Genomic DNA, 49,355 nt, shown 5'->3' with positions numbered 1-49,355 from the left:
GGCGCTCCTGCGCGAGCTTGGCGCCGTCGTACCCTCTGCCTTGGCCGGCACGACGCGCGGGTGGATGGACCGCGGCGCGGCCGTCCTGCACGTGGTCGACGACGGCCGGGTGCTTGGGGCGGTCAGCCTCGAGGACGCGGTGCGGGCAGAGTCGCGCCAGGCCGTAGCTGCCCTGCAGAAGCGCGGCGTCAAGGTGGGCATGATCACCGGCGACGCCCGGCAGGTGGCCCAGGCTGTGGCTGCCGACCTGAACATCGACGAGGTGTTCGCCGAAGTCCTGCCTGCGGACAAGGACAAGAAGGTAGCCGAGCTGCAAGCCCGGGGGTTGAAGGTAGCCATGGTGGGCGACGGCGTCAACGACTCGCCGGCGCTGGCCCGTGCGGAGGTGGGCATCGCGATTGGTGCGGGTACGGACGTGGCCATGGAATCGGCAGGTGTGGTGCTGGCGGGAAACGACCCGCGCGCGGTGCTGTCGATGGTGGACCTGTCGCGGGCGAGCTACCGGAAGATGTGGCAGAACCTGGTGTGGGCCACCGGCTACAACATCCTGTCTGTGCCCTTGGCTGCCGGCGTCCTTGCTTTCGCCGGGGTGGTGCTCTCCCCGGCCGCCGGCGCCGTGCTGATGTCCGTGTCCACTATCGTGGTGGCTTTGAACGCCCAGCTGCTGCGGAGGGTGCGCCTCAACCCGTCCGAGCTACGTTGAAACCAACGCCCCATCACCTCCCGCAACCAAAACCCCAACGCGCCATCACCTACCGCAACCAAAACCCAACGCTTTTTCATATCCACCAGAAGGACCCATTGCCATGAAGATCAGCACGTTCGCCGTCGCCGCAGTCCTCGCCGCCTCGCTTGGCCTTGCTGGCTGCGCTGCCGGCACCGGGACCGCCGGCGGCAGCAGCACCCACGGCGCGGATCACGGCAGCCCGAGCGCGACGTCAAGCATGATGCCGGACGCCAACGCCGACCATAATCAAGCCGACATCACGTTCGCGCAGATGATGATTCCCCACCACGCGCAGGCGGTTGAGATGAGCGACATCGTTCTGGCGAAATCGGACCTGCCGGCGGAAGTTGCCGCGCTGGCCACCAGGATCAAGGATGCCCAGGCGCCCGAAATCGAGGCGATGACCGGATGGCTGAAGAGCTGGAATGCGCCCGTTGCGGCGCCGGACCACTCCGGGCACGGCATGGCCGGCATGGTGGACGCCGAAGGCCTCGACAAACTCAAGGCGGCTCAGGGCCCCGGGGCCGCGAAGCTCTTTATGGAACAGATGACCGGACACCACGAAGGCGCCGTGGAGATGGCCCAGCAGGAGATCGGCGCGGGCAAGCATCCGGAGGCAGTCCAGCTAGCACGCGACATTGTCACAGCCCAGGAAGCGGAAATCGCTGAGATGAAGCAGCTCCTGGCCGGGCTCTGAACTCCCCGCTCGACGCTCTCTCACCTATCGCACGACGGGTGGGAGAGCGTCTCAGGTTGGGGCACGCCCCCGCGGTAAAGCGCCGCCACTTTTCACGTGTTCGGGAAGGATTCCCACCCCGACCAAACGTGCCGTGAGGCGGCGCAGCAGGGGTGAAGCGGCCCGGAGCAGCAGGACGAGCCAACGTGGTGCAACGCGGCTTCCGGCGGTCGCCCTGAAAAGTACCCTGTGTCCGTTGCGCTGCAGCAGCTGCATGACCTTGACGGGCCGCTCCCGACGCCGCTGCACCGCCGCGAGTTTCCCGACCGGCGCCGTTCCCTGAACGAGGTCCTGGGCGATGGCGTTGGACAGTGCGACGGCGTCCTGGATGGCGAAGTTCACTCCGACGCCGAACATCGGGGACATCGCATGGGCAGCGTCACCAATCGCGATGAACCCGGGACGGTACCAGCGCCGCAGCCGGTTGATTTGGACGGAGAGGAGCTTGATCTGTTCCCAGTCCGTGAGCGTGGTGACGACGGGGCGCAGGACAGGTGCAGCGTCGCTGATCCGCTTTTGAAGGGCGTCGAGTCCTGCCCCTCGAAGCTCGTCGAAGCCGCCCTTTTGGATGACCATGCCGGACTGATACCTGTCGCCTCGGTCAATGGTAAGGACCATCCCTTGAGTAGATATGTACCCGAGGGTTGCGGGTGGAGGGTTTGGCGGCTTGGGCAGGTTGAACCACAGCACGTCGATGGGCACACCGAAATCATCGGGAGTCAGCCCGGCAGCGGTACGCAAGGCAGAACTGCGTCCGTCGGCAGCAACGGTGAGTGGCGCACGGATCTCCAGCCCGCCGTCGGACGTTACCGCCCGGACACCGCGCACCTGGTCCTGCTCGAGGATGAGTCCGCTCACCTCGGTGAGCATGCGCAGCTCGAAGTTGGGGAATGCCGCGGCCTCGCCGGCGAGGAAGTTCAGGAAGTCCCACTGCGGGGCGAAGACGAGGAAGTTGTCGGGACCCGGGAGGGTGCCGAAGTCGACCAGGGTGAAGCGCTGGCCGTCGAGAACGGCGTCCATGGTGGGCAACCGGGTGAGAGGCAGTTGCAGGAACTTATCGCGCAGCCCGAGTTCGCCGAGCAGGGTCACGGTGGACGGATGCACCGTGTCGCCGCGAAAGTCGCGCAAGAAGTCACCGTGTTTCTCGAGCACTGTGACGCGCAGGCCGCTGCGTGCGAGCAGATAGCCGAGCACCATTCCTGCCGGCCCGCCGCCTGCGATCACGCAGTCCCGTTCGATAACGCGTTCCACAGTCATATCATCGTGGCCCTTCGCGAAAGGTGATAGAGCGTCCGGGAAAAACCTGCAGAAGGTGATGGAGCGTCGGGGTGGGGAGGCCGCCGTCGGGCTGTTGCGTGTTAAGTTGAAAAGCACGGAGGCACCGGCTGGAAAGAGAAATCTCCCTTGGACTCACCCGCACCAGTAAGAATCCTGACCGTCTGCACGGGCAACATCTGCCGGTCCCCTGTGGCTGAACGGCTCCTGCAGGCGGGGCTCAACCAGGTGCTGCCGGGCGCTTTCGAGGTGGCCAGCGCAGGGACCCGTGCCATGGTGGGCGACCCCATGCAGCCGATCTCCGCAGACATTGTGCGCACGTTCGGCGGCAATTCCGAGAACTTCGCCGCCCGCCAGCTGACGCCGAAGATCCTGCGCGGTGTGGACCTGGTGCTCACCATGACCTCGGGACACCGCGGCGAAGTGCTGCAGCTTGACGCGTCGCTCCTCAAAAGGACCTTCACCATCCGCGAGTTTGCCCGGATGCTTGACGTCCTCGACCAGCGCGCTGCCGCTGCCGAGGGCAGGGAACCGGAGTTAGGAACGCCTGACGACGGCGACCCGCTGGCAGCCAACCACACTTTCTGGCGGGGCTTGCCGGCTTGGGCGGCCGCTGTGCGCCATCTGTCGCTGCCGGCGGACCCGGCCGAGAACGACATCATCGATCCCTACCGCCGGGCGCCGGAGGTGTACCGGCAGATGGAGGACGAACTCGCGCCTGCCATCGTGTCCATCCTGCGCCACGCACGCCTCAACGCTCCCGTTCGCGGGACGCGTGCGGGTTCGCTGTAGCGTTACGGCGAGCCGGGCACCTTTCCGGCGACTTCGACGACGGCGCCCCGCCTGACCTGCCAGCCCCGCCGCCGTCGTTCGGCCGCGCCCGCCTGACCCGCCTGTCAACGTCGTGATGCCGCGGTGGAAAATCCTGCGGGATTTCTGCGGATTCCCCTGATGTATCGCGGTTCCGCCGTTGCTAACTTCGGGGATGGGCAGCCACTTACGGCCAGCGCATGGTGCTGCCGGAACCCCGACTTAATCGAAAACATCCCGCAGATGACAGTTTGGACACGTATGTAGCCAGCGGGGGTCCGGCGGGCGGACACTGATCCCACCATCCCACAATGAGGTGAGGCACAATGAGCACGCCAGCCGGTTCTGAACCATCCGGTACCAACCCCTCCGACCCCCATCCGCATGGCCTGCTCGCGAACGGACGGCGGCGGTGGATCGCCGCACTGCTGGCACTCGTCCTTGTGGTGGTCGCCGCCGTCGCGGTCATCAGCCTCAACCGAGCCGGCGCGGAGGCGCAGCCCGCAGCGGTGCAGACCGAAATCCCGTCGCCCACGCCCTCCGAAACACCGTCAGAAACTACACCTCCTCCCCCGCCTCCTCCCCCGCCACCTCCTCCACCCATTCCGGAGCATCCGGCCGTACCCATGAACGTGTTGGTAATCGGCAGCGACATGCGGGGCGTCGCGAGGGATGCTGCAGCACATACGGCAGCGACCGGACAGCCCATGGACCATCGTTCAGACGCCCTCATGCTTGTCCACGTTCCTGCTGACCGCCGGACCTTGTACATCGTCTCCATCAACAGGGATATGTGGGTGGACATCCCAGGCTTCGGCGGGGGGAAGATCAACGCCGGCCTGCAGTACGGCGGCATCGACATGACCACGCAAACGGTGCAGCAGCTGTTCGGGATCACTATCCACCACACCCTGATGCTGGACTTCGGCGGCCTCAAGCTCATGGTGGACGGGCTGGGCGGCATCGACGTCAACGTGCCCGTCCCGTTCCAGTCGACGCACGATACAGGGCACGTGTTCGGTCCGGGCGTGAACCACCTGGACGGCCAGGCTGCGCTGGAATTCTCGCGGGAGCGGTACGCGTTCGTGGACGGCGACTTGCAGCGGGTGCGCAACCAGCAGATTCTGCTGCGCGCCGTCCTGGCCCGCCTCACCGCCGGCGGCATATTGAATGATGTGACAGCGGTAAGGAGTTTGGTGGACTTCGCGTCCTGCTGCCTCACTGTGAACAAGGGTTTTGACCCGGTGCAGGCGGCCATCCTCGCCTACAGCCTGCGCAACCTGGACGCGAATGCCATTGAAACCATGACCTTGCCGACCGCCGGCTCCGGGTTCATCGCGGGCCAGTCCGTATTGTTCCCTGATTACGGTGCCATCAACGCCGTAGGGGCCGCGCTGCGCGAGGGCCGGATCGGGGACTTCGCGGCCGTGCCGTAGGGCGGGCGGAACGCGAACGGCGGCGCCATGTTCACCTAGGTGCCGCCGCCGGAGCGGTAGCAGTGCCGGTGGCAGCCGCGCCTGCCCGCCCGGCGTCAGGATGTAGAACTTTCGTATCCCGCCGCCGTCCGCTTTTCTCCCCCTGCTTACTTTCGTTCGTTTACTTTCCCTGCTCCTTGGGTACGCCGCTGGTAATGTTCCTGCATTCGGCAAGGCACACGGACGGGGTGATTCTTGTGAAAGAGGATGGGCTGACTGAGGCTGTCCAGGAAGCCGGGGCGGTGGAGCTGATCCTGATCCGCCACGGTGAGAGCGAAGGCAACGTGGCCGCAACTGATGCGCGGCTGGCGGGGGCCGAGGTCATCGAGGTGCCCGCCCGGGATGCTGACGTGAACCTGTCCGGCACAGGGCAGGAACAGTCAAAGGCCCTGGGCGCGGCGCTGGCACGGATCGCGGAGGACCTCCGGCCTGATGCCGTGGTCTCCTCGCCCTACGCCCGCGCGCGCCAGACGGCCGAAATCGCCGTTGAGGCCGCGGGCTGGCCCCTGCAAGTGCGGACGGATGAACGGCTGCGGGACCGCGAACTTGGCATCCTGGACCGGCTGACCCGCCGGGGCGTCGAAAATCGCTTTCCGGAAGAGGCAGAGCGCCGCGAGTGGCTGGGCAAGATGTACTACCGGCCGCCAGGCGGCGAATCCTGGGCTGATGTGGCGCTGAGGCTGCGGTCTGTCCTGGATGAACTGAACAACCTCAGCACGGGGCACCGGGTGATGCTGGTCTGCCACGATGCCGTGATCCTGCTGTTCCGGTATGTGCTCGAAGGAATGACGGAGCGGGAAATCCTGGACCTCGCGGCAAGCACGTCGGTGCTTAATGCCTCCCTGACCCGGTACGTGCGACCGTCGGGCGAGGGGCCCTGGACTTTGGAGAGTTTCAACGTGGCAGACCACCTTACCGAGCAGGGCGTCGCCGTCACCGAACACGCAGGGGATGCCAGTGTCCACCCAAAGTGAGTCCGTTGCCGCCGCTTCACCTACCCTTGTGACGCCGTCGCTGCTGCGCGACTGGCCGCTGCCGGCGCCGGGCGAGGACAAGTACTCGCGCGGCTCGGTGCTGGTCATCGGCGGTGCACGGGCGACGCCCGGTGCGGCACTGCTGGCAGGTACTGCTTCGCTGCGGGCCGGCGCCGGAAAGCTCACCCTTGCCGTAGCGGAATCCGTCGCCATGCAGCTCGGTGTAGCACTGCCGGAATGCGGGGCCATGGGACTCCCGGAGACCGCAGAGGGGTCCGTGACCGGCGAAGGACTGGATCGGATTTCTTCCTACCTCGACCGTGCCGATGCCATCCTGGTGGGCCCCGGGCTGGACGACCCGGACCTTGCCGAGAATCTGCTGCGGGCACTGTTGGAGCGGGAAGGGGGCGGCTCCGGTAATTCAGGCTCCGGTGAGGGAAATGCGGGAGGTGGCCCCGCCGTCGTGCTTGATGCCTATGCCCTGGGCGGCCTGGTGAAGGTGGCGGACCGGCTGGACCCGTGGAAGGGACGGATGATCCTGACCCCGAACCCCAAGGAGGCGGCTATCCTGCTGGGCCGGGAGGTGGAGGACCTGACGGCGGATGTTGCTGAGATTGCCGATAAGTTCCAGGCCGTAGTGAGCTGCCAGGGCTTCATCGCCCGGCCCTCCGGCGGAGACGCTCCGGAGGAATCCGAGCTCTGGAAGATGACCACTGGCTACGGCGGGCTGGGGACGTCGGGCAGCGGGGACGTCCTGGCCGGGGCGATCGCGGGTCTGCGGGCGCGGGGAACCACCAGCGCGCAGGCGGCATGCTGGGGCACGCATCTTCATGCCGCAGCAGCCGACAGGCTTGCCAGCAGGCTGGGCCCCCTCGGTTTCCTCGCCCGCGAACTGGCCGACGAATTGCCCGCATTGATGCTGGAGCTGAACACTTAAACCCCACCCTGGATGGTCGCAGCCCCGGGCGCTGGACGCCCCGTGCGTGGATGCCTCTGGGCGTGGATGCCTCTGGGCGTGGGATGGCCCCCGGCCGAAGCCGGGGGCCACCGTATCGGGAAGTTCAGGCCTCACCTGCCGATGCGCGAAAGGCGCTGTGGCGTGCTCAGAATGGCTATCCGCCCCAAGAGGCAGTCAACAATCAATACCCGACGTCCCGATCCTTGTTGGCGACTAGGCGGAAATTTCCTGCTTTGCCCCCTTGGTCTCAATCTCGATTTTGCGCGGCTTAGCCTTTTCGGCGACAGGAATCCGCAGAGTCAGGACACCGGCGTCGTACGAAGCCTTCACGTTGTCAGTGTCCAGCGTGTCCCCGAGCATCAGCTGGCGGCTGAACACGCCGCGCGGCCGCTCGGAGGCGATCAACTCGGTGTCCTTGCCTGCAGGTTCGGGACGCTCCGCCCGCACCGTCAGGACATTCCGTTCCACATCCAGATCCACTGAATCCGGGGTGACGCCGGGCAGATCAAAGGCGACTACAAAGTCCTGGCCTTCACGCCATGCGTCCATCGGCATTGCTGCCGGACGCGCTGCCGTGCCGAGGACCTGCTGGGCCAGCCTGTCCAGCTCGCGGAACGGATCGGTTCGCATCAACATGGCTTCCCTCCTCGTAAGAGACGGTCCAACACCTGTTTTGGTACCAGCCGATCTGTATTGGCTGATATAGATTTTTTAGCACCAGCCCAACAGATTCGCAAGCGGTTTTTGCAAAGAATTTCTACTGCGTTCGGGCGGGTGCAGCAGGAACGGCGAAGGGGCCTTCGCGGCGTGCGAAGGCCCTTTCAGCGCTGTGTATTGGCTGTTCTAGCTGCGGGTGGGGTCTGGCCGGAGCGGCGCGGGACCCGGGTCCGGGACGGGCAGTGGACCGGGCGGCGCCGGCGTCGGGAATGGATTAGGTCCGGGATGGCCGGGCTGGGTGGGATCAGGCTGGTCCGGGCCCGGTTCCGGCGGGAACGGCTCGGGCTCGTGCACTGGCGGGATGGTCATAAACTTCCCCTCTCACGCTGGGCGGATGTGCCTTAGCGTGAACAGGATACGCCTGCCGCCAAAAGCCCACTAGGGCGCCACTTCACCTGGATCTCTGCGGGAGGTGATGGCGCGTCGGAGGTGGCGGCGGTGGGGGGTTATCGTCCGGTAGCGAACGGCCGCTTCATTGTCGGTCCGGGTCTATATATTGAACTCATGACCCAGACTCCGCTGCAGGATTCCGCCAGCACCGCCGCCACCACGCCGCCCACTCCCCCGGTGGCCAAGAAGATCCCCTCCGAGCGCATCCACCACGGAGATACCTTCGTAGACCACTACGAGTGGCTGCGGAACAAGGAATCCGACGAGGTTGTGGAGCACCTGAAGGCTGAGAATGCCTACCAGGAAGCGGTCACTGCGCATCAGGAGCCGCTGCGCGAGGCGATTTTCCAGGAGATCAAAGGCCGCACGCAGGAGACAGATCTGTCCGTCCCCCACCGCAAGGACGGCTGGTGGTACTTCAGCCGCTCCGTGGAAGGCAAGGAGTACGGCATCCAGTGCCGGGTGCGCGCCCAGAACACCGGAAACCCCGTTGCGGACTGGACTCCCCCTGCAGTGGAGCCCGGCGTCGAAATTCCGGGCGAGGAGGTCCTGCTCGACGGCAACATCGAAGCCGAGGGGAAGCCGTTTTTCTCGGTGGGCGGCACGGCCGTGACGGTGGACGGCAACCTCTATGCGTACGCCGTGGACAACGCAGGCGATGAACGCTTCACCCTGCGCATCAAGGACCTCCGGACCGGCGACCTGTTGCCGGACGTCATCGAGAACATCTTCTACGGCGTCGCCTTCTCCCCCGACGGCACCCGCATCTTCTACACAGTGGTGGACGACTCCTGGCGCCCCTACCAGGTCAAGGCCCACACCCTTGGAACACCCGTCACCGAGGACGTGGTGATCTACCAGGAAGACGACGTCGCCATGTGGCTGGGCTTCGAGCTTTCCGCCGACCGCCGCTACCTCGTGCTGGGCATCGGCTGCTCCGAGTACAGCGAGACGCGCCTGCTCCGGTTCGATGACCCGGCCCAGGAGCTCACCACCGTGATCTCACGGGATGAGCGCGTGCTCTACGAGGCCGAACCGGTCCTGCTGCCCGGCCCGGACGGCATGAAGACGGAACGCATCCTCCTCACGCACAACCGCGGCGCCATCAACTCCATGGTCTCGCTGGCGGACCCGGCCGAGCTTCGCAAGCCGCTCGCCGAGCAGCGCTGGGACACCGTCGTCGAACATTCCGACGACGTCCGCGTCAACGGTGCGGGCGTCACCTCCACACACCTCATCGTCTCCATCCGCAAGGACACCATCGAGCGGGTCCAGGTCATGGGGCTGGCAGGCCTGGGGACGGAGGCCCAGGAGGCGCCGGTGGAGCCCGCGTTCGACGAGGAGCTGTACACCGCGGGAGTTGGCGGTTCGGACTACGAGGCGCCGGTGATCCGGCTCGGCTACACGTCCTACTTCACGCCGTCGCGGGTTTACGACTTCGTCCTGCCCACCCCCGGGCAGCCCGCCGGCGAGCTGCTCCTTCGGAAGGAAAGCCCAGTCCTGGGCGGCTACGACGGCAACGACTACGTGGCCACGCGCGAATGGGCCGAGGCCAGGGACGGCACGCGGATCCCGCTTTCGGTGCTGCGCCACAAGGCCGTGAAGCAGGATTCGACGGCGGCCGGCCTGGTGTACGGTTACGGCTCCTACGAGCTGAGCATGGACCCGGGCTTCGGCATCGCGCGCCTGTCCCTGCTGGACCGTGGCGTGGTGTTCGTGATCGCACATATCCGTGGCGGCGGCGAGCTCGGCCGGCACTGGTATGAGAGCGGCAAGAAACTGGCGAAGAAGAACACCTTCACGGATTTCGTGGATGCCACGGACTGGCTGGCGCATTCCGGCTGGGTGGACCCGTCCCGGATCGCGGCCCTCGGTGGCTCGGCCGGCGGACTGTTGATGGGTGCCGTGGCCAACATGGCTCCTGAAAAGTACGCCGCGATCGTGGCTCAGGTGCCGTTCGTGGACGCCCTCACCACCATCCTGGACCCGGAACTGCCGCTGTCAGCCCTCGAGTGGGAGGAATGGGGCAACCCGATCACGGACCCCGAGGTCTATGCCTACATGAAGTCGTACTCCCCCTATGAGAACGTGAGCCCTGCCCGGTACCCGAAGATCGCCGCGGTGACGTCCTTTAACGACACCCGGGTGCTGTACGTGGAGCCGGCAAAGTGGGTGCAGCAGCTGCGGAACAGGACCACCGGGTCCGAGCCGGTGGTGATGAAGATCGAGATGGACGGCGGCCATGGCGGCGCGTCCGGCCGCTACGTCCAGTGGCGCGAACGGGCCTGGGACTACGCCTTCATCGCCGACTCCCTCGGCGCCACGGAACTGCTGCCGGGAGCCGGCCTGAAGTAGGACTCAAGGGTACGACGGCGGGCCCGTCCCGCCGTCGTTGTCCGCCGTTGCCCCGCCAAAGTGCCGGAACGTCAGGACTGCGGGTGTTCAGCCAGCCACTCTGCAAGGGTTTCGAGGTTGGCGCGGACGGTCCGCCCCTGGGCGCGTTCCACCAGGGAGTCGGCCAGTTTGCCAAAGACGCCGCCCAGGCCGGACCCGGCATCGATTCGCTGGGTCAGGCGGGTGCCGCCGTCGGACGGTTCCAGGGTGAGCGTTACGGTGAAGTCCAGCTTGCCTTCAACGGAGCGGGACACCATCCGCCGGGGCGGGTCGAATTCGATGATCTCGGTTGTCCAGTCGAACTGCTTTCCCATGATTTTGCTGGTTCCCCGCCCACGGGCGCCCACCCCGAGGGGGCCGCCGCCCATCTGCTCGGACGCGGTGACCGAGGAATCGTAGACGGCGATGTTTTCGAACTTGGAGAGGAAGTCAAAGACTTCCTGCGGCGGCCGGGCAATAACAACACTTTCTTCTACAACAGGCACTGAGTTCTCCTTTGAAGGGCACCTGGTGCCGGCACGGCTCTGCCGGCAGGAAGGCAGGCACAGCGACAGATTGGACCCTCCGCCAGCCGGAGTCAATGCCCTGCCACTAGGGCTGAACGGTGCGGGAAGGGAAGCGGCGCATGCCCCCTGGAACCGGCGTGACCAGCGATAACACGTCCCGCCGTGGGACCCGGCTGTACTAAAAAATGCTCATCATGCTTACTATTGTCTGGCGCTGGCTGCCCGCTGGGGGCAGGCCACCCCGGCGCCGAATCTGGAGGTTTGCGTGAGCATGGAACAGGAAATGCGTCCCCTGACCGACGATGAACTGATGTCAGAGCAAGCAACAGCCCTGCCGGACAAGGAAGTTGCCTCTGTCCTTGACCTGAACGCGGACCTGGACCTGGGCATCGATGCTGCAGCACCCATCGACCTTGCCGTGGCGGCCAACGCCAACGTGGCCGCACCGATCGACGCCGCAGCCTCCGCAAACATCCTCTCCTACGGTTCGGACGCGCAGGCACTGGCGGACCAGGGCGTCATGATCGAACAGGGCATCGTGGCCGACGCGAACGCCGAATCCACTCAAGACAGCACCATCAACCAAGGCAACGACACCATTGACGGCGGCGGCACCACGGCGGGCACCGGAACCACTGAACCGGGCACCGTTGCGGGAACGGCCGACGCCGGGAGCCTCCTCCCCGACGGAACGGCCACCGACGGCGTCGTACCCGAGGACGGCCTGGGCGGCACCCTGCCCGACGTCGGCGCACTGCCGGTGGATCCCGCCGCCGCACTGGACGGGGACCTGCTCAACGTCAACGTTGACCTCGCGGCCGACGCCGACATCGCCGCACCCATCAACGGCGCAGTGGCCGCGAACGCAAACGTCGCCGCCCCGATCGACGCCGCCGTCGCCGCGAACATCGGATCCATCGACAGCCAGGCCTACGCGGTGGCCGAGCAGGACGCCATCATCTCGCAGCACATCGAGGGCGAAGCCAACGCCTCCGCGGACCAGCAGTCCAACCTCGAGCAGTAAGCACAGATGACCCACGCCACCGGCGGGCCGCGCCCTGAGGCCGGCCCGCCGTCGTCCCCTGCCTCCCTTGCCGAGCACCCGCTGCAGGTTCCCTCCCGTGCTTTCGGCGTCCAGCTCTTGGGGCAGTCCGAGGGGTCGGGTTACCGGGAGCCGCCTTCCCTGGTCCGCCGCGCGGACGGCCAGACCCTGCAGCTGACCCGGCTGCTGTACCTGGTGCTGGAAGCTGCGGACGGAAACCGGAGCGTGGAGGAGATCGCGCAGCACGCCACGGCGGGTTCCGGACGGCTCATCAGCGCGGACAACGTGCGCACGCTGATGGACTCCCAGCTGCTGTCGATGGGACTGCTCCGCCTGGCCGATGGTTCCGAGCCGGAAGTCCGGAAGGCAGACCCGCTGCTGGGCATGCGCTTCCGCTACACAGTGACCGACACGGAACGCACGCGGAAAATCACGGCACCCTTCGCGGTGCTTTTCAGTCCGCTGATCGTCGTGGCCGTGACGGCCGCCTTCCTGGCTGCCTGTTGGTGGGTGCTGATGGTGAAGGGTCTCGGCTCGGCCACCCACGAGGCGTTCGCCAACCCGGCACTGCTGCTGCTGATTTTTGCCATCACCATCCTTTCAGCCGGTTTCCACGAGTTTGGACATGCCGCAGCCGCGCGCAAAGGCGGCGCAACACCCGGCGCCATGGGCATGGGTCTCTACCTCGTCTGGCCGGCGTTCTTCACCGACGTCACCGATTCGTACCGGCTGGGCCGCGGCGGCCGGCTGCGCACAGATCTTGGCGGCCTCTACTTCAACGCGATTGTTGCAGTGGCGATCATGGGGCTGTGGTGGGCCACCGGCTTTGATGCCCTGCTGCTGGTGGTGGTCACCCAGATCCTGCAGATGGTCCGGCAGTTGCTCCCCCTGGTGAGGTTCGACGGTTACCACATCCTGGCTGACGCCACCGGAGTACCCGACCTGTTCCAGCGCATTAAGCCCACCCTCCTGGGCCTGCTGCCCTGGCATTGGGGAAAACCGGAAAACAAGGTGCTCAAGCCCTGGGCCCGGGCCGTGGTGAGTGTGTGGGTGCTTGTGACCGTGCCGCTGCTGCTGTTCAGTTTGGCAATGATGGTGCTCGCCCTGCCGCGGCTGCTGGCCACCGCTTGGAGCAGTGCCGCGAGGCAGCAGGAACTGTTCGCCGAAAGCCTTTCCGCCGGTGATCCGGCGGGCGCCGCGGTCCGGGTCCTGGCCATCGCGGCCGTGGCCCTTCCCCTGCTGGGCATGCTTTACATCCTGCTGCGGCTGCTGAGGCAGCTGGTCAGCGGGCTCTGGCAGAAGAGCCGCGGAAACGCCCTGCAGCGCACGGCCGCCATGGGTGTTGTGGCGGCGCTGCTCGCCGGGCTCGGCTGGGCTTGGTGGCCCGACGGCGGGACGTACCGTCCGGTGCAGCCGTATGAACGCGGCACGCTGGCGGATGCAACAACGTCGATCTTCCCTGTTGCGGACACCGTTTTGCGGGAAGGCAGCAGCGGAAGGACCGTGGCGCTGTGGCCCGAAGGTGCCGCTATGCCTACCCGGGAGAACCCGCAATTGAGCATGGTGCTGGTGCCGGCGGAGGCTTCGCCCGGCTCCGGCCCGGCATCATCCCCATCCGCTTCTCCAGCTGCGGCTGCCCCGCCGTCGTGGGTCTTCCCGTTCGACCGGCCAGCGGCGCCTGCGCAGGACGGCAACCAGGCCCTGGCCGTGAACACCACCGACGGTTCCGTCACCTACAGTGTGGCCTTCGCGCTGGTGTGGGCCGAGGACGGGGATCCCGTTGACACCAGGAACGAGGCGTACGCCTTTGCCAACTGCACCGGCTGCGCAGCGGTGGCGGTGGGCTTCCAGGTGGTCCTCATCGTGGGCCAGGCGGACGTGATCGTCCCGGAGAACCTCTCGGCCGCAGCCAACTACAACTGCCTCGAGTGCCTCACCTTTGCGCTGGCCAGCCAACTGGTCCTCACCCTGGATGGTCCGCTTAGCGAATCCAGCATGGCGCAACTGACGGCCTTGTGGGCAGAAATTGCCGAGTACGGCCGGAACATCCAGAACGTGCCGCTCTCGGAAATCCAGGGCCGGCTCGCCGCGTTCAAAGACCAGATCACGGCCATCGTCCAGGCCAACCCACGTGCCACCCAGGGCTCCACGCAAGCCGTCACGCCTGGTCCAACCGACGGACCGGGCGCAACATCGGTCCCCACAACTCCAGCTGTGCCGGCTACACCCGCCCCAAGTTCACCCGGAACGGGGGCCCAGGCACCTGCTCCGGCAGGAACCTGGGCCGCAACCGCACCGGCGACGCAGCCCGTCCCCGGCTACGCACCGCCGTCGTACGCGCCCGTTGAGACGCCGGTCCCAACAGCGGATACTGGGGGCACGGCCCCCGTTGTGGAGCCCCTACCCACCGCAAATCCCAGCTAGGAGAGCAGATGTCGTTGAGCAAGGGAACGTCCGTGGAATGGAACACGCCGCAGGGCAAGACACACGGCAAAATTGTGGAAAAGAAAACCAGCGACTTCGAACTGGACGGCAACAAGCACCGTGCCAGCGAAGACGAGCCCCAGTACGTGGTGGAATCGGCGAAGACCGGCGCGCGGGCTGCCCACAAGGCCTCCGCCCTGACGGAAAAGAAGTAGCACGGTGCCCGCACAGCACGAGGTTGTGATCATTGGCGGCGGCAATGCCGGCATCTCCCTGGCTGCCCGGCTGGAGCGCTACGGCGTCAAGGATGTGGCCGTCATCGAGCCCCGCGAGCACCATTACTTCCAGCCGCTGTTCTCCCACATCGCCGGCGGCAGGGCAGCAGCCAAGGAAGCCGTCCGGCCGCAGGAGCCCCTGATCCCGAAGGGTGTCACCTGGATCCGCGATTCCGCCACGGGCGTGGACACGGACTCGAACACGGTCACCCTTGAGTCCGGAGCCACCGTGGCATACGGCCAGCTGGTGGTATGCCCGGGCCTGCAGTACGACTGGGACGCGGTGCCCGGCCTGGCCGAGGCTGTGCATTCCCCCAATGGGGCTTCCCACTACGAATTCGAGTTGGCGCCCAAAGCCTGGACGCTGCTCAGCGGCTTGAAATCCGGCACCGCCGTGTTCACCATGCCCGCCGGCCCCATCAAGTGCGGCGGCGCTGCGCAAAAGCCGATGTACCTTGCCTGCGACTACTGGCGGGAACAGGGCGTCCTGGACCAGATCCGGGTTGTGATGGTCCAGCCCTACCCCACTGTGTTCGGGGTGGCGGAGGTGGACCGGGAACTGGACCGCAAGATCGCCGAGTACGGCATCGAACTTCGGACCAACAGCGAACTGGTGTCCGTCGATGCTGCGGGCCAGAAGGCGACCGTGCGGAACATCGAGTCGGGCGTCGAGGAAAACCTGCACTACGACGTCCTCAACGCCGTCCCGCCCCAGTCGGCGCCGGACTGGCTCAAGGCAACGGACCTGCCCGCCCCGGCTGAGGCGGGCGGCTTTGTGGAGGTGGACCGGCAAACCCTCCGGCATATCCGGTTCCACAACGTATGGTCCCTCGGCGACGCGGCCGGGACCACCAACTCCAAGTCAGGCGGTGCCCTGCGCAAGCAGACCAAGGTGCTGGCCAAGAACCTGGTGGCTGCCCGGAAGGGGAAACCGCTGCCGGCTAAGTACAACGGCTACTCCGTGTGCCCGTTCACGGTGTCGCGCAACACCGTGGTGTTTGCGGAGTTCGACGACCGGTACCGGCCCATGCCTACGATCCCCCGTGTGCCCACCTGGAACGAGAGCAAGCTGTCCTGGGTGGTGGACCGGGACATCTTCCCGCAGGTGTACTGGAACCTAATCCTCAAGGGCCGCGCCTGAGGGGTGCGAGAGCGTTTCCGGAAAAGGCGCATCAAGTGAGAGAGCGCTTGAGAAAAGGCCGCATCAAGTGAGAGAGCGTCGCTGGGGGTTTCGGCGTTTAGGGCCTGGTCCGTTTTAGGGCCTGGTCGACGCGCCACTCGTCGGCCAGGACCGCGAAGATCAGCTCGGTGGCCCACTGGCCTTTGTAGTGCCACTTGTCCACGTGCCGTGCTTCCTGCCGCATGCCCAGCCGGCAGCAGAGCTCGGCCGATGCCGTGTTGAGTTCGTCCAGGCGCGCCTCGATCCGGTGCAGGCCCAGCTCCTCGAAACCAAGCCGAAGCATCTCCGCTGCGGCCTCCGTGGCGTAGCCCTTGCCCCTGGCACCCGGCGCCAGGGCCCATCCCACCTCGCCCTGCCCCCGGCCCGGCAGCCATTTCAGCACCACCTCGCCCTGCAGGCCGGCCTGGTCCGCGGACTCGATGGCGAGCGCCACCCAGTCGCCCTCCTTCTCGAAAACGAAGTTGGCGTACCGGCCCACGCGCTCCATCGACTGGGTGTAGCTCTTGGCCGGTCCGGGCAGGAACCGGGCCGTCTCCGCCAGCGAATGATACGCGTGGAAGGCGTCCAGGTCACGGCCCTCGAAGCGGCGCAGGACCAGCCGCTCGGTGCGGATCGGCAGGGTGATCTCAGGCATGGGAAGGAGGCTACCGGCCAGACCCGGATCCTACGACGGCGGCCGTCGCCTCCGCGATGGCGCGTTCCTCGTCGGTGGGAACCACCAGGACGGGGATGGCGGACTGCGGGGCGGAAATGACGCGGGGTTCTTTGGACCGCTCCGCGTTCAGGCCGGCGTCGAGCTCTATGCCCAGGGCACCCAGCTTCTCCGCCACGAGCGCGCGGAACTGGTGTGAGTTCTCGCCGATGCCGGCGGTGAACACCAGTGCCTTGGCTCCGCCCACGGCCACGTGGTAGCCCCCGATGTATTTGGCCAGCCGATACGAGGTGACGCCGAGCGCGGTGGCCGCCTTGGCGTCGCCGGCCTCGGATGCCTCGACCACGGAGCGCATGTCGTTGTTGCCGGCCAGGCCCTTCAGCCCGGATTCGCGGTTGAGCATGGTGTCGATGTCTTCAGGGGTCCAGCCGGCCCGGCCGAGGAACACCAGGATGGAGGGGTCCAGGTCGCCCGAACGGGTGCCCATCACCAGGCCCTCCAGCGGGGTGAAGCCCATGGACGTGTCCACGGAGTGGCCGCCCCGGATGGCCGTGACGGAGGCGCCGTTGCCAAGGTGGGCGATGACGCCGTCGAACTCCTCAACCCGAAGGTCCAGCAGCGCGGCGGCGCGGCGGGTGACGTACTCATGGGACGTGCCGTGGAAGCCGTAGCGGCGGATGCCGTGGTTCGTGTAGAGCTCGTCCGGGACGGCGTAGCGCCAGGCGTGCTCCGGAAGGGTACGGTGGAAAGCTGTATCAAACACAGCCACCTGCGGCATGTCCGGCCACTTTTTGGTGATCGCACGGATGCCCAGGACGTTGGCCGGGTTGTGCAGGGGCGCCAGCGGGTTGAGCCGCTCGATCGCGCGGGTGATCTCGTTGTCGATCAGCACCGGCTCTGCGAACCGCTCGCCGCCATGCACCACGCGGTGCCCCACCGCGGCCAGCTCCAGGCCGCCCAGCTCCTGATGGATGGCTGCGTCCACCTGCTCCAGCGCCTCGGCGTGGTCCCGCGGGCCCTCGATCTCGCCGTCACCGTCGCCGCCGTTGCCCATGCCGATTTTTTCGATCAGCCCCTCGGTCAAGACGCTTCCTGCGGCGACGTCGCGCACTTGGTACTTGAGCGAGGACGAGCCGGAATTGATGACAAGCACGAGCATGCGGGGCCTCCTGAGCCTGGCTTCTGCAGTTCAAACCACACTATAGGTTGCCCCGGTGCCGTGCAGTTTCCTTGCGGATGGGGGCGGGCTGTGCCTAGAGTCGGCGGACAGGCTGGACCACGCCCCGAGAGGACAATTCCATGACCAACGAGCCCGCATCGATCGACGAGAACGACCCCACCAACACGGGTTCCAGCAGCACGGCGCCCCTCAATCCGCAGGCGGACTCCGACGCCGGCCCAGGCTCCGGTACCAAGGATCCCACTGTGGTTGAGGGCGCCAACCCGGCCCTGGACGACACCGGCAACGTCAAGGCCGCCGAAACGGGCGAAGCCCCGCAGGCCCCCGAAAATACCGAGGACCTGGACCTGACGCCGCAGGGCCTGTCCGACGAGCCCGCCAAGCAGGAGGACGAGCAAAGCCTGGCCAAGCCGGACAACAGCTGACCCCTGCAAAAGGACGACGTCGGCACCCCAACCGGGTGCCGACGTCGTCCTTTTGCTTTCGAGGCCTTGGCCACTCCTAGGAGGCCGGCGCCTGCGCCTGGATGGCCGTGATGGCCACGGTGTTCACGATGTCCTCAACGGTGCAGCCGCGGGAGAGGTCGTTGACCGGCTTCCGCAGCCCCTGCAGGACGGGCCCGACGGCGACAGCCCCCGAGCTTTGCTGCACCGCCTTGTACGTGTTGTTGCCGGTGTTGAGGTCCGGGAAGATGAACACGCTGGCCTGCCCGGCCACGGAGGAGCCCGGCATTTTGGACTCGGCGATCGAAGCATCCACGGCGGCGTCGTACTGGATGGGGCCTTCGACGGCGAGGTCGGGACGGCGCTGGCGGACCAGCTCGGTGGCCTGCCGCACCTCGTCCACGGCCGAGCCGGAACCGGAACCGCCGGTGGAGTAGGAGAGCATAGCCACCCGCGGTTCGACGCCGAACTGGGCTGCGGTCTCGGCGGATGCCAGCGCGATATCCGCCAGCTGCTCCACGTTCGGGTCCGGGTTCACTGCGCAGTCACCATAGACCAGCACCCGGTCCGGCATCAGCATCAGGAACACGGACGACACGATTTTCACGCCCTCGCGGGTCTTCACGAACTCCAGCGCGGGCCGGATGGTGTGCGCGGTGGTGTGGGCAGCCCCGGACACCATCCCGTCCACCACACCCAACTGGACCATCATGGTGCCGAAGTAGCTGACATCCTGCATGATCTCCAGGGCCTTGGCCAGGTCCACACCCTTGTGTGCACGGAGTTCCGAGTACTGCTCGGCGAACTTCTGCCGCAGGTCGGAGGTGGCGGGATCCACGATGTTGATTCCGGACAGGTCGATACCGCGGGCAGCGGCCAGCTCGCGGACGTCGGATTCGGGCCCTAGGACGGTCAGGTCACAGACGTCGCGGCGGTGCAGGATTTCCGCCGCGCGCAGGATCCGCACATCCGTCCCCTCGGGGAGGACTACGTGGCGGCGCTGGGCCCGGGCCCGTTCGATGAGGTCGTGTAGGAAGCGGAGCGGGGTCATCCGCTCGGCCCGCGGCAGGTGCAGCCGTTCCACCAGCTCCGCCTCATCCACGCTGCGGGACCAGAGTCCCAGGGCCGAGGCCACCTTGCGGCGGTGCCCGGACCAGATCTCGCTCCGGACTTCCGAGACGCGGCGGGCCGTGGTGTAGGTGTCCTCTTGGGCGGCGAACACCGGGAACGGCGCCTGGGCCAGGAGAGGATAGATGTTGGCGTCCGGCGCCAGCCCGCCTGTGAGGATGAGCGCTGAAGCCACCGGAAACTCCGGTGAGAAGGACGACGCGAGGCAGGCCACCATCACGTCGGCGCGGTCCCCGGGCACAATCACCAGGGCGCCCTCGTCCAGCACGTTCAGGAAGTTGCCCACGTTCATGGCAGCCACCTTGATGTCCCGGACGTCGCGCTCCATATCCGCCCGGCCGGCAATCTGCCGCACGCCAAGCGCGGCAGCCACTTCCCCGGTGGTGGGGCGGGCGATTTCCTCCAGCTCGGGCAGCACGTAGACCGGCCGCTTGGAGGCGCCGGGCTTGACGGCGGCGGCGATAGCGTCGACGTCGTCCGGGTCAGCGCGGTTCACCATGATGGCCAGCAGCGCGCATTTCTCCGCGGCGAGCTCCTTGCGGGCAACCTCGACGGCGGCCGCCGCCTCCGCCACGGTCCGTCCCTTGGCGCCGACCACGGCCACCACGGGGGCGGCCAGGTTGTTGGCCAGGCGCGCGTTGAGGTCGAATTCGACGGCGGCGTCCTGGCCGGTGAGGTCGGTGCCCTCCACGATCACCACGTCGCAGTGGCGGGACATTTCGGCGAAGATTTCCACGCAGCGGGAGTCGATCTCCTCGCGTTTGCCTTCGGCGAGCAGGAACCGGACTTCCTCGTGGGTAAGGCCGCCGCGGCAGCGCTCATCCTCCAGCGCAAACCTGGACTTCATGAGGGCCACCATGGGATCGTCCGCCGCATTCGGCCCATGCACCACGGGTTTGAAGAAGCCGATCCTGTCGGCATGCCGGTGCAGGGTGTCCGCCAGGCCAAGGGCCACGAGGGATTTGCCCGATCCGGGGGTGGTTGCGCTGACGTAGATGCTTTTGGCCATGGTCCGCCCTTTTGCTGATGTGCTGGTGCCGGTCCTCCCATCCTTGCACTTCCCTCCCCACACGAGGGCACTTCACGCTCCGCGAGACGGGTCTTCGCGGCAATCCGGAAGCCCGGCACTGCCGTTACATGGCGTCCCGCGGGACACCGTTCCCCTTGACACCGCACCCCCTCATGGGATTACCTAATGAACATTCGGTAAATAAAGCTGGAGGCAATGACGCATGGCTGAAACAACAGTTTCCGGGGCGATCCACCCCATCCTGGAAAACGACTACGCCTCCATCTGGATGGGCATCGAGGTCCTCGCCGTCAGCGAAGGGCACGCCACCATCCGGATGACCCTTCGCCAGGAGATGCTCAACGGCTTCGGCATGGCGCATGGCGGAATGATCTTCGCCTTTGCGGACTCCGCCTTCGCCATGGCCTGCAACCCGGTCCACCCGGCACCCGGCGAGGAAAACAACATCACTGTGGCCGCCGGCGTCGACATCAACTTCCTCAAGCCGGCCTACCGCGGCCAGGTGATCACCGCCGTCGCGGACCGCCGCTCCAGCGCCGGGCGCAGCGGCCTGTACGACATCCAGATTTTCGCTGCCGACGCCGGCGCGCCTGCCCCGGGCGAACTCATCGCCGAGTTCCGCGGACGCAGCCGGACCATCCCCAAGAAGTAGGACAACCATGACCCTCCACGCCCCCGAAACCCCCGCCGCGACCGCAGCAACGTCCGCCGCCGCGTCTGACGCCGGCCTGGACCGCGAGGAGACAATCTCGCGCGACGAGCTCGAGGCCCTGCAGCTCACCCGGCTCCAGCACACGGTGGCCTACTCTTACGAGCGCGTGCCCCTGTACAAGCGCAAGTTCGACGAGGCCGGCATCCACCCCACCGACCTGCGTGAACTCAGCGACCTGGGCAATTTCCCGTTCACCACTAAAGAAGACCTGCGCGCCGAATACCCGTTCGGGATGTTCGCCGTGCCGCAGAGCGAAATAGCCCGGGTGCACGCCAGCTCGGGCACTACGGGCCGGCCCACCGTTGTCGGCTACACCAAGCAGGACCTGGCGGACTGGGCCAAACTCGTGGCCCGCTGCTTCCGTGCGTCCGGTATCCGCCCCGGCATGAAGGTCCACAACGCCTACGGCTACGGCCTGTTCACCGGCGGCCTGGGCGCCCATGCCGGAGCGGAAGCCCTCGGCTGCACGGTCATCCCGATGTCCGGCGGGCAGACCGAGCGCCAGATCCAGCTGATCCAGGACTTCAAGCCAGACGCCATCCTGGCCACCCCCACGTACCTGCTGACCATCGCCGACGCCATGGCGCACATGGGCATCGATCCAGCCTCCACCTCCCTGAAGTTCGCCGTCCTCGGCGCCGAGCCATGGACCCAGGAGATGCGGCATGAACTCGAAGTCACCATGAACATCAAGGCCTGCGACATCTACGGGCTTTCAGAGGTGATGGGTCCAGGCGTCGCTGGTGAGGCAGTGGAAACCCAGGACGGCAGCCACATCTGGGAGGACCACTTCCGTCCCGAAATCATCGACGCCTTCAACCCGGTGGTGGGCAAGGAAAACGTCCTTCGCGACGGCGAACACGGCGAGCTGGTCTTCACCTCGCTCACCAAGGAAGCGCTGCCCATCATCCGCTACCGCACCAAGGACCTCACCCGGCTCCTGCCCGGCACAGCCCGCCCCGCCCACCGCCGGATGGGCCGCATCACCGGCCGCAGCGACGACATGATCATCCTCCGCGGCGTCAACCTCTTCCCGTCCCAGATCGAGGAAATCGCCCTGCGGATCCCCGAGCTCAGCCCCCACTTCCAGCTCGAACTCACCCGCCCCGAGGGCCAGCGGATGGACCAGCTCACCGTCCGGATTGAACGCCGCGACGCCGTCACCCCCGAACAGAGCACGACGGCGGCGCGCAACTTGAAGGAGCAGATCAAGATCCACGTGGGCTCGTCGTGCACGGTGGATGTGGTGGAGCCGGGCTCGCTTGAGCGGTCCAACGGCAAGCTGCGGCGCATCTACGACCTGCGGCCGAAAGGCTAGGAGCAGCGCGCAGGCCGACCGACCGTTCATGAGAAACTAGGCACCATGCCCAGCACCACTGAAACAGCAAGTACAGCCGCCGGCGCCAAGCGCGGCCGGCCCGGCTACGACCAGCAGTCGGTGCTGCGCATCGCCGTCGACGTTTTCAACCGGCACGGCTACGACGCAACGTCCATGGGCATCCTGGCGGACAACCTGGGCATCTCAAAGTCGGCGATCTACCACCACGTGCCGTCCAAGGGCGACCTTCTCAAGCTCGCCCTTGACCACGCACTAGGGGGCCTTGAGGCCATCCTCGAACAACCGGAGGCTACCTCCGGCGCAGCCGATGCCCGGCTTGAGTTTGTGCTCCGGCAGACGGTGGCCGTACTGGTGGACCGCCTCCCGTTCGTCACGCTGCTCCTGCGCCTGCGCGGCAACACCGAGATCGAACGCAACGCGCTGGAACGGCGCCGCACCTTCGACCACAAGGTGGCCGCACTGATCTCCAACGCCCGGGACGAGGGCTCGCTGCGGCAGGACATCGACCCGCGGACCGTCACCCGGCTCCTGTTCGGCATGATCAACTCGATCGTGGAATGGTACAAACCCGGCGGGTCACTTTCGCCCGAAAGACTTGCCGACGACGTCATCACCATGGCGTTCGACGGGCTCCACTCCCAGCCTTAGACCCCTTCGCCCGGCCAAGATACTAAGTGTGCTTGGTATTTCTGTTGCTGCCCGGTTACGGTGGTAGAAGCAGGCAGCATCCGCAGGGAGGTCATCCATGAGCACCACCATCAGCCAGGGATTCCGCGGGCCTGCCTGCCTGCGTGCAGCAGCCGGAGGAATGGTCCTGGCGGTGTCCCTGGCCCTCACGGCGTGCACCGGTTCACCTGCTCCCCCTGCCCCCAGCGAACCGTCCGCAGCCACCACGGCCGGCGCCAACAGCCCGCCCAACGCAACGGCTTCACCCACCGTGAACGCGCCCGCTCCTGATGCGGCCGGCGGCATTCCCCAGCTGGTGGAGAACCTGGCCCCGTCCGTAGTGACCATCTTCACCGAGGGCGGGTTGGGCAGCGGTGTGGTGTATTCGGAGGACGGCCTCATCCTCACCAACGAGCATGTGGTGCGGGGCAACACTACGGTTGAGGTCGGTTTCGCGGACGGGCAGCGGGTAGAGGGGACCGTGCGGGCCACGGATCCTGTCACGGACCTGGCCCTGGTCCAGGCCAACCGCACCGGCCTGCCCAAGCCCACCTACCAGAACAGCCTTCCCCGCGTGGGAGAAGGCGCCCTGGTGCTGGGTTCCCCACTGGGCTTCGAAAACACCGCCACCGCAGGGATCATCTCCGGCCTCCACCGTTCAATTCCGGGTTCCGCCTCCAACAGCCTCTCCCTGGTGGACCTGATCCAGACTGACGCGCCCATCAGCCCCGGCAACTCCGGCGGCGCCGTCATCAACATGCGCGGTGAGATCATCGGCATCAGCGAGGCGTACATCCCGCCGTCTTCCGGCGCCGTCTCCCTCGGCTTTGCCATCCCTGCCGCCACCGCCGTCCAAGTGGCGGAAGAACTGCTCGCCGACGGCACGGCCGAACACGCCTATCTCGGTCTCACCCCGGGCGAACTGACACCGCAGATCGCGGACCAGCTGGGCATCGACGCAACCACCGGCGTCGTCGTTTTGTCCGTGGACGGGGACGGCCCTGCAGGACGCGCAGGAATCCGCCCCGGCGACGTCCTGGAATCCATGGAAGGAGTGGAGCTGAATGCGCCCGAGAAGCTCCTGGCTGAACTCCGGAACCGCAACCCCGGCGATACCGTAGGCTTCAAAGTCCAGCGGGATGACCAGACGCTGGACATCAAAGCGGACCTTATCGACCGGCCAACCGAGTAGTAAACCCAAAAGGAAGGTTAGACAATGAGCGCAAAGGAAGAACCGAACGCCGGCTTCATCATTCCGGACCCGTCCAAAGTCCGCGAGGACATTCCCCAGGATGCCGCAGACGAAGCCAACGCGATCCGCTTCAGCGAGGAGCAGGCGCTGATCGAGGAACAGTCCCACGGCATCCGCCCGGACACCTACAGCGTTCCCTCCGGCGGCCCCACCATGGATGAAGCCCGCGGCAACATGGACCTCTCCGACCAGACCGGCGCGGCGCCGTCGGACGACAGCAGCGACGACGGCCTGCACAGCGGTGCCGAATCCTGACACTTCTGGCGTAAACGACGGTAGGGGCGCCCCGGTTGATCGGGGCGCCCCTACCGCTTTCAGGGGGTATCTAGAGTTCGTACTCGGCCTGGACACCAAGCGATTCGTGGACGCAGAGGATGTTGTGCTCCGTGTCCATGAACCAGGCGCACTTCTCCGAGTTTGTGGTGCAGATGTGGTTCTCGGTCTTCAGGTTCGGCAGGTCGTAGTCCTGGAACTGCACTCCCCTGGCTTCCATGTCCCGGACGGTCCGCTCGATGTCCGTCACCTCGAAGCTGATTGCAGTGTGCTCGGAGTGTTTCCCATCCGAGACGGGCATCAACTGCAGCATCGGGCCGCCGTTGGTGCCGAGTAGTTCGCTTCCATCGTCTGTCATGCCGCGGTGCGGGATCCCGAGTTTTTCTGTGTAGAACCTGCGGGCGCGCATCGGATCATCGACTGGCAGGACGGTGGTGGCTGTGTTCATTCTTAGGGTCATATGGCCACCTCCTACGGGGAGAATTTTACGCCCGGGTGGCCTGAAAAGCGCCGCCCGTTTCCCTGCTTCAAACGCTCTCTCACTTAATGCGCCCCATCCCGAAACGCTCTCTCACTTTCTTAAGGACAGTGAGAGAGCGTCAGGGAAAAACGCGCATTAAGTGAGAGAGCGTCGGGGGGTGGGGCTACTTCGCCACGAGGGTGAGGACGTCGTAGGTGGCCACGATCTCGTCGTTCTGGTTGGTGAGCACTGCGTCCCAGGCAACCTCGCCGTACTCGTCCGTTTCGCGCGGGGTGATTTTCTTGGCAGTCAGCGTGACGCGGATTGAATCACCAGCGGCCACCGGCGTGACGAAGCGCAGGTTCTCCAGCCCGTAGTTGGCCAGTACCGGGCCCGGAGCCGGCTCAACAAAGAGTCCCGCGCCCCAGGCGAGCAAGAGGTAGCCGTGCGCCACGATGCCCGGGAAGAACGGGTTGGCTTCCGCGGCTTCCTGGTTGGTGTGGGCGTAGAACGTGTCGCCGGTGGAGTTGGCGAAAGCCGAAATATCCTCCAGCGTGACCTGGCGCAGGTCCGACCTGACGGCGTCACCAATCCGCAGCGTCTCCAGTGACTTACGGAAGGGGTGGGTTCCCTCCGTCTCAAGGGTGAAGTTGCGGTCCGCGCCGGCATGCCAGACGCCGGTAACGGCGGTGAGCATGTTGGGTGAGCCCTGGATGGCCGTGCGCTGCATGTGGTGCATCACCGAGCGGATACCGCCCAGTTCCTCGCTGCCGCCTGCCCGGCCGGGGCCGCCGTGGACCAGGTGCGGCACGGGTGAGCCATGGCCGGTGGAGCTGCGGGCGTCCTCGCGGTTGAGCATCAGGACGCGGCCGTGGTGGGCAGCGATTCCCATCACGAGTTCGCGGGCCACGGCCGGATCGTTGGTGCACACCGAGGCCACCAGGGAGCCGCTGCCGCGGGCGGCGAGGCGGATGGCATCGGGAATGTCCTTGTAGCCGATCACAGAAGAAACGGGGCCGAAGGCCTCCAGCGAGTGGACTTCCTCCGCCTCGGGGTCCTGCCAGTTCAGCAGGACGGGAGCCATGAAGGCGCCGCCGTCCGCCACGCCCGTGGACCCATCGGCGGAGGTGACCGACGGCGTTTCGAGGGTTCCGTACGCAAGCTCACCGCCGGCGTCCAGCATTGACTGCACGGCCGCGCGGACGCCCTCAAGCTGCTCAACGGAGGCCAGCGCGCCCATGGTGACGCCGTCCGCCCGAGGATCGCCCAGGACAACACGTTCAGAGATCCGTTTGCCGACGGCGGCAGACACCGCGGCTACGAGCTCCTGCGGAACGATGGCGCGGCGGATGGCGGTGCACTTCTGCCCCGCCTTCGCGGTCATCTCGGTGACAACGGACTTCACGAAGGCGTCGAATTCAGGCGTGCCCTCCACGGCGTCGGGTCCCAGGATCGCGGCGTTCAGGGAGTCGGTTTCGGAGGTGAACCGGACCCCGCCCTGGACCACGTTGGGGTGGGATTTGAGGGACAGTGCGGTGGAGGCAGAGCCGGTGAAGGCCACCAGGTCGCGGTAGTCCAGCACATCCAGCAGCCCGCGGACGGAACCGGAGATCAGCTGCAGCGAGCCCTTGGGAAGGATGTTGGATTCAACAATGGCCTTGACCACGGCTGCCGCTACGTAGCCGGTAGGCGTGGCGGGCTTGACGATAGTGGGAACGCCGGCGATGAAAGCCGGGGCGAACTTCTCCAGCATGCCCCACACCGGGAAGTTGAACGCGTTGATCTGTACGGCCACGCCCGGGATGCGGGTGTAGATATGCTCGCCCGCGAAGGAGCCGTCCTTGGACAGCACTTCCATGGGCCCGTCCACCACCACCTGCGAGTTCGGCAGTTCGCGCCGGCCCTTGGAGCCAAAAGTGAAGAGGACGCCGATGCCGCCGTCGATGTCGATCATTGAGTCGACCTTGGTGGCGCCGGTCTGGGCGGAGAAGGAGTAGAAGTGTTCGCGCCGGGCGTGGAGGTACTGCGCCAGTTCCTTGAGCTTGAGGGCGCGCTGGTGGAAGGTCAACTGGCCGAGTTCGGCCTGTCCGGTGGTGCGGCCGTAGTCGACGACGGCGGAAAGGTCCAGCCCCTCGGTGCTCACCTTGGCCAGTATCTCCCCCGTGCTCGCATCACGTACGGGGACAGCGGAACCCGTGGAACCGGCGTCGGGCGTCCACCACGCATCCATGATGAAGCTGGGCACTGTCTCCACGGTGTCGACCGTGGCCTGGGGAGCTGTGGCGGTGGTGGTCATCGTTGACGGGTCCTTCCAACAAGGGGCATACAAAGGCGGCCAGTGATTACTGACCGTCCGTTCGGTAATATATTCACCATACATGAAAGGCCATGGTGCACACTAGAAGGCCGGGCCCGAAATGACCACCCAGAAGGAGAACAGATGAGCGCCCTCTCGCCGAAGGATGCAGCTGTGGAGAACCGGCCTGATGCCCACGAGTTGTGGAAGATTACCCTCGGTGAGCTCGACGAAAAGATGGGCGTGAAGATCCTCGAGGAGTCGGTGGAGCGTGTGGTGGCCACCATGCCTGTGGAGGGGAACAGGCAGTCCTTCGGGCTGCTGCACGGTGGAGCGTCTCTGGCCGTAGGCGAAGCGGTAGGGTCCTGGGCTGCCGTGATCCACGCGAGCACCATGGGCAAAACGGCGGTGGGCGTGGACGTCTCCGCCACCCACCACCGCTCCGCGCGGGAGGGCCAGGTGACCATCACCGCCACCCCCATCCATTTGGGCGGGACGCTCACAACGCACGAGGTGGTCATCACCAACGAGGCCGGCCAGCGGCTTTGCACCATGCGCATCACCAACCTGCTGATGCGGCGGCACAAATAACCAGTCTGGACGGCGGTTGTCCGAAACCTCAGCCGGGCGTCTGACGCCGACGACGGTGAACCAGCGCCATCAGCACGGCACCGACGACGATTGCGGTTGCGGCAGCGCCTGCCGCGGGGAGAAGCGCGGACGGGCCGGTGTAGGCAAGGTTGACGGTGTTCCTCCGGTCGCCGTTTCCTCCGGTGTTCGCGAGGACAGCAGGAGGGGTGCTGACGGGCGCGTTCACGACGACGGCGGGCGGGCCGTCCGCGAAAACCCGCGGTACCAGCGGGGCCGAGTCAAGGACGAACGACGCGGTGGCCGTTGCCGATGAGAGTCCATCCAGGGCTTGGATTACGGAAATTGTGTGGGCTCCGGGGGCCAATCCGTCAGGGAAGGGAACCTGCCAAGTTCCGCCCGCCACCAGCTCCAGCGGTACCAGGGCCGACCCCGCTGACCGGGATCCGGCGGGGCCGCTTGATGTGGAGCTGGCGAGGGGCTTGCCATCGATCGACACGGTCACCTCTGCCCCCTCGGTACCGCTGCCGGAAATGGTTTGCGGCAGGTTGTCCTGGCGGACATGCTGCCCGTCAGCGATGCTTTCAATGACAGGACGCGGAGGCGTTACTTGGACCGTTGCTGCGGCAACAGGGCTGTTGGCCGTTCCCGGCGAGGACAGCACAGCGTTGGCCGTCACATTGCCGAAAGCTGCCGCGCCTGCCACGCTGACCGTCCATTGCCCGTCCAGGCCTACTGTTCCGGAGCCCGCCACGTCACCTGAGACGGTGACGCCTGCACCCGGTGCACCCGTGCCGGAAAGGGTGGTCAACTTCGTCAGGGGCTGACCGCCAGGAGCCGTGATGGTGGGGGCGGCCAGGGGTGCCGGCGCAACGTCTGCCGTCAGCGACATTGCCCCGGAACGGCTGGGGCCGTTCATAGTTTCCGCCTGGAAGGTCAACGGGCCGGCAGGCCACGGGGCGTTAAAGCTCCAATAGCCTGCTTTGTCGACGGGCACGTCAAAGGTTTCATGGCCAGGCAGGGTGATGAGGACTGCGGTACCTGCGGCGGACGCCGGGTCCGCGGGAACCTGTCCGGAGATCGCTTGGCCTGCTTGTATGCTTCCCCCAGGGGCGGGCGAAGTCAGCACCGGTTTATTCAGGAAGACTTCCAGCTGGTACCCGGGCAGCACTTCGAGTGCGTCCTGCAGGGTGGCGGCCAGGGCGAAGTTTTGGGCCCCTCCGCTTTCCCCGGCGGAATGGATGCCCACCGCGTAGTTTCCGCTGATCCAGGGGCCGCCGGAGTCGCCGCCAGCCGATTGCACGTCCAAGGACACGAAGCCCCTGATGGCCCGGAGATCCTTGTTGTCTTTTGCATAGTTGGTCCCCTCGATGAGGTAGATCCCAACCTCGCTGATGGTGCCGCACGACCATCCCGTCCGCCAGCCGGAACGGCACACGTCCATGCCAATCACGGGGGCAGCCGCGCCGACGATTTTAACGTCCGGTCCCGGGGCAGCCTGGTCTCCCCACGTGGTAGCTGTGGGGAGTGGGTTCAAATCCGCGCGGAGGGCGCCAATGACCGAGAGATCCGTTCCCACGTTTCCGGGGTTTGTGGCGTTACTGGGCTGCAGGACGGGGGTGTTGCCTGGTCCGCCAAATTGACTGAACTCGAAGTTGCCCAGCAAGCCTGCCCGCGTTCCTTGGAACAGCAGGTCAGCGGTCTTGGATACACCATCCTCGCCGCAGTGCCCCGCGGTCAGGACGGCAGGCAGGCCAGCCGGGGTGAATGCGGAGAAACCTGTCGAACAAACCCGCCCGCTGTCTGCTGCATAACCCACGCCGCCCTGGACATCGGCTTCCGGTTTCATGGGGGCTCCCGGTGCCAGTTCGACGTTTGCGTACCTCGACACGAATTCGGACGCCGACATCTTCCCGGTGCCCGTGTCCGTCGCCGCTGAACCAGTGATGGACGGAGCCGCCGTGCCTGCCGACTCCGGTGTGTTGACGCCCCCGATCCTGATGACAAACTTGGGACCAATGCTGACCACCGCCTGCAGATCCGTGACACCGACTTCGCGCACGTAGGCCTGGAAAAGCTGCTCGGTGTTGGCTGCAAGTTCGGCCACGGGGGCTGGGGATGCCGACGCTGCGGGTTCAGGCGCAGCTTGCGCTTCCAGCTCCAGCGGAAGGCCGGGAGCGCCGGCGGCGAGCGCGTGCACGGCTGCCTGCAGTTCGACTCCGAGGCCCGACACGATGATCCGGCTGCCTTCCACCCGGATGCCCGTGTAGCCAGGCACGGCGCGGAGCTTCGCTGCGGCCTCCTCTGCCCGGACGCCCAGCTCCCCCGCCGCGGCGAACTTTTCCGGGGTGACGCCGAGGTCACGCTGGACGGCATCAGCGAGACCCGCTGCGGAAATGCCGCCGGAAGGTGCCGGCGCTGGGGTCTCCGTGCCCGGCGTGGCTACGGTGCTTGCGGCCGGACTGGTCGCCCCAGTTGCGCTGTCGTTCCCAACCGCCCAGACGGGAACAGCCACGTAGGCGGACGCGGCCAGCACGCCAGTGGCAGCACCAAGTGAGAGCACACGCCTCAGGTTGCCGGCGCTCATCGGGAAACTCCGGCTCCGCAGAGTGCCAGCACCGCGTCCAGCTCAGCAGGGCTCAGGCCGTGCCGCAGCAAGAAAGCCCGGGTGTCCAGGCTCCGCACAAACTCCACGACTGCGTCTCCGCGCTGCTCGAGTACAGGTGCCAGCTCGGCTTCCTCAAGATAGCGTTCGCGGTCGTGCGGCGGGCCGTGGGTGCGATAGCGCTCATTAATACCGCGGGCGGCGCGCCGGTAGCCCTCGGCGATGTCCTGGTCGGAGTCCCCTGCGAGGTCCTGGACCATGGCGGCCACCATGCCGCTGCGGTCCCTGCCGGCGGCGCAGTGGAGCACAACGTTGCCTCGCGTCGATGCTGCGGCCAGTTCACGAAAGACTCCCACCAGCTTCTCCGGGAAGATCCTGGCGTTGTCCGCATAATAGGCGGGGTCGTTGAGGTAGGGGCCGGAAATCTCTGTAAAGCCCGGATGACCGGGCTCTTCGGTAGGCGCGGAAACTATGGTTATCCCGGCCAACGCCGAGTCCGCAACGAGGGGATCGCTGTCCCGGCGACGGGCCTCAGGAGTGTTGCGGAGGTCAATAACGGTGCGGACGCCGTCGCTGTAGGCCTGCCGCCAGCCAGCCTCGGTCAGCCACTCCCGCCGCCCCATCCGGTAAACCCCGCCAGCCACGTGCCACGCGTTGACAGCGCCGTCCCAGTCCATCGACCTGTCCGCTCTGTTCATCCGCACAGCTAATCACATCAGTCACATCCGTTGCACCTCTAATAGGTAGCGGGCCTGCCGAAATTGGGGTATGGCCTACCAGTGACCTGTTAGGCCTTGGGGTATACGGTGACCATGAGCTGACTGCGGCGAGTTCGCGGCGGACGTTCGAAGGGGAACGAAATGGGAAAACCAGCAGTACGACGCCGGCGGTCCGTTTTCGCCGCGGCCCTCGTTACCGTGGCGATGGCACTTGGTGTCACAGCCATTCCGGCCGAGGCGGCGCCGGCCCAGACCGATTACGTGGCATTGGGCGATTCCTACACCGCGGGGACCGGAGCGGGGGCACCGGAACGCCCTGCAGGGGTGGACTGCTGGCAGAGCCAGCCGGGGTACGTGGACCTGGTGGGAAAGAGCAAAGGGATCAAGCTGGTGGCGAATGCGGCCTGCCACGGAGCCGTGCTCTCCAGACTCAGCCCTACATATGACCCCGTCATCTACACGCCCACTGTTCACGAGCAAATCAGGCTCCAGGTGCGCGGCAGGGCCTTCTCCGCTAAGACGGATCTGGTCTCGATTACCGCTGGAGCCAATGATCTGGGTTTCGCCCGGGTGCTGGGAGTTTGTGCTTTTTCGGATGAGAGCACATGCAAAGCCGCTGTTGCGCAGGCCACCTCCCCCGAAGCCCTTGCTTTCCTAAAAGCGAGTCTCGTCGGGACATATTTAGCCATAGAAGTAACGGCACCACGTGCAAAGACGGTGGTGCTGGGCTACCCGCTCCTCTTCGATCCAGCCAGTCAAATAAGGCCGATCCCGCGGGAGAATCAGGCGCTCATGAATGGGGCCACGTCAGTAGTGAATGCGACTATCGAAAAAGCTGTTCTGGCCGCCCAGGCGTGGCCCGGAACAGACCTGCTGTACGTTGGTGTGACCGATGAGTTTGCCGAACACGCCGTTAATTCAGCAGCCCCGTGGCTCCAGCTGTCACCAAGCGACTTCGGGGCCGACTACAACTTCCACCCCAATCAGGCGGGGCATCAGGCTTACGCCTCAGCGCTCCTGGCAGCGGTTGGGCCGGCCCAGCCCGCACGCCAGTAACCAAGCACCCCTAGCCCCGGCGGGCGAGCCGGTGCTCCAGGCCCGCCCGGACCATGGGCCATTCGTGTTCGAGGATGGAGAACACCACCGTGTCGCGCAGGAGGCCGTCGCGCGTCCTTGAGTGGTTGCGGAGCACACCGTCCTGCTTGGCACCCAGCCGGGCGATCGCCTCGCGCGACTGGTGGTTAAGCCAGTGCGTCCGAAACTCCACGGCAGGGCAGCCAAGGACCTCAAACGCGTGCCGCAGGAGCAGCAGCTTGGAGTCCGGGTTGGTCCCGGTCCCCTGCACTGAAGCGGCGTTCCAAGTGGATCCGATCTCAACACGGGGAGTGCCGGCGTCGACGTTCATGTACGTGGTCATTCCGATGATCCTGCCGGGGCCGCCGGAGGCCGGGTCGATCAACCGGGTAGTGAACGGCAGCATGGAACCCTGCTCCTGCAGGGCAAGCCTCCGCTGAATCTCGGCTGCCATTTCGTCCGGCGACGGCACCGACGTGTACCAGAGGCGCCACAGCTCACCGTCCCGAGCAGCATCAAGCAGGCCGTCGTGATGGTCCGGATTCAGCGGCTCCAGGGTTACATACCGGCCGGTCAGGGTAAGGGGTTCAAGGAAGGTCACTGCACCAGCCTAGGTCCAACCAACCGGGCCGGTTACGCTGGGCAAAGCACCAGGACGGCAAACGAGGGAGATAACGTGTCAGGAACCAACCCGGACCCGGAGGACGACAAGATCACCGGCCTGGAGCCGGGAGGCGGAGTTCCCCCGGGCGAAACGCCGCCGGGTGAGGCCTCGACAGCCGGACCCCAGGGCCACGATGAGCACGGCACAAAGAAGATCACACAGTTCTTCGTTATCGCAGCTATCGCGGTGGTGGTCCTGCTGTCGCTCCTGTACTTCGTCGGCTACATTGTGGGATTTTTCGACTAGCCGGCGTTCCTAGCTGGGCCAGTCAAAAAATCCCTTCCCGGTTTTGCGTCCCAATTCGCCGCGAGCCACCTTGTCCTTGAGGATCTGCGGCGGCGCGAATCGCTCCCCCAGCGTGGAGTGCAGGTATTCGGCAATCCCCAGGCGCACATCCAGCCCGACGATGTCCGTGGTTCGAAGCGGTCCGGTGGGGTGTTTATAGCCCAGGACCATGGCGGCGTCGATGTCCTCGGCGGACGCCACCCCCTCCTCCACCATGCGCATTGCCTCCAGGGCGATCGCCACGCCCAGCCGGGAGGACGCGAACCCGGGCGCATCATTGACGACGACGGCGGTCTTGCCCAGTGCCTCCACCCACCCTTTCGCCGCAGCGGCAAGGCCGGAAGACGTGTGTTCACCCAGCACCACCTCGATCAGGGTGGACGCCGGCACCGGGTTGAAAAAATGCAGCCCCAGGAAGTTTTCCGGCCGCTTCAGTTCCCCGGCCAGTCCGCTCACGGACAGCGAGGACGTGTTTGACGCCAGATAGGCATCATCCGCGAGCCGTTCCTCGATGCCCTGCAGCGCGGTGACCTTCAGGTCCCAGTCCTCGGGCACCGCTTCGACCACCAGTTGCCGGTCCTTGAAAGCGTGGTAGTCCACGCCCACCGTAAGCCGTGAAACGAGCTCGTCGAGGTTGGCGTCGACGGCGCCGCGCTCAATGCTCTTGGCTGCGGCTGATTCGACCCGTTCCCGGGCCGCCTCGGCGGACTGCTCGTCGCGCTCGATCACCAGCACATCCGCCCCCTTGACCAGGAAGGCGTGCGCGATGCCGGCACCCATGCGGCCGCCGCCCAAGACGCCGACGCGGGAAGGCAGGCCAGGGGCAGGTTGCGGTGTGCTCATGGATTCTTCTTTCCGGTCCCGGTGCCGGCCTTCACACCGGCGCTGTTGTCGGCCTTCTTGTCCAAAAACCGCTGCATCCGGTCGAACTTGGCCTCAGATTCAAAGAGGATGCCCTGGGCCAACTGGTCGATCAGGGGGTGGGCTTCCGCCGGTGCATGGAACACTGACTTGGTGATCCGCACGGCCAGCGGATCCTGCCGGCCGATCCTGTCCGCCAGGTCGTGCGCAGCGTCAAGAAGCTGAGCGGGGCCATGGACCTCGCTGATGAGGTTCACCGCCAGGGCTTCCTCGGCCCCGAGGACCCTGCCGGCCAGCAGAATCTGCTTCGCCACCGGCTCCCCCACCAGTTCCTTCAGCCGCCAGCTGGCCCCGGCTGCGGCGAGGATGCCCAGCCCGGTTTCCGGGTTGCCGATGCGCACGTTCGGTGTGCCGATCCGGAAGTCAGCCGCATAGGCGAGTTCCGCCCCGCCGCCCAGGCAATACCCGTCCAGGGCGGCAATGACGGGCATGGGCAGCTTGGCGATCCGGACGAAGATGGTGGAGTTGATTCCCTGCAGGGCATCGTCCCGGCGGCGCTCCCGCAGCTGTGCGATGTCCGCTCCCGAGGCAAAAACACCGTCCACGCCGGCGATGATCAGTACCTTCGGGTTCTGCTCAAGGGCAGCGCAGACGACGTGGAGTTCATCCACCATCTGCTGGTCGATGGCATTCCGGACCTCGGGGCGGTTGAGGAGCACCACCACGCGGTCTCCGCGCTCTTCCACCAGCAGCGCATGGAACTTTTCCGACGCCAGGTCCACAGCGCCCGGCATTAGACCTTCTCCAGCAGCATGGCGGTGCCTTGACCGACGCCGATGCACATGGTGGCCAGCCCGATCCGCGCGTCCTCACGCTCCATCCGCCCCAGCAGGGTGATGGCGATCCTGGCACCGCTGGAACCCAGAGGATGCCCCAAAGCGATAGCGCCGCCGTCGTTGTTCACAATGTCCGTTTCCAGGCCCAGCCGGCGGATGCAGGCGAGGGACTGCGTGGCAAACGCTTCGTTGAGTTCGACGGCGCCGAGGTCACCGACGCTGAGGCCGCTCCGCTTCAGGACTTTCTGGGTGGCCGGCACCGGGCCGATACCCATAATTTCGGGCTCACAACCGGCCGAGGCGCCATCGATGATGCGGGCGCGGGGTGTCAGGCCCAGCCTTTCGATGGCCGCTTCCGACGCCACGATGATGGCTGACGCGCCGTCGTTAAGGGACGACGAGTTGCCGGCCGTGACCACGCTGCCGCCGTTCGCCACCGGCTTCAGCCCAGCCAGGACGTCCAAGGTGGTGTCCGCCCGGGGACCTTCATCCGTGTCCACAACATGCTCGGATTTCCGGGTCTTGACGGTGACCGGGACGATTTCGTCCTTGAACCTGCCGGCAGCCGTGGCGTCAAGGGCACGCTGGTGCGAGCGGACCGCGAAGGCGTCGGCGTCCTCGCGCGAGATGCCGTCCACGCGGGCCACTTCTTCGGCCGTCTCGGGCATGGAGTACGTCATCTTGCCGTCGCGGGACAGTTCGCCCTTGTGGAACTGGGGGTTGGTGAAGCGCCAACCGATGGAGGTGTCGAAGATCTGGCCCGGCTTGGCAAAGGCGGCGGCGGGCTTTTCCTGGACCCAGGGTGCACGGCTCATGGATTCGACGCCACCGGCGATAACGATGTCCGCGGCGCCGGCCTTGATCATGTGACTCGCCTGGATGATCGCGCTGAGGCCGGAGGAGCAGAGCCGGTTAACGGTGATGCCGGGGATGTGGAGGGGCAGGCCGGCAAGCAGGGTGGCCATCCGTGCGACGTTCCGGTTTTCCTCCCCGGCGCCGTTGGCGTTGCCCAGGATCACCTCGTCAATGCTGTCCGGATCAAGCCCGGCCCGGTTCACGGCCTCCCGGATTACCAGGGCTGCGAGGTCGTCGGGGCGGATGGAGGACAGCGCCCCGCCGTATTTGCCCACCGGCGTTCGGACTCCGCCAACAAGGAAAGCCTGCGGACCTGCGGTTGCAGCCATGGAAACACCCTTCACGCGATAAACAGCACTGTCATCGGCGGCAGGCAGAGCTCAGCACTTACCGACCGTTCGTTCTGTAAATAGTACACGGGAGGGTCTTGGATGGGTACCGGCGCTTCCCTCGAACGCTTTAGAGGACCGTAATGCCTAGATGCGCGGCCAGGAGGGGTGCCAGGAGGCCCAACTGGTACTCGTCCACCACGACACCCGCCATGCTGCCGAGCCCGCTGATGCTGCGGAACCCCGTGCTCCGGACATCAAAGTCCTTGAGTTTGGCCCCAGCGAGGTCGAGGGAGCCGATGGTGCAGTTCTTGAGCCCAACGCGGGTACCCGTGGCTGAGCCCAGGTCCAGTTCGTTGATGATGCAGTCGCTGATGAGGACGTCGGTGAGCTTGGCGCCGCGCAGGTTGAGGAAGTCCAGCTTGCCGCCCTCGATGCTGACTGACTGCCAGCCGCTCTCGTACAGTTCAGCGGAGCCAAGCCGCGGATTCCGCAACTCGACGTCCCGCCAGGTGGAGCGGGCCGCCTTAAACACCGGTGCGTACAGCTCGCCCAGGATGCAGTCCCGGAACGAGGATCCGCGGAGCTGCGTGTCATTGAAGGACACCCCCTGGAACTCGCACTCTGCGAAGTCTGTCCCGCTGAGTTCGAGTCCATCAGCCTCGGCACGGCTGTACCGGCCGCCGTCGTACCTTTCACCGCGGCGGAAGTCCGATGCCGGCTGGTCCGTCAGGTTCTCCAGCCGCACCGGCGTGAGCCTGGGGGCACTAACCTTCAGGTCAGCGGCCTTGGAAGCATACGCAGCCACTACGGAAGCGATTCTGCTTTGGCTGCGATCTCTGCCAGGTCCTTGGTCAGGGCTTTGCGGGTGGCGGCCATACCCATCCTGCCAAACAGCAGCATCATGAGCCGGCTCACTACCGTGGGCTTGATGACTTCGGCACCGAAGGTCAGGGTAAGCTCGGTGCCGCCGTCCCGCGGGGCAAGGCTGAACCTGGTGGTGTAGTCCGCGCCACCCTGGACGGCTTTGACGGTGGTGCTGCGCTGCCGGTCTGCTTCCGCCACCCACATCTCCACCGTCTCGGACTTGCCCAGCATCTTCCGGGTCTCCTTCCAGCGCGTCCCTTCCCCGTAGGGGCCGTCAGTGAGGAGCTGCACGGAATCGACTCCGGACAGCGTTGCCGCGGAGCCAGGGATGTCCGTGATGACGGACCAGACTTTCTCCGGTGACGCCTGAATGTGCTGGGTGAGGCTGGTGGTGTGCTCCATGTTCCGAGCCTAGCCGCGGGTACGGACAATCAACAGGCGCCCCTCCCGGAAGGAAAGTCCGGGCTTGAAATAGTAAGCAAGCTTCGTGTTAGTGTGAAAATGCATTGTTTGATCAACGGAAACGAAAGGAGGCCACAACCATGGGCCTCGGAGACAAGATCAGTAACGCAGCAGAAGATATGGGCGGCAAAGCCAAGGAAGCTGCGGGCAACGCAACGGACAATGACCGCCTGAAGGCAGAGGGCCAGGCGGACCAGGTCAAGGCCGACGCCAAGAAGGTCGGCGAAAGCGTCAAGGACGAGTTCAAGCGCGACTAGCTCCTCGCTGATGCAGCCGCAGCGAACGGCGTGCTGCAACAGTCAGAAATGGCGGCGGATCCCAGGATCCGCCGCCATTCCGCTGTCCAGCCACTTTCACCATCCGCTGCGGGTCGGAGTGTGCCCCTGCCGGGAGTCTTCGGGCATCGTCATTTCGGCGCGCAGCCCCAGGAGCCGGATGGGGCGGCCGGGCTCGATCTTCGCCACGAGGTCGAGAGTACGCGCAAGCACCTCCGCGGGGTCTGATGTCTCGGGGATCTTCCGGGCGTACGTTTTGGTGATGAACGGGGCGTAGCGGACCTTGAGCGTCAGCCCGATGACCGGCCGCCCCTCGGCCCCGACATCCTCCAGCACACGCGCCGCCAGCTCCCGGACGGCGTCGTCAATCTGCCCGGGTTCAGTCAGATCGTGCTGGAAGGTGGTTTCCCGGCTGTGCCCGCGTGCCACCCAGGGCGTGTCATCGACTGTCCGTGACCCGTCGCCCCGGCCGAGCTGCGCGTACCAGGGGCCCATCTTCGGGCCGAATTCGGGAACCAGGTCATCAGGGTTGGACGCCGCAAGCTGGGCAACAGTCTTGATGCCAAGCGTGGCCAGGCGCCGCGACACCTTGGTTCCCACGCCCCACAGCTCGATGGTGGGCCGGCTTCCCATGACCCTGAGCCAATTGTCTTCAGTGAGCCGGAAGACGCCGGCCGGCTTGCCGAACGTAGTGGCTACTTTGGCGCGGACCAGGGTGTCGCCGACGCCCACACTGCAGTGCAGCCGGGTCTCCTCAAGGACGGCGTGCTGCAGTTGCCGGGCATAGGCCTCGGGGTCCGCCGCCTGCACGCCAACAAACGCTTCGTCCCAGCCGAGAACCTGGACCGTGGCGCCCGGTTGCGCGCGCAGCACTGACATGACCTGTTCGGACGCAGCGAGGTAGGCCTCCTGGTCGACGGGCAGGATGACGGCGTCGGGCACTTTTCGTGCGGCGATGCGCAGCGGCATTCCCGAGCCGACACCGAAAACCCTCGCTTCGTACGACGCCGTAGACACCACCGCCCGCTCGGACGGATCGCCGCGGCCGCCAACGATCACCGCCTTGCCCGCGAGTTCAGGGCGGCGGAGCACTTCGACGGCTGCAATGAACTGGTCAAGGTCCACATGCAGCACCCAGGGTTCGCCCACAAGCCTTAGTTTGCCTCCATGGAGCGCTCCGCACCACAGGCATACCCGCACGTCGTCGAAATCCCTGGAACGGTGCCCCGACGCTGACGCGTTCCAGCGACTCCGCACCCTTCCGGCGATTCAGTGGGTTCGGCACCATCCGTCTCCGCCGCTGACCAGGGAAACGACGACGGCGGGATCCCCTCCCAGGGAATCCCACCGTCGTCGTACTGCTTGGGTGAACCGTTAGCTGTACAGCGCGTTCTTCGGTTCGTTCTGCTTGACCTTCTGCCAGCCCAGCCACAGGACCACGGCGAAGAACGGGATGGTGGCCAAGGTCCAGAGGCCCAGGTAGAACACCTCGCCGCTCTTGCTGGTCATCGTGTCGAAGCCGATCAGCACCGTGATGGCCAGCAGTCCGATCAGGCCGGCCCAGCTGGTCCACGGTGAACCGGGCATCGGCAGCGTGGACGTGACGCCCTTCTTGTGGCGCAGCGCAATCTGGCTGGCGAAGATGGCGCCCCACGTGAAGATGACGCCGATGGACGCGGTGTTCAGGGCCAGGTCGAACGCGTGCGAGCCGCCCAGCCAGATGTTGAGCAGGATGCCCACCAAGTAGAAGGCCGCGATGGCGAGGATGGCCGCGTACGGGACGTGCCGCTTGGACATCCGGGTGAGCCACTGCGGGGCGTGGCCGTTGTTGGCCATGGTGCGGAACACACGGCCAATCGAGTACAGGCCTGAGTTGCAGGAGGACAGTGCCGCAGTGATAACGATCATGTTCATCACATCGCCCACCCAGGCAAGGCCCATCTGGCCGAACACGGTGACGAACGGCGAGGTTCCCGCCACGTACTGGTCGGACGGCAGCAGCATGGCCAGCAGGGTCACGGAGCCGACGTAGAACACCACAATGCGGAGTACGACGGCGCGGATTGCCTTGGGCACTTCGCGTTCCGGGTTCTGCATCTCGCCGGCGGTGATGCCCACGAGTTCGATGCCGTTGTAGGCGAAGATCACGGCGTTGAGGACCAGGACCATCACCAGGGCGCCCTTGGGGAACATCCCGCCCTCTGCGGCGAAGAGGTTGGCCACCGATGCGTTGCCGTCACCCACCTGGGCGTTGGTAACCACCATGAAGGTGCCCACTGCCAGGAAGATCAGGATGGCACCGACTTTGAGGCAGGAAGCCCAGAACTCGAACTCGCCGAATGCCTTGACGCTCAGCAGGTTGACCGCCACCAGGAGAGCCAGCGCGGCAATGGCCGAGGCTTCCACGGGAACGTTGGGGAAGAAGAACTGGAAGTAGAGGCCGATGGCAATCAGTTCGGCGATGCCCGTCATGCCCCAGTTGATGAAGTACATCCAGCCGGAAAGGAACGCGCCCTTCTTGCCGAACATCTCACCTGCGTAGCTCACGAAAGAGCCCGACGTCTGGCGGTACATGATGAGCTCGCCCAGTGCCCGCATCAGCAGGTAGGCGATGACGCCGGCGATGGCGTAGGAGAAAATCAAGGCCGGGCCGGTGGAGGCCAGGCGTCCGCCGGCACCCATGAAGAGGCCGACGCCGATGGCGCCGCCCATGGCAATCATGGTGACGTGGCGCCTGCCCAGCGTCTTGCTGTATCCCTCGGCGCTGAGGGTGGGGTCGACGGCGGTGGATGGTGCCGTGGTGTTCTGGAGATCTGTGGGGGTACTTTGAGGCACAACGATTCCTTGTGGGTTGGGGGTTGGCCGCATCCGGACCACGGATGATTCCGCTCACTAATTCGGCGTTATGCCCTGTTGGGCAACCGAATGTGATCGGAATCTCTCGTGGCGCCGAAGCTTCGCGCGGCTCGTCTATCTTACAAGACGCACCGGGGTGCTACGTGACGCGCACTACACGCCCGTCTGCAGCACCAGGTTCCGGTCCCCGTCCAACGTCACGTTGTAGCTGCGCAGCGGTTCCTGCCCGCTGGTGGAGCAGCCGGTCGCAAGGTCAAATGCGTGCTGGTGCAGGGGGCAGATCACCACTTGCCGGTCAATCGTGCCGTCCGCAATCGGACCGCCGCGGTGCGGGCAGACGGCGGCGAGCGCGCGCAGTGCGCCGTCCCGGAGCCGGAAGACTGCTACCTGTGCGCTGTCCACCGCAAAAGCCCTGCCCTCACCCAACGGAATCTGGTCAACGGGACCCAGGACGTGAAAGGCCGGGCCCCCATTTGCCTTGGCGCTGTTCATTGAACCGGCACCTGGGGAAGGACCGTCAGGGGAAGCGACGTCCTGAACTGACCGGGCGTCAGGGGATCATTGCGCTCGCTCCAGGGGTCCACGTAACTGTCTACGGACGCCTGCATGGCGGCATCCAGCCGCCCTCCAATCCCTTCGGAATCCTCAACGATCACCGCCCGCAGATGTTCGATGCCCACCCGCGGCACATAGGCGTAGGTACGTTCCAGCCAGTTGGCCTGCTCACGGTAGTACTGCATAAACCGCCCGGTGAGGACCTTCACCTGCTCCGGATCGTCTACAGTCGCCAGCAGGTCGCCCTTGCGGATGTGGGCACCGGCCGCTCCGCCGACATAGATTTCCCAGCGGCCGCCTTCGACCGCCACGACGCCAACGTCCTTCACCAGGGATTCGGCGCAGTTCCGGGGGCAGCCGGACACGGCGAGTTTCAGTTTGGCCGGCGACTCGATGCCCTGGAAGCGGGATTCAATCTCGATGCCCAGCTTTGTTGAGTCCCCTGTTCCGTACCGGCAAAAGTCCTTGCCAACGCAGGTTTTGACAGTGCGGAAGCTTTTGCCGTACGCGTAACCGGAGGGCATGTCCAGGTCCGCCCACACCTGCGGCAGGTCCTCCTTGGGGATGCCCAGCAGGTCGATGCGCTGGCCGCCGGTGAGCTTGATCAGCGGCACGTTATGTTTCTCGGCGACGTCGGCGATACGGCGCAGCTGCTGGACTGATGTCACCCCGCCCTTCATCTGGGGCACCACCGAAAACGTGCCGTCGCGCTGGATGTTGGCGTGCACCCGGTCATTGATAAACCGCGCGTCCCGTTCGTCGATGTAGTGGCCGGCCAGCATCATCTTCAACAGCGAAACCAGCCCCATCTTGGACTTGGCGTCCTCTGAGCTGCCCGGAGCAAGCGCTTGGAACACCTGGGACACCGAACGCAGCCCGCGTTTCCGGATCTCGTCCATAAGCGCCTGCTTGTCCAGTGGGATACCCGGGACGTAGTAGCTGGCGGCCGGGTCCTCTTCCACGGCACCGCCGGCCGCCCACTCCACCACCTGCTGCACCAGCAGCTTGCATGAGCCGCAGCCCTTGCCTGCACGGGTGGCGTCCGTCGCACCGGCCACCGTGGTGCAGCCGCCCTTCACTGCTCCCACCAGCGCCTTCTTGTTGACGCCGTTGCAGTTGCAGACCTGGGCGTCGTCGTCGAGTTCGGCCACGCCCACGTCGCCATCCGGGGTGCCCAGATCAAACAACAGGCTGAGCCGCTCTTCCGGCAGCGGCAGGCCGCGGTCGTAGGCCTGGGTCAGGTAGGCCACCTTGCGGCTGTCACCCAGGAGGGTTGCGCCCACCATCTTGTTGTCCCGGACCACGATGGACTTGAAGACGCCCCGGCTGGGTTCTGAAAAGACGATGTGTTCGTCGCTGTCGAGTTCCGGCCCGTGCAGACCCATGGAGGCCACTTCCACGCCCGCCACCTTGAGTTTGGTGGCCGTCCGGGAGCCGAGGTAGGCGGCGCTGGTGTCCGCACCGGTGACGTGTTTAGCCAGGACCACGGCCTGTTCCCAGAGCGGCGCCACCAGGCCGTACACCTCGCCGCGGTGCTGGACGCACTCCCCCACCGCGTAGATGCCCTCCTCGTCCTGCACCCGCAGCCTGTCATCCACCACAATGGCCCGTTCCACCGGCAGCCCGCTGAGCACCGCCAGGTCCACGTTGGGACGGATCCCGGCCGCAACCACCACCATGTCGCAGCTGATGTCCGGCTGGTCGCGGAGGCTGATACCGGTGACCCGGTCGGCGCCGAGCACGGCAGTGGTCCGGCTTCCGGTGTGCACCTTGATACCCAGGGCCTCTACGCTGCGGCGGAGCACCGCACCGCCGTCGGGCCCCATCTGCGCGTTTATCAGGTGCCCACCGGAATGGACCACCTCCAGGTCTAACCCGTGGCTGCGCAGGCCGTAGGCCGCTTCGAGCCCCAGGAGCCCGCCGCCGATCACCACGGCGCGGCGATGATGCTCCTGCTGGGCATGAGCCACCATCCGCTGGGTGTCATCGATGGTACGGAAGCCGAAAACGCCCTGCTTTACGGAGCCGCCAGGCGTGAAAAGCCCGTCCATCGGCGGCATGTGGGAGCGGCTTCCGGTGGCGATGATCAGGACATCGTAGGGAGTGACCCTCCCGTCGCTCGAGAAGACGTGCCGGGTGAATTTATCAATCCGTTCAACCCGGACCCCGGCGTGGAGGGTGATGTTGTTCTCCCGGTACCAGGACAGGGAGTTCAGGAAGATGTCCGCATCACTTTCCTCGCCGGAAAGGACGTGGCTGAGCATGATGCGGTTGTAGTTCCCGTACGGCTCATCACCAAACATCGTTATGGTGAACTGGCCCGCGCCTCCCCGGGCGAGGATCTCCTCCACTGCCCTGGCGCCTGCCATTCCATTGCCGATCACCACCAGGCGGCGGCGCGGCGGGGTGGTTGCGTGCCTGCCTTGGGGGCGGTCCACCACGCTGGTCATCAGTGCTCCACCATCCCCAGATCAACAACAACCGAACCCTCAATGCCCTCGGGGGCCGCCAGATGGAGCTCGATCACCGAGCCGCCGTCGATGTCCTCGACAACGCGGAGCGGCACATGGACATCGCTCTTCGCTCCTATGGGGAAGTAGCGCATGGGTACGCCGTTACGCACCAGGACCACCGTGACCAGTTCACTGCTGGAGTTGCCGCCACGAAAGTAAAGGGTCTGGTTTATCACCCCGTCCGGGACGTAATGGGATAGTTCGCTGTGGATCGGGGCCGGTTTTTCCAGCCCTGCGCCCTTGAAGGGGTAGATGCCCTGCAGGAAAAGGTTCTTGGTGATCACGGACAGATCCTTTCGGCCGGCGGAACGACTGGCATGGGCCCATCATCCGCCGCCGATGTTTCCGGCCACGGGTTTCCCGGTAACCATCTCTTAAAGCAATTCTCACCATCGTCGGGCGTGCCCGGCGCTGCCTGGCCCGCTGCCTGGCCCGCCTCCGCCCCCTCCCCGGCTCCACCCCCTCTGCCAGTTCGACGGTTCCCTGCGGGTTCGACGGCGGCCGACGTCGATCGGGCGCGGAACCGTCGAAATGGCCGAGGCAGCCGTGACCCCCAAGACTCACATCACGCTTTAGCGAGGACGCCCTTATCCATGGAGTAGCGGATCCAGCGCCCGTTAACGGCGTCCCCGCCGGTGTTCCCGCCGTTCCCGCCGTTCGCCGCTGCACGCTGGCACCTGGCAAACCACTCCCGGAGGGCCCGGTCGTGGCTGACCATCACCAGGGTCCCGGTGAAGGTTGCGAGCGCGGCCTCAAGCTGTTCCACCAGTACCGGCGCCAGGTGGTTGGTTGGCTCGTCCACAATCAAAGTGCTGTAGCCGCCCAGCAGCAGCCGGGCGAGCGCGAGCCGCCGCTGCTGGCCCGCGGAGAGGCTGCCAACGGGAACATGGAACTCGCTGGTGCGGAACAGGCCCAACCGGAGGAGCGCTTCGGCATGCTCATCGATGTTCCCGCCCAGCCCTGCCGCGAACGCCGGCAGCAGCCGGAGCGAAGGCCAGTGCGGCAACTCCAGTTCCTGCTGCAGGTATCCCACCCGTTCCGGCCGCGTCACCCTTCCTTCGCTGGGCGCCAGGGTCCCCGCCAGCACGGACAGCAGCGTGGACTTGCCGGCGCCGTTTGGTCCGGTGATAAGGACCTTCTGGCCGAGGCCGGCCTGGAAGTCCGTTGCTCGGAGCCGGCCGGGAACGCTGACTCCGTGGGCGGCCAGCGGTGCAGCCGCATCTTCGCCCGATGGCGCAGCGTGCAAAGACTCCGGAGCGGCCAGCCGCAGGGGAATCGGCGGCTGCTCCACCGGGCTGGCTTCCAGCCGCCGCAACCGTTCCTGTGCGTTCCGGACCTGGCTGCTGGCGGCTTTCTGCCACGTACCGGCTTTGAAATCGAAGCCCATCTTGTCGCCGTCCCGCTTGCGGCCGTACCCCATGGTCCCGGCAACGGTCTCTGCCTGCCGCTTTTCGGCCTCCATGGCGTGCAGCCAGCCGTGGTACTGCTGGATCCAGCGCTGGCGTTCAGCGGCTTTCTCGCGGAGGTAGCCGTCGTACCCGTTGCCATAGCGCGTGACGGTACGGCGCTCGGCATCAACCTCAATGACATTTGCGGCCACTTTGCGCAGCAGCATGCGGTCATGGGAAACCACCACCACCGTGCCCCGGTGGGCCGCCAGCCGGTCCTCCAGCCAGGCTGTTCCGCGGGCGTCCAAATGGTTGGTTGGTTCGTCCAGGAGCAAAATGTCCGCGGGGTCCGCCAGAACGCAGGCCAGTGCCACGCGTTCCTGTTCTCCGCCGGAAAGCGATCCGAGGGCACGGTTGCGGTCCAGGCCGCCCAGGCCCAGCCGGTCCAGCGCGGCCTCCACGCGCGATTCGGCGGCGTATCCTTCGCGCAGCTGGTATTCCGTCTGCAGCCTGCCGTAGGCTTCCAGGTCGCTCTCCTCCGCGTCGGCCAGCCCGGCTTCGAGCCGGTCCAGCTCCGCTTCCAGGGCCCGGAGCGATGCGAGGGACGCGTCGATGGCCCCTCCCACCGTCAAGGACTCGGGCAGCCCATGGGTTTGGGCCAGGTAGCCCACCCGGCCGTGGAGAGCGGCAGTCCCTTCCTGGGGCTGTTCGAGGCCGGCCAGAATCCGCAGCAGGGTGGATTTGCCGGCTCCGTTCTCGCCCACCACCGCTGCGTGCTCGCCGGCAGCGATCACCAGGTTGACGCCGTCGAGCAGCAACCGGTCGCCGTAGCCGTGGGTGACGTCCGAGAGGTTGATGTGTTCAGTCAAGGGAAGTCCTCGCAAAGTTCCGCAGTGTGGGCGCCGGAGCTGAACCGGGTTCATCCGGTGCTCGACGGCGGCCTTGGATTTGGGGAACAGTCCGGCGTGGCCGGCCTGCCGGGTTAGGACTTCATCGCTCCAGCCTGCCTGCCCCCGGGCGCCGCGTCAAGCAGCGGCGAGCGCGGCGGCTTTCCTTCGGCGGGCCTTCGCCAGGCGGGTACCGATCAGCCCCTGCCTGGGGCTGAAGAGGTACACGACGGCGAACACCACTCCCTGCGTGAGGACCACCATGGCTCCGGAGGCCGTGTCCAGGTAGTAGCTGAGGTAGATGCCGGCGAGGGAGCACACAGCGGAGATTACGGGGGCAATCACCAACATCCGCGAGAAGCGGTCAGTCAGCAGGTAGGCCGTGGCTCCCGGGATGATCAGCATGGCCACCACCAGGACCACGCCCACAGTCTGAAGAGCCACAACGGACGTCAAGGCCAGCAGGCCCAGGAGCAGCGCGCCAAGGCGTTGGGGTGAGAGTCCGATGGCGTGGGCATGGGTGGGGTCGAAGGCGTAGAGGGTGAGGTCCCGCCGTTTGAGGATGAGGATGACAAACGCCACCACTCCCAGCACCAGGACCTGGATCAGGTCCGGAACACTGACGCCGAGCAGGTTGCCGAAGATGATGTGGTTCAGGTCTGTCTGGCTGGGCGTCACCGAGATCAGCACCAGGCCCAGGGCGAACAGTGAGGAAAACACGATGCCGATCGCGGCGTCCTCCTTGACACGGCTCGTGTTGCGGACGACCCCAATCAACGTCACCGCAATCAGGGCGAACACCAACGCGCCCAGCGCAAACGGCGCGCCCACGATGTACGCCAGCACCACTCCGGGCAGCACGGCGTGGGACACGGCATCGCCCATCAGCGACCAGCCGATCAGCACCAGCCAGCAGCTCAGCACGGCACAGACAACCGCGGCCAGGGCGGTGGTGACCAGCGCCCGGACCATAAAGTCATAGCCCAGCGGTTCGAGGAGTATCTCCATCAGTGGTTCACCCGCTTGCCTTCCAGGGTCCTGGAGCCCGAAACCTTCGTGTCAGGCTGGTCCCGCTCCAGCACGTCAAGCCCGAACGCCATCGCCAGGTTTTCGGGCTGCAGCACAACGTCCGGCGGGCCGTGCATCAGTACTTTGTGCATCAGCAGCACGGCTTCGTCGCACAGCTGCGGCAGGGCATGCAGATCGTGCGTGGAGACCAGGATGGTGCAGCCGTCCGAGGCAAGCTCCCGCAGGAGGCGGGTGATGGTTGCCTCGGACCTCTTGTCCACACCGGCGAAGGGTTCGTCCAGGAGCATGGTGGTGGCTCCCTGTGCGATGCCGCGGGCCACGAAGGCGCGTTTCTTCTGGCCGCCGGAGAGCTGGCCGATCTGTCGGCCCGCATAGGGTCCCAGTTCCACCCGGTCCAGTGCTTCATCGACGGCGGCGCGGTCAGCCTTGGACGCACGGCGGGTAAAGCCCTGATGGCCGTAGCGGCCCATCATCACCACATCGCGCACGGACAGCGGAAACTGCCAGTCAACATCCTCGCTCTGCGGCACGTAGCCAATGCCGCCTTCCTTGCGTGCCCTCGACGGCGACTGTCCGTTGATGCGTACCGTGCCGGCGTCGGGCCTGATCATTCCCATGATCACCTTGAACAGCGTGGACTTGCCGGAGCCGTTCATTCCCACCAAGCCACATATGCGGGCGGGCTCAAGGGTCAGGGTCGCTGCATCCAGCGCACGGACCTCGCCGTAATGGACGGTGACGTTCTCCACGAGAATTGCCGGGGAAGTCATGACCCTGCTCCGGTTGCTGCCCGCGCGAGCGCCTTGGTGATGACGTCGGCGTCGTGCCGGATGAGGTCCAGATAGGTGGGCACCGGTCCGTCCGCCTCGGAAAGTGAATCGACGTAGAGGGTCCCACCGAACGCGGCTCCGGTAGCGCCCACCACCTGCTGCATGGGGGCGTCGGAAACAGTTGACTCACAGAAGACGGCCGGGACCCGATTCGCCTTGACGTACTCGATGGCCCGGGTGATCTGTTGCGGCGTTGCCTGCTGCTCGGCGTTGACGGCCCAGATGTAGACCTCGGTCAGCCCGGCGTCACGGGCCAGGTAGGAGAAGGCGCCTTCACAGGTGACCAGGGCCCGCTGCGTTTCCGGGACACCTGCGAGGCTGGACTTCATCTGGTCCTGCACAGCCTGCAGCTCAGCCTTGTACGCGTCGCCGTTGGCCTTGAAGGCCCCGGCGTTGTCCGGGTCCAGCTTGCTGAATGCCTTCACCATGTTGTCCACGTAGATCTGCACGTTCACCGGCGACATCCACGCGTGCGGGTTGGGCTTGCCCTGGTAGGAGTCTTCGCTGATGGACATCACCTGCACGCCCTCGCTCACCACGGCGTGCGGGACGTCCAGGCCTTCGACGAACTGCCCGAACCATGCTTCCAGGTTCAGGCCGTTGTCCAGGATCAGATCAGCCTTCGATGCCTTCCGGATGTCACCGGGAGTTGGTTCGTAGCCATGGATTTCGGCGCCGGCTTTGGTGATCGACTCAACCGTGAGCTTGTCCCCGGCCACGTTCCGGGCGATGTCAGCGAGCACCGTGAAGGTTGTCAGCACCACGGGCTTGCTGTCGGTGCCGTTCCCGGCGGCACCCCCTCCGCAGGCGGTCAGCAGCAGGGAAAGCACGACGGCGGCTGCCGCGGCGGCGAGGGACGTTACCCGCCGCACGGGGCTGGTTCGGGCGGCTACTTTGGCGCACCGAAATGGAAATTTAGGCATACCGAATATTCTAGGCGAAGCACGATTCGCCCGGCAACGCCAGTAAGGAGGTCGGGGGAAGCTAGGCTGAAACCATGGCCACCGCACACCGAATACCACCCGCACCACAGCCACAGCTCTACCGGTTTTCGCCTCTGGATTTCATCGCTGTTGTCCTTTACGTAGGCCTTGCAGGTTTTTTCGTCCTGGCCGGGCCACTGATCGCACCCGTCCTGCGGCAGGTGGCACCCACTCCTGCCGCCGCCTCCTACGCGATGAACCTGCTCTTCTATGCCGTCGTGGGCATACTGGCTGTCGTCGCCGCCCGCCGGGTGGTGGGCCGTGACTTGCGGGTACTGGCCACCCGCCCGTGGTTCACGTTACTGATGGTCCCGGCCGCCGTAATTGCGATGATGATACTCTCCGCCATCGTGGTGGCGGCCAGCGGCAGTGTGGAGACCTCCGAGAACCAGGCAGGACTTCAGGCCTTGATGCAGCAGGTTCCGGCGTGGCTGATGGTCCCGCTGCTGGTGGTGGTGGGCCCGTTCGTGGAGGAATTCATCTTCCGCCACCTCCTGATCGGCAAGCTGAGCCGACGGGTAAACATCTGGGTGTGCTGCGTGTTGTCCGTGGTCCTGTTCGCCGCCCTGCACGTGGTGGG

The 49,355-nt window shown here is 65.9% G+C and carries 47 protein-coding genes (1 of these 47 only partly in view); 22 read left to right on the top strand and 25 right to left on the bottom strand.

Annotation, left to right across the window (positions count from 1 at the left end; all coding sequences use genetic code 11):
- Together AC5RV1_RS08835 and AC5RV1_RS08830 are read left to right on the top strand one after the other, a co-directional pair.
- A partial coding sequence (locus AC5RV1_RS08835) for an HAD-IC family P-type ATPase (RefSeq protein WP_493994227.1) occupies nt 1–703 on the top strand: 703 nt, incomplete at its 5' end.
- A 103-nt stretch (nt 704–806) separates the two neighbouring features.
- The gene (locus tag AC5RV1_RS08830) at nt 807–1,424 is read left to right on the top strand and encodes a DUF305 domain-containing protein (protein WP_493994226.1); all 618 of its coding nucleotides are present in this window, start codon (nt 807–809) and stop codon (nt 1,422–1,424) included.
- Nucleotides 1,425–1,475: 51 nt separating this feature from the next.
- On the opposite strand, the gene AC5RV1_RS08825 is transcribed toward AC5RV1_RS08830, so the two are convergent.
- Nucleotides 1,476–2,720 (bottom strand): FAD-dependent oxidoreductase, encoded by a 1,245-nt coding sequence (locus AC5RV1_RS08825; protein WP_493994225.1) that lies wholly within the window; start codon nt 2,718–2,720, stop codon nt 1,476–1,478.
- A gap of 147 nt (nt 2,721–2,867) precedes the next feature.
- Between AC5RV1_RS08825 and AC5RV1_RS08820 the strand changes: the two genes are divergently transcribed.
- The 4 genes from AC5RV1_RS08820 to AC5RV1_RS08805 all read left to right on the top strand — a co-directional run bounded on the left by AC5RV1_RS08820 (nt 2,868) and on the right by AC5RV1_RS08805 (nt 6,934).
- Nucleotides 2,868–3,530, top strand: coding sequence for an arsenate reductase/protein-tyrosine-phosphatase family protein (locus AC5RV1_RS08820; protein WP_493994224.1), 663 nt, complete (start codon nt 2,868–2,870; stop codon nt 3,528–3,530).
- 344 nt (nt 3,531–3,874) lie between these two features.
- Nucleotides 3,875–4,984, top strand: coding sequence for an LCP family protein (locus AC5RV1_RS08815; protein ID WP_493994223.1), 1,110 nt, complete (start codon nt 3,875–3,877; stop codon nt 4,982–4,984).
- 227 nt (nt 4,985–5,211) lie between these two features.
- Nucleotides 5,212–5,997, top strand: coding sequence for a histidine phosphatase family protein (locus AC5RV1_RS08810; protein WP_493994222.1), 786 nt, complete (start codon nt 5,212–5,214; stop codon nt 5,995–5,997).
- Nucleotides 5,975–6,934: an NAD(P)H-hydrate dehydratase gene (locus AC5RV1_RS08805; RefSeq protein ID WP_493994221.1), complete on the top strand. Its 960-nt coding sequence runs from the start codon at nt 5,975–5,977 to the stop codon at nt 6,932–6,934. The genes AC5RV1_RS08810 and AC5RV1_RS08805 overlap by 23 nt, the downstream gene beginning before the upstream one ends.
- 234 nt (nt 6,935–7,168) lie before the next feature.
- Here the strand turns inward: AC5RV1_RS08805 and AC5RV1_RS08800 are convergent, their stop codons facing one another.
- Nucleotides 7,169–7,591: an Hsp20/alpha crystallin family protein gene (locus AC5RV1_RS08800; protein WP_163168041.1), complete on the bottom strand. Its 423-nt coding sequence runs from the start codon at nt 7,589–7,591 to the stop codon at nt 7,169–7,171.
- Nucleotides 7,592–8,176: 585 nt separating this feature from the next.
- On the opposite strand from AC5RV1_RS08800, the gene AC5RV1_RS08795 reads away from it, so the two are divergent.
- Nucleotides 8,177–10,417, top strand: coding sequence for a S9 family peptidase (locus tag AC5RV1_RS08795; RefSeq protein ID WP_493994220.1), 2,241 nt, complete (start codon nt 8,177–8,179; stop codon nt 10,415–10,417).
- 71 nt (nt 10,418–10,488) lie between these two features.
- On the opposite strand, the gene AC5RV1_RS08790 is transcribed toward AC5RV1_RS08795, so the two are convergent.
- The gene (locus tag AC5RV1_RS08790) at nt 10,489–10,941 is read right to left on the bottom strand and encodes an SRPBCC family protein (RefSeq protein ID WP_493994219.1); all 453 of its coding nucleotides are present in this window, start codon (nt 10,939–10,941) and stop codon (nt 10,489–10,491) included.
- 292 nt (nt 10,942–11,233) lie between these two features.
- Here AC5RV1_RS08790 and AC5RV1_RS08785 point away from each other — a divergent pair, with 292 nt between their 5' ends.
- From AC5RV1_RS08785 to AC5RV1_RS08770, 4 genes are read left to right on the top strand one after another with little or no spacing between them, the layout of a single operon-like run.
- Nucleotides 11,234–11,986 carry a peptidoglycan-binding protein gene (locus AC5RV1_RS08785; protein WP_493994230.1) on the top strand — a complete coding sequence of 251 codons (753 nt, stop codon included), beginning with the start codon at nt 11,234–11,236 and terminating at the stop codon, nt 11,984–11,986.
- A 6-nt stretch (nt 11,987–11,992) separates the two neighbouring features.
- The gene (locus tag AC5RV1_RS08780; protein ID WP_493994218.1) at nt 11,993–14,428 is read left to right on the top strand and encodes a zinc metalloprotease; all 2,436 of its coding nucleotides are present in this window, start codon (nt 11,993–11,995) and stop codon (nt 14,426–14,428) included.
- An 8-nt stretch (nt 14,429–14,436) separates the two neighbouring features.
- On the top strand, nt 14,437–14,643 hold the full coding sequence (locus AC5RV1_RS08775) for a hypervirulence associated TUDOR domain-containing protein (protein ID WP_163168045.1): 207 nt from the start codon (nt 14,437–14,439) through the stop codon (nt 14,641–14,643).
- 4 nt (nt 14,644–14,647) lie between these two features.
- Nucleotides 14,648–15,844 (top strand): NAD(P)/FAD-dependent oxidoreductase, encoded by a 1,197-nt coding sequence (locus AC5RV1_RS08770; protein WP_493947083.1) that lies wholly within the window; start codon nt 14,648–14,650, stop codon nt 15,842–15,844.
- Between the two features lie 97 nt (nt 15,845–15,941).
- Here AC5RV1_RS08770 and AC5RV1_RS08765 read toward each other — a convergent pair whose 3' ends face one another.
- Complete coding sequence (locus AC5RV1_RS08765; protein WP_493994217.1) at nt 15,942–16,517, bottom strand: GNAT family N-acetyltransferase; 576 nt, start codon at nt 16,515–16,517, stop codon at nt 15,942–15,944.
- Nucleotides 16,518–16,527: 10 nt separating this feature from the next.
- Nucleotides 16,528–17,694: an acetate kinase gene (locus tag AC5RV1_RS08760; RefSeq protein WP_493994216.1), complete on the bottom strand. Its 1,167-nt coding sequence runs from the start codon at nt 17,692–17,694 to the stop codon at nt 16,528–16,530.
- Between the two features lie 140 nt (nt 17,695–17,834).
- Here AC5RV1_RS08760 and AC5RV1_RS08755 point away from each other — a divergent pair, with 140 nt between their 5' ends.
- Nucleotides 17,835–18,140 (top strand): hypothetical protein, encoded by a 306-nt coding sequence (locus tag AC5RV1_RS08755; RefSeq protein WP_493947087.1) that lies wholly within the window; start codon nt 17,835–17,837, stop codon nt 18,138–18,140.
- Nucleotides 18,141–18,216: 76 nt separating this feature from the next.
- On the opposite strand, the gene pta is transcribed toward AC5RV1_RS08755, so the two are convergent.
- Nucleotides 18,217–20,295 carry a phosphate acetyltransferase gene (pta, locus tag AC5RV1_RS08750; RefSeq protein ID WP_493947088.1) on the bottom strand — a complete coding sequence of 693 codons (2,079 nt, stop codon included), beginning with the start codon at nt 20,293–20,295 and terminating at the stop codon, nt 18,217–18,219.
- A 223-nt stretch (nt 20,296–20,518) separates the two neighbouring features.
- Between pta and AC5RV1_RS08745 the strand changes: the two genes are divergently transcribed.
- The 5 genes from AC5RV1_RS08745 to AC5RV1_RS08725 all read left to right on the top strand — a co-directional run bounded on the left by AC5RV1_RS08745 (nt 20,519) and on the right by AC5RV1_RS08725 (nt 24,540).
- Nucleotides 20,519–20,968 (top strand): hotdog fold thioesterase, encoded by a 450-nt coding sequence (locus tag AC5RV1_RS08745; RefSeq protein WP_458781141.1) that lies wholly within the window; start codon nt 20,519–20,521, stop codon nt 20,966–20,968.
- 7 nt (nt 20,969–20,975) lie between these two features.
- The gene (locus tag AC5RV1_RS08740) at nt 20,976–22,346 is read left to right on the top strand and encodes an AMP-binding protein (protein WP_493994215.1); all 1,371 of its coding nucleotides are present in this window, start codon (nt 20,976–20,978) and stop codon (nt 22,344–22,346) included.
- Between the two features lie 45 nt (nt 22,347–22,391).
- On the top strand, nt 22,392–23,015 hold the full coding sequence (locus tag AC5RV1_RS08735; protein ID WP_493947090.1) for a TetR/AcrR family transcriptional regulator: 624 nt from the start codon (nt 22,392–22,394) through the stop codon (nt 23,013–23,015).
- Nucleotides 23,016–23,112: 97 nt separating this feature from the next.
- A complete protein-coding gene (locus tag AC5RV1_RS08730) occupies nt 23,113–24,225 on the top strand; it encodes a S1C family serine protease (RefSeq protein WP_493994214.1) in 1,113 nt (370 codons plus the stop codon).
- Nucleotides 24,226–24,249: 24 nt separating this feature from the next.
- Nucleotides 24,250–24,540, top strand: a complete 291-nt coding sequence (locus AC5RV1_RS08725) for a hypothetical protein (protein ID WP_163168054.1) — start codon at nt 24,250–24,252, stop codon at nt 24,538–24,540.
- A gap of 70 nt (nt 24,541–24,610) precedes the next feature.
- Here AC5RV1_RS08725 and AC5RV1_RS08720 read toward each other — a convergent pair whose 3' ends face one another.
- Together AC5RV1_RS08720 and paaZ are read right to left on the bottom strand one after the other, a co-directional pair.
- On the bottom strand, nt 24,611–25,018 hold the full coding sequence (locus tag AC5RV1_RS08720; protein ID WP_493947094.1) for a VOC family protein: 408 nt from the start codon (nt 25,016–25,018) through the stop codon (nt 24,611–24,613).
- A 184-nt stretch (nt 25,019–25,202) separates the two neighbouring features.
- Nucleotides 25,203–27,314 (bottom strand): phenylacetic acid degradation bifunctional protein PaaZ, encoded by a 2,112-nt coding sequence (gene paaZ, locus AC5RV1_RS08715; protein WP_493994213.1) that lies wholly within the window; start codon nt 27,312–27,314, stop codon nt 25,203–25,205.
- A gap of 144 nt (nt 27,315–27,458) precedes the next feature.
- On the opposite strand from paaZ, the gene AC5RV1_RS08710 reads away from it, so the two are divergent.
- Entirely contained in the window at nt 27,459–27,905 is a 447-nt protein-coding gene (locus AC5RV1_RS08710; protein WP_493994212.1) for a PaaI family thioesterase, read from the top strand.
- A 28-nt stretch (nt 27,906–27,933) separates the two neighbouring features.
- Here AC5RV1_RS08710 and AC5RV1_RS08705 read toward each other — a convergent pair whose 3' ends face one another.
- Nucleotides 27,934–30,489, bottom strand: coding sequence for a S1 family peptidase (locus tag AC5RV1_RS08705; protein WP_493994211.1), 2,556 nt, complete (start codon nt 30,487–30,489; stop codon nt 27,934–27,936).
- Nucleotides 30,486–31,205, bottom strand: a complete 720-nt coding sequence (locus tag AC5RV1_RS08700) for a tyrosine-protein phosphatase (protein ID WP_493994210.1) — start codon at nt 31,203–31,205, stop codon at nt 30,486–30,488. Before AC5RV1_RS08700 ends, AC5RV1_RS08705 begins: the two co-directional genes overlap by 4 nt.
- Nucleotides 31,206–31,367: 162 nt before the next feature.
- Here AC5RV1_RS08700 and AC5RV1_RS08695 point away from each other — a divergent pair, with 162 nt between their 5' ends.
- Complete coding sequence (locus AC5RV1_RS08695; protein WP_493994209.1) at nt 31,368–32,282, top strand: SGNH/GDSL hydrolase family protein; 915 nt, start codon at nt 31,368–31,370, stop codon at nt 32,280–32,282.
- Between the two features lie 10 nt (nt 32,283–32,292).
- Here the strand turns inward: AC5RV1_RS08695 and AC5RV1_RS08690 are convergent, their stop codons facing one another.
- Nucleotides 32,293–32,901: a GNAT family N-acetyltransferase gene (locus AC5RV1_RS08690; protein WP_493947103.1), complete on the bottom strand. Its 609-nt coding sequence runs from the start codon at nt 32,899–32,901 to the stop codon at nt 32,293–32,295.
- Nucleotides 32,902–32,976: 75 nt separating this feature from the next.
- On the opposite strand from AC5RV1_RS08690, the gene AC5RV1_RS08685 reads away from it, so the two are divergent.
- Nucleotides 32,977–33,210 carry a DUF6480 family protein gene (locus tag AC5RV1_RS08685; protein WP_493947104.1) on the top strand — a complete coding sequence of 78 codons (234 nt, stop codon included), beginning with the start codon at nt 32,977–32,979 and terminating at the stop codon, nt 33,208–33,210.
- 9 nt (nt 33,211–33,219) lie between these two features.
- Here AC5RV1_RS08685 and AC5RV1_RS08680 read toward each other — a convergent pair whose 3' ends face one another.
- The 5 genes from AC5RV1_RS08680 to AC5RV1_RS08660 all read right to left on the bottom strand — a co-directional run bounded on the left by AC5RV1_RS08680 (nt 33,220) and on the right by AC5RV1_RS08660 (nt 37,399).
- On the bottom strand, nt 33,220–34,092 hold the full coding sequence (locus tag AC5RV1_RS08680) for a 3-hydroxyacyl-CoA dehydrogenase family protein (RefSeq protein WP_493994208.1): 873 nt from the start codon (nt 34,090–34,092) through the stop codon (nt 33,220–33,222).
- The gene (locus AC5RV1_RS08675; protein WP_493994207.1) at nt 34,089–34,904 is read right to left on the bottom strand and encodes an enoyl-CoA hydratase/isomerase family protein; all 816 of its coding nucleotides are present in this window, start codon (nt 34,902–34,904) and stop codon (nt 34,089–34,091) included. Before AC5RV1_RS08675 ends, AC5RV1_RS08680 begins: the two co-directional genes overlap by 4 nt.
- Entirely contained in the window at nt 34,904–36,130 is a 1,227-nt protein-coding gene (locus tag AC5RV1_RS08670) for a thiolase family protein (RefSeq protein ID WP_493994206.1), read from the bottom strand. The genes AC5RV1_RS08675 and AC5RV1_RS08670 overlap by 1 nt, the downstream gene beginning before the upstream one ends.
- Before the next feature lie 130 nt (nt 36,131–36,260).
- Nucleotides 36,261–36,938 carry a pentapeptide repeat-containing protein gene (locus AC5RV1_RS08665; RefSeq protein WP_493994205.1) on the bottom strand — a complete coding sequence of 226 codons (678 nt, stop codon included), beginning with the start codon at nt 36,936–36,938 and terminating at the stop codon, nt 36,261–36,263.
- Nucleotides 36,938–37,399: an SRPBCC family protein gene (locus tag AC5RV1_RS08660; protein WP_493994204.1), complete on the bottom strand. Its 462-nt coding sequence runs from the start codon at nt 37,397–37,399 to the stop codon at nt 36,938–36,940. The genes AC5RV1_RS08665 and AC5RV1_RS08660 overlap by 1 nt, the downstream gene beginning before the upstream one ends.
- A gap of 140 nt (nt 37,400–37,539) precedes the next feature.
- Between AC5RV1_RS08660 and AC5RV1_RS08655 the strand changes: the two genes are divergently transcribed.
- Nucleotides 37,540–37,716 (top strand): CsbD family protein, encoded by a 177-nt coding sequence (locus AC5RV1_RS08655; protein WP_104998934.1) that lies wholly within the window; start codon nt 37,540–37,542, stop codon nt 37,714–37,716.
- Between the two features lie 96 nt (nt 37,717–37,812).
- On the opposite strand, the gene AC5RV1_RS08650 is transcribed toward AC5RV1_RS08655, so the two are convergent.
- The 9 genes from AC5RV1_RS08650 to AC5RV1_RS08610 all read right to left on the bottom strand — a co-directional run bounded on the left by AC5RV1_RS08650 (nt 37,813) and on the right by AC5RV1_RS08610 (nt 48,715).
- Nucleotides 37,813–38,883: a DNA polymerase IV gene (locus tag AC5RV1_RS08650; protein ID WP_493994203.1), complete on the bottom strand. Its 1,071-nt coding sequence runs from the start codon at nt 38,881–38,883 to the stop codon at nt 37,813–37,815.
- A gap of 225 nt (nt 38,884–39,108) precedes the next feature.
- Entirely contained in the window at nt 39,109–40,569 is a 1,461-nt protein-coding gene (locus AC5RV1_RS08645) for an amino acid permease (RefSeq protein WP_493947112.1), read from the bottom strand.
- 174 nt (nt 40,570–40,743) lie between these two features.
- Complete coding sequence (locus AC5RV1_RS08640; RefSeq protein ID WP_493994202.1) at nt 40,744–41,082, bottom strand: Rieske (2Fe-2S) protein; 339 nt, start codon at nt 41,080–41,082, stop codon at nt 40,744–40,746.
- Entirely contained in the window at nt 41,079–43,595 is a 2,517-nt protein-coding gene (nirB, locus tag AC5RV1_RS08635; protein ID WP_493994201.1) for a nitrite reductase large subunit NirB, read from the bottom strand. The genes AC5RV1_RS08640 and nirB overlap by 4 nt, the downstream gene beginning before the upstream one ends.
- Nucleotides 43,595–43,942: a molybdopterin oxidoreductase gene (locus AC5RV1_RS08630; RefSeq protein ID WP_493994200.1), complete on the bottom strand. Its 348-nt coding sequence runs from the start codon at nt 43,940–43,942 to the stop codon at nt 43,595–43,597. The genes nirB and AC5RV1_RS08630 overlap by 1 nt, the downstream gene beginning before the upstream one ends.
- A 281-nt stretch (nt 43,943–44,223) precedes the next feature.
- Complete coding sequence (locus tag AC5RV1_RS08625; RefSeq protein ID WP_493994199.1) at nt 44,224–45,915, bottom strand: ABC-F family ATP-binding cassette domain-containing protein; 1,692 nt, start codon at nt 45,913–45,915, stop codon at nt 44,224–44,226.
- A 156-nt stretch (nt 45,916–46,071) separates the two neighbouring features.
- Nucleotides 46,072–46,941, bottom strand: coding sequence for a metal ABC transporter permease (locus AC5RV1_RS08620; RefSeq protein WP_493994198.1), 870 nt, complete (start codon nt 46,939–46,941; stop codon nt 46,072–46,074).
- Nucleotides 46,941–47,732: a metal ABC transporter ATP-binding protein gene (locus tag AC5RV1_RS08615; protein ID WP_493994197.1), complete on the bottom strand. Its 792-nt coding sequence runs from the start codon at nt 47,730–47,732 to the stop codon at nt 46,941–46,943. Before AC5RV1_RS08615 ends, AC5RV1_RS08620 begins: the two co-directional genes overlap by 1 nt.
- Nucleotides 47,729–48,715: a metal ABC transporter substrate-binding protein gene (locus tag AC5RV1_RS08610; protein ID WP_493994196.1), complete on the bottom strand. Its 987-nt coding sequence runs from the start codon at nt 48,713–48,715 to the stop codon at nt 47,729–47,731. Before AC5RV1_RS08610 ends, AC5RV1_RS08615 begins: the two co-directional genes overlap by 4 nt.
- Nucleotides 48,716–48,789: 74 nt before the next feature.
- Between AC5RV1_RS08610 and AC5RV1_RS08605 the strand changes: the two genes are divergently transcribed.
- Nucleotides 48,790–49,355, top strand: partial view of a CPBP family intramembrane glutamic endopeptidase gene (locus AC5RV1_RS08605; RefSeq protein ID WP_493994195.1) — the 5' portion only. 196 nt of this gene lie beyond the right edge of the window; only the first 566 of its 762 coding nucleotides appear in the window; the start codon lies at nt 48,790–48,792; its stop codon lies off the right edge, out of view.

The organism is Arthrobacter sp. Hb9-2, assembly GCF_059091165.1.
Note: the sequence above shows the minus strand (reverse complement) of the source record. Positions and strands in the feature narration are given on the sequence as shown.

Coding starts and splice junctions, on each gene's coding strand:
- AC5RV1_RS08705 (WP_493994211.1), bottom strand. CDS start 30,489: ATGAGCGCCGGCAACCTGAGGCGTGTGCTCTCACTTGGTGCTGCCACT.
- AC5RV1_RS08720 (WP_493947094.1), bottom strand. CDS start 25,018: ATGACCCTAAGAATGAACACAGCCACCACCGTCCTGCCAGTCGATGAT.
- AC5RV1_RS08640 (WP_493994202.1), bottom strand. CDS start 41,082: ATGAACAGCGCCAAGGCAAATGGGGGCCCGGCCTTTCACGTCCTGGGT.
- AC5RV1_RS08740 (WP_493994215.1), top strand. CDS start 20,976: ATGACCCTCCACGCCCCCGAAACCCCCGCCGCGACCGCAGCAACGTCC.
- AC5RV1_RS08765 (WP_493994217.1), bottom strand. CDS start 16,517: ATGCCTGAGATCACCCTGCCGATCCGCACCGAGCGGCTGGTCCTGCGC.
- AC5RV1_RS08795 (WP_493994220.1), top strand. CDS start 8,177: ATGACCCAGACTCCGCTGCAGGATTCCGCCAGCACCGCCGCCACCACG.
- AC5RV1_RS08680 (WP_493994208.1), bottom strand. CDS start 34,092: ATGAGCACACCGCAACCTGCCCCTGGCCTGCCTTCCCGCGTCGGCGTC.
- AC5RV1_RS08620 (WP_493994198.1), bottom strand. CDS start 46,941: ATGGAGATACTCCTCGAACCGCTGGGCTATGACTTTATGGTCCGGGCG.
- AC5RV1_RS08825 (WP_493994225.1), bottom strand. CDS start 2,720: ATGACTGTGGAACGCGTTATCGAACGGGACTGCGTGATCGCAGGCGGC.
- AC5RV1_RS08730 (WP_493994214.1), top strand. CDS start 23,113: ATGAGCACCACCATCAGCCAGGGATTCCGCGGGCCTGCCTGCCTGCGT.
- AC5RV1_RS08675 (WP_493994207.1), bottom strand. CDS start 34,904: ATGCCGGGCGCTGTGGACCTGGCGTCGGAAAAGTTCCATGCGCTGCTG.
- pta (WP_493947088.1), bottom strand. CDS start 20,295: ATGGCCAAAAGCATCTACGTCAGCGCAACCACCCCCGGATCGGGCAAA.
- AC5RV1_RS08785 (WP_493994230.1), top strand. CDS start 11,234: ATGGAACAGGAAATGCGTCCCCTGACCGACGATGAACTGATGTCAGAG.
- AC5RV1_RS08830 (WP_493994226.1), top strand. CDS start 807: ATGAAGATCAGCACGTTCGCCGTCGCCGCAGTCCTCGCCGCCTCGCTT.
- AC5RV1_RS08805 (WP_493994221.1), top strand. CDS start 5,975: ATGCCAGTGTCCACCCAAAGTGAGTCCGTTGCCGCCGCTTCACCTACC.
- AC5RV1_RS08775 (WP_163168045.1), top strand. CDS start 14,437: ATGTCGTTGAGCAAGGGAACGTCCGTGGAATGGAACACGCCGCAGGGC.
- AC5RV1_RS08710 (WP_493994212.1), top strand. CDS start 27,459: ATGAGCGCCCTCTCGCCGAAGGATGCAGCTGTGGAGAACCGGCCTGAT.
- AC5RV1_RS08610 (WP_493994196.1), bottom strand. CDS start 48,715: ATGCCTAAATTTCCATTTCGGTGCGCCAAAGTAGCCGCCCGAACCAGC.
- AC5RV1_RS08745 (WP_458781141.1), top strand. CDS start 20,519: ATGGCTGAAACAACAGTTTCCGGGGCGATCCACCCCATCCTGGAAAAC.
- AC5RV1_RS08670 (WP_493994206.1), bottom strand. CDS start 36,130: ATGGCTGCAACCGCAGGTCCGCAGGCTTTCCTTGTTGGCGGAGTCCGA.
- AC5RV1_RS08660 (WP_493994204.1), bottom strand. CDS start 37,399: ATGGAGCACACCACCAGCCTCACCCAGCACATTCAGGCGTCACCGGAG.
- nirB (WP_493994201.1), bottom strand. CDS start 43,595: ATGACCAGCGTGGTGGACCGCCCCCAAGGCAGGCACGCAACCACCCCG.
- AC5RV1_RS08815 (WP_493994223.1), top strand. CDS start 3,875: ATGAGCACGCCAGCCGGTTCTGAACCATCCGGTACCAACCCCTCCGAC.
- AC5RV1_RS08700 (WP_493994210.1), bottom strand. CDS start 31,205: ATGAACAGAGCGGACAGGTCGATGGACTGGGACGGCGCTGTCAACGCG.
- AC5RV1_RS08615 (WP_493994197.1), bottom strand. CDS start 47,732: ATGACTTCCCCGGCAATTCTCGTGGAGAACGTCACCGTCCATTACGGC.
- AC5RV1_RS08760 (WP_493994216.1), bottom strand. CDS start 17,694: ATGCTCGTGCTTGTCATCAATTCCGGCTCGTCCTCGCTCAAGTACCAA.
- AC5RV1_RS08735 (WP_493947090.1), top strand. CDS start 22,392: ATGCCCAGCACCACTGAAACAGCAAGTACAGCCGCCGGCGCCAAGCGC.
- paaZ (WP_493994213.1), bottom strand. CDS start 27,314: ATGACCACCACCGCCACAGCTCCCCAGGCCACGGTCGACACCGTGGAG.
- AC5RV1_RS08780 (WP_493994218.1), top strand. CDS start 11,993: ATGACCCACGCCACCGGCGGGCCGCGCCCTGAGGCCGGCCCGCCGTCG.
- AC5RV1_RS08655 (WP_104998934.1), top strand. CDS start 37,540: ATGGGCCTCGGAGACAAGATCAGTAACGCAGCAGAAGATATGGGCGGC.
- AC5RV1_RS08800 (WP_163168041.1), bottom strand. CDS start 7,591: ATGTTGATGCGAACCGATCCGTTCCGCGAGCTGGACAGGCTGGCCCAG.
- AC5RV1_RS08695 (WP_493994209.1), top strand. CDS start 31,368: ATGGGAAAACCAGCAGTACGACGCCGGCGGTCCGTTTTCGCCGCGGCC.
- AC5RV1_RS08725 (WP_163168054.1), top strand. CDS start 24,250: ATGAGCGCAAAGGAAGAACCGAACGCCGGCTTCATCATTCCGGACCCG.
- AC5RV1_RS08755 (WP_493947087.1), top strand. CDS start 17,835: ATGACCAACGAGCCCGCATCGATCGACGAGAACGACCCCACCAACACG.